Raw genomic sequence first — 56,146 nt, forward strand, 5'->3', positions numbered from 1 at the left:
TCCCGATCATGAAAATGGTCGGGATTTTTTATTGCCCCCTATCCACCACCATACCAACCTCCCTGATTAGAGCCTGTATAGGGGAACACTCCACAAGACAAGCCACTAAAGCCCTCCGAGGGGGCGCTATGCGCCTCCTCCCCACAAACTCAAGATAAACCCTTGGACTGCTTTTTGCCAGCACAAACAGAGTTTACCAATATATGGGTGATTATTGTACCCATTCTATTGTCTTGCTTTTTCAACTATATTTATAACCAACAACCAGACTGAGATGAGCAATAACCCCCAGGACCAGAAGTTTAAAAAATGGCTGGATATCCTCCAACAGGAAAGCTGGCAATTAGAGCTAATCATTTCCGGATTTGCTATCTATGGCCTTTTCATGATGATAGATCCTATTGAATTGGCTGCACAGGAAGCTGAGAATAACAGCAATATGTATCGTGTGCTCCTTATGCAGGGATTGAATATTTCCTGGTATATTATTACCATAAATCTTATTGCACATGTTGTACTCAGGGGATTATGGATAGGAGCTATCGGACTTCGTTATGTTTCCGGAGAAATTGACTATGAGAAATTAAATTACAGTCCCAAGTTTGCACGCCACCTCAACAAAAGAGTAGGATCTTTTGATAATTACGTAGCCAATCTGGAAAAGTATTGCAGCATCATATTTGCAATTACCTTTTTGCTTGTTTTTTATCTTTTGGGCCTCTTGATCATTGTATTTGTATTCACCTTAATGGGACTTAGCATAGATAAAGACGAAACACCAAATTGGGTGCGCCTATATGTACTTATCCCTACAATTATTTTTCTGGCAATTGGTACCATCCTGACATTTATTGACTTTGCCACACAGGGCTGGCTTAAAAAGAAAAAATGGATCAGCCGGTTTTATTATCCCATATACTGGGTTTTTAAATACCTAACGCTATCTTTTCTCTATAGGCCCATGGTTTACAACTTCCTGGATACAAAGTTTGGTAAACGACTTAGCTTAGTTATTGTCCCCTTATACCTGGGATTATTTATCCTTTCAGCCACGGGATTCAGCACTTCCAATTACCTGGAAAGTGACATGACCTCGAATTCCTATATCGCAAATAATAAAAACTACCTGGATACAGTTGAGGAACAAAATCTTTTTGTAGACCGGGCTGCCATACCATCAAAGATAATTACAGACCCTTACCTGCAGGTTTTTGTTGAGTATGCAAAATCAGTGGAGGATGATGTTTTCTTCTTTAATAAAGAACTTAAACCTGAAGAAGATCGTAGAGGAATATATTCGATATTTTCAGAAGGGGTGGTGCCTTATTCACTACGGAATAAATATTTAAGGAACTATCTAGAAACTATTGAGGATATGTATACCCTTGAAATTGATTCTATTGCCTTTAAACCCCAATTTATAATAACGGAAATTTCGAACAAGCAAATGGGCTTTGAAACTTTCCTGGATATGAAGGCAATAGGCGACGGGAAGCACACACTTCGGATTCTTCGAAAGGACCACAGTCTGGATAGTGTATACAACCGCTCCATAATTCGCATTCCTTTTTGGTATTACAGAGAATAGGTTTCCTCAGGAATTTTTAGCGAAATCCTTGTTTAAAATGGGGTGCAATGCACCTCCTCCCCACAATCCAATTTAATCTTTACCAGAGCAGAAAACATTCAGAGTTAAATATTTCGAATGAAAAGATCCTTAAAGCTTATCAGATATTCATTATAGGATCAATCTATATCCTACCTATGGGTTCATTAACTTTGTGGAAATTCTCCGAAAGAAACCTTATGAACTATAAAGAGGAGGAGTACTGGAATACCGGAAGCCATGGCCTGGGTGTTTTACTGGGTCTTATTGGATGTTACCTCATGGTACGGGAAACCACTGATGGTCAGTTCTGGGAACGTTTTTCCGTTTGGGTGTACAGTATTTCCATAATTCTGCTTTTTGCCGCATCAACCACCTATCACGCGGTTGCCGACCCCAGGAAAAAGCGTAAATGGCGCATTCTTGACCACATTAGTATTTACTATCTGATCGCAGGTACCTATACTCCGGTAGCCCTGATCACCCTTGGTTCTGGAAATGGATGGACTATCTTTTTTGCAGTATGGGCAATTGCTCTGGGAGGCACTATCTTGAAGTTGTTTTTTACAGGAAAATGGGAGTACTTTTCTCTTTTCTTGTATTTGCTAATGGGCTGGATGATCATCTTTGATATCCAAAACCTGATATCGCTCACTTCTTCCTTTGGTCTTGGCTTGTTATTTGCCGGCGGGGCTTTTTATACTTTGGGTATTTTCTTTTATGCCTTTCAACGTATTCCTTACAACCACCTTATTTGGCATTTCTTTGTTCTGGGAGGAGCCATTAGTCACTGGTTTTATATTTATCTGGAAGTTATTTGATTTTAGAAAATGAGATAGGCTATCAGCAGACCCAATAGTATTACTATTAATTTACGGAGATTAAAGCTGTGGCCCTTACTGCTCTCAAATAAGATCACTGTTGAAATATGCAGGAATACGCCAATGACGATGGCAGTAAGAGGCACATAAAACCTTTCTATTGAAGGACTTGACTGAGCCACGTAACTGCCCAGGGGGGTCATGAGGGCAAAAAATATCATAAAAAGTGCTCCCTGCCAGGCGTGCAGGCGCGAATTGATAAGGAATATACTGAGAATAATGGCAACGGGCAATTTATGTACCAGGATGGCGTATAAAATGGGCTGGTTTTCTGATATCGGTACTCCTTCTAGGAAGGCATGTACACAGAGGCTAAGAAGCAAGAGCCAGGGGAATACGGTTTTTTCTATATCCAGGTGCATATGACCGTGTTCTGCCCCTTTGGAAAAGAATTCCAGGAATATTTGGAGCACAATGCCCAGCATAATGTATAGTCCAGCCTCTTTGGCATTACTATTCAAATAGATCGAGGGCAGAAGTTCAAAAAGGGTGGTAGCCAACAGAAAGGAACCACTGAAGGCCAGCAATAGTGTAATACCCGGGTTTTTTTTAGGACGTAACCCTAAAACCAGAAAATAACCAGAAAGAACAGTTATTACAGGTAGCCAGTAGATCATGGAAATCTCGTTAGAAAGACCAGAGGTCCGTTACCCCAAAATTAGTGTATTTTTGCCGGTATCTAGATAGTTTCCTATGGAGCAGAATTTCAAAATGTTGGCAAAGTGTTTCTACGGGTTTGAACCTATTCTGGCCAGGGAGCTGAGGCAACTGGGTGCTGGAAACGTAGAGGAAGGTTTACGTATTGTCACCTTTGAAGGTGATTCAGGCTTTATGTATAAAGCCAACCTATGCCTGAGGACTGCCTTGCGCATATTGAAGCCCATTTCCTCTTTTCCGGTGCGGAATGAAAATGATCTGTACCGGCGTATCAAAGAGATTCCATGGGAAAGGTATCTCGGACCTGATCAGAGCCTGGCGATAGATTCGGTTCTGAAATCCGAAACTTTTACCCATTCTCTCTATGTATCCCAGAAAGCAAAAGATGCTATTGCCGATCGATTCAGAAACCTTTTCGATAAACGCCCCGACGTAGATACCCAAAACCCGGATCTCAGGATTCATATTCATATCCAACACCAGCAATGTCACCTTTCACTGGACAGTTCAGGAAGTTCCCTGCATCACCGGGGATACAGGACCGCAACCAATATTGCTCCCATAAATGAAGTGCTGGCTGCAGGTTTGCTGCTTATGAGCGGATGGGACGGGCGTGCTAATTTTCTGGATCCTATGTGCGGTAGTGGAACATTCCTGGTAGAAGCCGCTATGATTGCCTGTAATATCCCGGCGAACATAAACCGCAAGCATTTTGGATTTCAGCGCTGGAAGGATTATGATGAAGCCCTTTTTCAAAAGATTGTCGAAGCCAGCTTAAACAGGACGCGGGAATTCCATTATAAAATTGAAGGATACGACAAAGCTCCTTCCGCAGTTAGTAAAGCCAGGATTAATATAGAGCAGTCTAAATTGGAGGAATACATTACTGTAGAGCGTCAGGATTTTTTTAAGTCGATAAAACACACCGAAGGCCCCCTGCATATGGTATTTAATCCTCCGTATGGGGAACGATTGAATGTGGAAATGGAGAAATTCTATAAACAAATTGGAGATACACTAAAGCAAGGCTATCCCAATACTCAGGCCTGGATGATTACTGCAAATATGGACGCCCTAAAGCACGTGGGTTTAAGAACCTCTAAAAAAATCAAAGTGTATAATGGACGACTTGAGGCACGACTCGTCAAATATGAAATCTATGAGGGTAGTCGTAGATCTAAATATCAGAATACTCAGACATGAGACCTAAGTACAAAGCATTGTTGTTCAATTTTATGGCCTTCGCTATTATCTTTCTTGTCATCCGATTTACCCTCGGGTACTTCTGGCAGGCTAACCGACTCCTGATGGCCCTGGCTTCCGCAATCGCTGCCAGTATCCTGTCACCAAAATTTGCGGCGATAAAAACAATTAGCGGGGAGAAGTTGATGATGAAGTGGATCTTTAGCAAGAAAGTACATCAACTATAATAACACCTTACTCATCGGGATCTGAAGGCTTCTTCCTCTTTTTAATGATAGGAAGGAAGTAGGAAATGGAATAATTAAACCCTACCCCAAAATTACTTCCATCGGTAACTTTGTTAAAACCAGGAATCCATAAATTAGGGAAATTATCAGCCTCCTTGTTGCTTATAAGATATCCCAGTCGGACACTGGCACCCAAATAAATATTGGCAAACAATTCAGCCTTTACTCCAAAAAGGAATTCCAGCCACGATGCATTAAGTCCGCTGTACTCTTGAGGGGCTGTTGATCCTGGAGACAAACCATCGGGGAACCAGTAGCGGTTACTGTCGAATATCCCATTCTCATTAAGGGTTTGAGAAAAAGTGCTGAATGCATATCTGCCTCCTATGAATATGGTATTGTTCATGCCATACCAGTTTTCATAGGTATTGTACTCCACTCCCAATTTGATATAACTGCCGCTTGTTGTATAGTTGTAAATTTCTGCAACGGGGGCTTCCAGGTCATTGCCAAGCTCTTCTGTCTGGGTAAAATCTTCGTTACCCAACTCTGCAGCCAAATACAGTTTTTGCGTTATCCTTAAGTCGCCAATAAGTTCCAGTCCTGTATAATCCTCGTTCAGGAAGGACCGCAAAGGCCTGCTAAGATCAACTCCCAAGCGTATCCCGTATTGCTCACGGGTATCCCTCAGGTCGCGTTCCAGTGTTTCCCCGGAATCCTGAGACCAGCTTATCGCCACGCCTCCTATTACGATAAAAAGCTTAGTGAAATATCTTAACATGTGCACTAAACTGATTGGTTACAGTGGTGTCTACCACTTCTATACTTTGGATCCAGTTTTCCGGGCCAGTAGTTAACTGAGGTGTAAGGTCATTATAATTGGCTATAAAGCCACAAGCCCTGGAAACAAAAATTTCTTCTACCGTATAAGCAAAATCAAGGGTGTCAATGTTACCCGTTTCCAAGTCATTTTCATCACTGGAATCCAGGATAATATAAAACTGGGTAGTAGATTGATCCGCCCGAAGGGGAATGGCGACAGAATCGACTGTAGCACGGTCTGCGAAAGTGTTAACAGGGCTTTCCTGTCCTGCTCCCAGTATTCTCAAATTAGATACACTTTTTAAAGCAGCGGTGTCCTCGGCATCATAAAACCTTAAAACAAGGAGCGGCGTGTCCCCATCAACGCAGATATCATCTTTTTCACATGCATTTATCAGGAAAGTTCCGAGTATGATGATAAAGAGGAATAGGTTTTTTTTCATCCCTGTTTTTGACGTTTTTCCAAAAGTACAACATTTTCCACGTGATGGGTCTGAGGAAACATGTCCACAGGCTGAACCCTAATTACCTCATAATCGCTGTCCATAAGGGCAATATCCCTCGCCTGGGTTGCGCTATTGCAGCTAACATATACAATGCGTTCCGGTGCTGCTTTAAGGATTTGCTCCACAACATTTTTATGCATCCCCTCCCTCGGAGGATCTGTGATAATGAGCTGTGGTTTTCCCTTCTCCTCTATAAAGCTATCCGTTAGGAAATCTTTTAGGTCGCCCGTGTAGAATTCTGCATTTTCAATTTTGTTTAACGCTGCATTAGACTTTGCGGCTGTAATGGCTTCTGGCACGGTCTCAATGCCGATCACATTTTTGGCCTTGGCCGCTATAAACTGTGCAATCGTACCAGTGCCGGTATAGAGATCGTATACCAATTCATCGCCCTTGAGGTTGGCAAACTCTTCAACAACCTGATACAACCGATAGGCCTGTTCGGAATTGGTCTGATAGAATGATTTTGCTGTGATCTTAAACCGAAGGTCCCTCATTTGTTCGAAGATATGATCCCTGCCTGCATAGCAGATTATTTCCTGGTCATATAAGGTGTCATTGGCCTTGGAATTCACCACATATAGCAAAGAAGTTATATCCGGAAAGGACTCGAGGATATGATCCAGCAATTTTCTGCGGTTTTCAGGATCTTCCCTGAAAAACTGTACAAGCACCATGACCTCTCCAATGGAGGTAGTCCGGATCATCAAGGTTCTTAGGAGGCCATCTTGTTTCCTGGGGTTGAAAAAAGGCATCTGATTTTTGACCGCAAAGGACTTAACCGCCAGGCGTATCGCATTTGAAGGTTCTTGCTGCAGATAGCATTGTTTTATATCCAGGACCTTGTCCCACATTCCTGGTATGTGAAAACCCAGAGCGTTCCTGTCCTCGATATTTGTATCAGAAGCAATTTCCTCTTCGGTCAGCCACCTGCTGTTTGAAAAGGAAAACTCCATTTTATTCCTGTAAAAGTATTCTTTTGCCGAACCTATAATCGGGCTAATAGGGGGGAGGGCTACTTTGCCAATTCTACTGAGATTGTTAACCACCTCTTCCTGCTTATAGTGCAATTGGTGTTCGTAACTCATGTGCTGCCACTTACAGCCTCCACAGACCCCAAAATGCTGGCACTTGGGAGTTGTTCTCTTGTCCGAAAGCTTTTTGAATGCTATAGCAGTCGCTTCGTAATAGGCCTTACGCCTTTTTGTGGTCTGCACCGTTGCCACGTCACCGGGCACAGCGTTGGAGATAAACAAGACACGCCCGTCAGGGGCCTTTCCAATGGCTTTGCCTTTAGCACCTGCAGCAGTTACTTCAACGTCTTCAAAGACCAGGCGCTTTTTCCTTTTTCGCATGTATCAAAAGTAAAATCTTTTTTAGGAATATTGCTCCTATTTTTAAGCAGATTAACCCACTCTGTTTGCTTTCACAGGTTTTATAATGCCCGTAAATATTTGTAATTTTACATAGCTACAATGGATGATTTCTCTCCTCAAGAAGGAATTGCTAAAGTTTTACGTTTAATTTTTTATCATGTCAGAAAAGCAGAAGTTTACTTCACATGATGCAATCGCAATGGAAGAGAAATACGGGGCTCAGAACTATCACCCCTTACCAGTGGTTCTTACCCGGGGAGAAGGGGTATATGTCTGGGATGTGGAAGGGAAAAAATATTATGATTTCCTTTCGGCCTATTCCGCTGTAAATCAAGGCCATTGTCACCCCAAGATCATAGCCGCCCTGAAAGACCAGGCCGAACGCCTCACACTTACATCAAGAGCTTTTTACAATGAGATGCTGGGGCAATATGAAAAATATTTGTCAGAGTTCTTTGGGTTCGACAAGGTACTGCCAATGAATACGGGTGCTGAAGCAGTTGAGACCGCCATAAAGCTGGCGCGGAAATGGGGATATGAAAAAAAAGGTATCCATGCCAATCAGGCCAAGGTTATCGTTTGCCAGAATAATTTCCACGGTCGCACTATCACCATAATTTCTGCATCAAACGACCCAATTGCAACAGAAAATTTTGGGCCTTTTACTCCCGGAATCCACTCGATACGCTATAATGATCTCTATGCGTTGCGCGAAGCACTGGAAGATGATAATGTTGCTGCTTTTCTGGTAGAACCCATTCAGGGGGAAGCCGGGGTTTATGTTCCTGACGATGACTATTTGCGGGAAGCCTATTTAATGTGCAAGGAGCGCAATGTCCTTTTTATCTCTGATGAAGTACAGACTGGTATTGCACGTACCGGAAGGCTGCTGGCCAGTTGTGGTAATTGCAGTTGTGCAGATAAGCTGTGCAGTGGGGAACCCGAAGTGAAGCCAGATATCCTGATTTTGGGAAAAGCGCTGTCCGGGGGTGCATTCCCGGTATCTGCGGTTCTGGCCAATAAGGAGATAATGGATGTGATCCGTCCCGGCAACCACGGCTCCACCTTTGGAGGCAATCCGCTTGCCTGTGCAGTGGCTATGGCCGCTCTGGAAGTGGTCCGGGAGGAAAATCTGGCCGAAAGAGCGGATTTTCTGGGTAACATTTTCCGTAAAGAAATGAATAAGCTGATTCAAAAATCCCAATGGGTAAAGTTGGTGAGGGGAAAGGGTCTGCTCAACGCAATTGTTATCAATGATACGGAAGACAGCTCAACTGCCTGGGAAATTTGCATGGCACTCAAGGAAAATGGACTACTGGCCAAACCTACTCATGGCAATATTATTCGTTTTGCACCGCCTCTGGTCATGACTGAAGAGCAGTTATATGAGTGCATAGGCATCATTAATAAGACCATTATGGAATTTGAGGCACAATATGCTGAGGAACATTAAAACGATTTTGGAATTTTACAAATAAAAAAACCCCGGGATTACCCGGGGTTTTTTATTAATTATCTCGTTTCTTAGGAACGAATCTCTTTGATTCGGGCCTTCTTTCCGGTTAGTCCGCGGAAATAGAAGATACGTGCCCTTCTTACTTTTCCTCGCTTGTTGACCTCAATTTTCTGTAAAGCCGGCATGTTTACCGGGAAAATTCGTTCTACACCAACGGTGCCGGACATTTTACGGATTGTAAAGGTTTCGGTAGCACCAGATCCTCTTCGCTGAATAACTACTCCACGGAAAAACTGGGTTCTTGTTTTTTCACCTTCCTTGATCTCGTAGTAGACGGTAATGGTGTCTCCTGCAGAAAATTCAGGAAAATCCTTCTTTGCTACAAATTCGTCTTCTACGTACTTAATCAATGATTCCATTTTGTAAATTTTAAATGGTTAATCAAAACCAACATTCACGGCTATCGTCAGCGGTTGATTTTAATAGATTGCAAAAATAGTTGATAAATTAAAACCGGCAAGGGAATTTGACAAAATTTTAATCATGCCTTATCCCTGTTATTTAAGGAGGTCCGGTCTCTTTTCCCGGGTTCGATCCAAAGCCTGTTCTTCCCGCCACTTTTCAATTTCAGGGAGGTTGCCGCTCAGCAGGATAGGGGGGACTTCAAGGCCTTTGTATGCCCTGGGCCGAGTGTATACCGGAGGTGCAAGCAAATTGTCCTGAAATGTATCGGTAAGGGCCGAGGTCTCATCATTCAATACCCCGGGAAGCAGGCGGATAATAGTATCAGCGAGTACGGCTGCCCCTAATTCACCACCGGATAGCACATAATCACCAATTGATATTTCTCTGGTAATTAAGGTATCGCGCACCCGCTGGTCTACTCCTTTGTAGTGCCCGCACAGAATAATGATATTATCGAGCAGGGACAGACTGTTGGCCATTTTCTGGTCGAGGGTTGTCCCATCAGGGGTCATATAGATAACCTCATCGTAATCCCGTTCTGCCTTCAGCCTGGAAATACATCGGTCAATTGGTTCGATCATAAGCACCATCCCAGCCCCACCGCCAAACTGGTAATCGTCTACCTGCCGGTAGGAATCGTCTGTGTAATCCCTTAGGTTATGTAGGTGTACAGATACCAGCCCTTTATCCTGGGCACGCTTGAGAATGGAGGCTTCAAACGGGCTTTTGAGTAATTCGGGAAGTACAGTTATAATATCTATTCGCATGGGATCTGGATTCTTGGACAGGAATATCAATCCCCAACAGCTCGCCTACTTGGATTTTTTGTATTTCAGGATCTCGTCCTGTAACTGGCGACTGATACGTTGTTCCCTTTCAAGTGCTCTGCGACGGTGATCTTCGTATTCCTGCTCCAGCTCTGCAAGGCGTACTTTGGCTTCCTGAGTAAGGTAGTTGCTATTCCTGTAGCGATAAATAAAGAGCAGTAACATCAGAAACAGTACAATTATAACCGTCCACATAATCAGGTTATAACTGCTTTTGGAAACCAGCATACCAAAAAATGACATGCTGTCTTTTTCTTCGGTTACCCGGTTCAGGTTTCCGGTAGTCTGCTCAAGTTTATCATTCAGTGACGCAATAGTTGCTTCGTTGCCCGAAATAGTAGCCTTTAATTCTGCTTTGTTCTTGTTAAAGGCGTTTATGGTATCCCTTACATTTTGCCGAAGCTTATCCAGGTTCAGTGTACGTACTACTTCGTATCGTTTTCCATCGGCACGATAATTTCCTGATTTTTTATATACGAATTCGAACTGGCTGTCTATGGTGCCTTTGTCAAGAGATGGCTCATCATTCTGTGCTGCATCCTGAGCAAATTGCATATTGCAAAACAATAATCCCAGGGCCAACAGTATGATTCTGAATTTGTTCATTGTACTGGTCATTAGGTTAGTGACATGAGTTATGGGAGCTTCAAAAGTACTTCAATATTATTAATTAAAAAACCCCTCCTAACTAAATATCAGGTTTATAAAAGCCCGCACTTCGGGTCCGGATACGCGAAGCCATCTAGTAATAAGTGAATCGCCTGACCTTGGCAAGGTATTTTGCCAGCCGTATTACCTGGTGGGCATAACCAAACTCATTGTCATACCAGACATACAAAACGATATTCTTGCCGTCTGCAGAAACCAATGTAGCATGACTATCGTAAATGGCTGGAGCATTGGTTCCTACAATGTCTGTGGAAACCAGCTCATTGCTCAAAGAATATTTGATTTGCTCCACAAGATCTCCCTCAAGGGCATACTTTTTCAGTATGGTATTGAGGCTTTCCTTGGAGGTTTTGGTATGGACTTCCAGGTTCAAGATAGCCAGAGAGCCATTGGGAACCGGTACCCGTATGGCATTGGAGGTAAGTTTCCCTGCCAGTGCAGGCAATGCCTTGGCGACTGCTTTTCCGGCCCCGGTTTCGGTAATCACCATGTTCAGGGCTGCAGCCCGACCTCTCCGGTATTTCCCGTGCATATTGTCTACCAGGTTCTGATCATTGGTATAGGCATGTATGGTTTCCAGGTGGCCTTTCTTAATACCCAAAGAATCTTCTACTACCTTTAAAACAGGGGTAATAGCATTGGTTGTACATGATGCTGCCGAAAAGATAGATCCCTCGTCCGGGTCAAATTCGTTCTGATTGACCCCATGTACGATATTGGGTATGTCTTTCCCAGGTGCCGTTAACAATACTTGTGAAGCCCCTTTAGCTTTTAAATGAGCAGAAAGCGCAGCCTTGTCACGAAAGGCTCCGGTATTATCAATTACCAGAGCGTTGTCGATGTTGTACTGAGTGTAATCCACATCCTCAGGACGATCCGAGCTGATCATATGAACTGTAGTTCCGTTAATGATCAATGCTCTCTGTTCAAAGTTGGCTTCTACAGTGCCTGTAAACTGTCCGTGTACGGAATCCGTATGCAGCAGACTGGCACGCTTCATCAGTATCTCCTCCGTAAGCTTCCCACGTGTTACCACAGCCCTTAAACGGAGCTGGTTCCCTTTTCCAGTCTTGGCAAGCAATTCCCGCGCAAGGATTCTCCCAATCCGCCCGAAACCATAAAGAACAACATCCCTTGGCTTTATTTCCCTGTAATTCTTCGCATCTTTTAACTTATCGAGGACAAATGCCCGTACATCCGGATAATCGTGATGGCCCGCAGAATGGTACTCATAAGTGAGCTTCCCAATGTCTAACTTGGAGGGAGGTAAAAGAATATCCTTTATAGCTCTCAGGATCTCAACCGAATCAAAGATGGAAATTGGTTTTTGGACAAATTCCCCTGCATATTCATGCAAGTTGATGATCTCGCTAACGCTCTTGTCAATTACCTGGTTGCGAAACAGCACTACCTCAATAGCCCGATCGTACCAGAGGTCTCCAATAATTTTAATAAACTCCGTTGTTGCCTTCCGGCGGTCGGCCTGGAAGGCCAGTTCTTTTTCGTAAGAATTGATTCTTCGCATTGGTTAGACTGCATTTAAGATGAGGCAAAAGTACTTCTTTCAAACGTTTTCGCCATGATGTTGGAATTAAAAAAAGCACCTGTATTCAGGTGCTTTTATAACGATGGTTTACACAGTATTATTGAAAGATAATTCGTTCTCTTGCGCCATTTTTATCTACAACTGTAAAACTGTTTTTTCTATACCGGGACAATTGTCCAAAAAGGTTTCTGGCATCTTGGATATTTCCTACATCCTCTCCATTTACAGTAATAATTACCTTGTCCTGCAGGTCGTATTCCCTGTAATCTTCGGGGACCCCGGTAATCTTAACTCCCTTTTCAACATTGTATTTTTCTTTTTCCTCTTCTGTGAGGTTTTTCACTTCGAGGCCCAGAACGGGGACATTCAGCCGCTGACGCTCTTTGAGTGTAACCGGTATAATAAGTTCTTCTCCATCCCGGTCAATGCTAACTTCCACCTGGTCACCGGGCCTTTTGGTAGAAACATAACCTACGAGATCAGCAAATCGCCGGACGCGGATATCATCTACCTTACGGATGATATCACCTCGCTGAATATTTGCATCGTCTGCACCTGAATCCTCTTCAACGCCATCTACATACACGCCGTCAATTTGATTGAAGCCATTTTGACGGGCATATGGAGTGTCCAGGCGGGGTGAATTGATCCCGAGAATTCCCTTGAGGACATTGCCATACTCCATAATGTCTTCTACCACCTTTTTAGCATTATTGCTGGGCACTGCGAAGGAATAGCCTACATAGGATCCGGTTTGGGAGGTTATAGCCGTGTTGATTCCAATCAGGTCTCCATTAGTGTTGACCAGTGCTCCACCACTATTTCCGGGGTTTACTGCAGCGTCTGTTTGCAAAAAGGTCTGATTGTTCCTGCCTAAGGCCCTTGCCTTGGCGCTTACAATCCCGGCAGTAACGGTGGATGTCAGGTTGAACGGATTGCCTACAGCCAGCACCCATTCGCCAACACGCACGTTATCTGAATCACCGAAGGCCAGGTATGGTAATTTTTCCTCAGCATCTATTTTTATTAAAGCTATATCACTTGAGGGATCAGTCCCCACAACTTCGGCATTGTAGGTTTTGTTGTTGTTGAGCGTAACGTTGATCTCCGTGGCCCTAGCAATAACATGGTTATTGGTAACAATATAGCCATCAGGTGAAATAATAACACCTGAGCCCGTTCCAATTTGTGCTTTTTGCTCCCGCTCGTAACCAAAGATATATTCCGTAAAGGAAGTAGGGCCACGGTATACGGTTACGTTCTTTACGTGTACCACAGCGTTCACCGTTTTTTCGGCTGCAGTTATGAAATTGGAATCTTCAGTACCCGGCACAGGTGAGAAAACCGGTGTATTACTGGTTTGAAAAACAGGCATTTCCTGGTTTTCCGTAACTATTTCAATCCTTTCAGGTGCCAGAAAAAGCGTATAAGCTCCTAGTGAAATGGCTCCACCTGCAACAGCCACCAATAATAAACTTGCTACTTTTTTCATGATCTTAACTACAATTTTTGATATTTAAAATTAGCACTTTTTACATGCGTATTTTTTGATTTAACGACATTTTAACTGCCGGGAATACCTTAAATAAAGTCCTATCTTTGCCGGGTAATGGAAACAAATAAATTACCATTTTACAAATATCAGGGTACGGGTAACGATTTTATTCTTATCGATAACCGGTCTCTTACATTCCCCAAAAATGATACCAAATTGGTGGCGCGTTTGTGCGACCGCAAATTTGGCATAGGGGCTGATGGGCTAATGTTGCTTGAAGGTGACGAATCGTCCGATTTTCGCATGGTATATTTTAATGCCGATGGCCGGGAAGGCAGCATGTGTGGTAATGGAGGACGGTGCATGGTAGATTTTGCCCATCACCTGGGAATCATCACGGACACAACCACTTTTATGGCTGTTGATGGCCTTCATACCGCTCAATGGGAGCCGGGATATGTGCAGCTCCAAATGCAGGATGTTGCGGATATAAAGGAAAAACCTCAATACATATTCCTGGACACGGGATCACCTCACCATGTTCAGTTGGTTGAAGATATAGAAGCCTTTGATGTACGTGGTGAAGGAAGGAAGCTGCGATATGGCCTTTATGGGGAATCTGGCAGCAATATCAATTTTGTACAACAGCTCAGTGACTCTACTTTCGCGGTAAGAACATATGAACGTGGTGTGGAGGCAGAAACACTTTCCTGTGGCACGGGGGTTACCGCCGTTGCACTTGGAATGCACAACCTCGGAAAAACCAGGAAGGATACTATTACCCTGAAAACCATGGGTGGAATCCTCGAGGTTGGATTTAAATTAACAGAGGCGGGATATTCGGATATTACGCTTAAAGGTCCTGTCTCCCGGGTATACGAAGGAATAATCGAGATTTGAAACTTCAAGGAAAACATATATACCTGAGGGCAATTGAACCCGGTGATCTTGATTTTCTATACGAACTGGAAAACAATCCTGAATTGTGGGAGATCAGCGGTACTGCTGCGCCTTATTCCCGTCATGTATTAAAACAGTACCTGGATAATGCCCACAGGGATATATTTGAGGTAAAACAACTAAGGTTATGTATTTGTGATTTGAACCATAAGCTTTTGGGACTGATTGACATTTTCGACTTTGACCCCAAAAACAGTCGTGCTGGTGTGGGTTTAGTAGTTTCAGATCCTGCGAGCCGGAACCATGGTTATGGCCGGGAGGCACTGGAGCTTGTAATTGATTATGCTTTTTATACATTGAATATGAGACAGTTATATGCTCATATTGGAGAACAGAATGCACAAAGTATACACCTTTTTACAAAATTGGGATTCGAGAAAGCAGGACTTTTGGAAGACTGGACCCGATACGGAAAAGATTTCCGGAACGTATTGCTGTTTCAAAAATTAAATCGCTGATGTATATCAAGAGATTGTTGCTTATTATCGCTTTTCTGGGGCTGATTGGGGGTGGAATATTTGCCTACATGGTTTACGATACCTTTTTCCTTCCCAATACCCGTTTTAAGAATGAAGAGGCCTTTGTCTATATTTCATCCGATGCTGACTTTTCCCAGGTCAGAGAAACGCTGGAACCTTTATTGGAAGACGTAGATGCCTTTGAGGCTGTAGCCAAACGCAAGCAGTACATCGGCAATATAAGGGCAGGGAAGTATCGCATTGGCAAAGGAATGAACAACAACGAGATTGTGAATGCGCTGCGAATCGGCAATATTCCGGTAAAGGTCTCATTTAATAATCAGGAAACACTTCCATTACTGGCCGGCAGGATTGCCTCACAAATTGAGGCCGATAGCCTTTCCCTGCTACAGGCTATGCAGGACAAAGTGTTCCTTGAAGAAAAAGGAATTGACCCTGAAGCAGCTCTGGGCATGTACCTTCCCAATAGCTATGAGTTTTACTGGAATACAGGAGCAGAGGAATTCAGAGATCGGATGTTTAAGGAGTATGATAAGTTCTGGAATGACCAGCGAAAGAAAAAGGCCGGCGAGGTCGGACTAAGCCCTATGCAGATAGTTGCCCTGGCGTCCATTGTGCACAAGGAAACCAGTAAGGTGGAGGAACGCCCCCGTGTGGCTGGGGTTTACCTGAACCGTTTAAGGCGGAATATGCTGCTACAGGCAGACCCCACGGTAATCTATGCGATTAAAAAGGAAAGTGGAAATTACGATACCGTAATAAAACGAGTGCTATACAGGGACCTGGCTTTGGATTCTCCCTACAATACCTATAAGTACCCGGGTGTACCCCCCGGACCCATCGCAATGCCTGATATATCGGCTATTGAAGCGGTTCTGAATGCAGAAAAACACAGGTATTTATATTTTGTAGCTGATGTGGAATCCTTTGGGTACCACAAGTTTGCGGAGACCCTTTCGCAGCACAATCGCAACAAAGTGCAGTACGTCCGATGGATCAACGGACAAAATGTAAACCGATGACAATTTCATCGGACATTTCCTACAAAACAGCCAAAAAACGACCAATTTTAGCATAATTTTGACACTAATTTTCAAATCGGGCGTATCTTTGTACCGTGAAATTTAAGCAGATCAGTTTATCTGAACGTCAGTCTTAAGAAAACACCTATATGAAAAGATGGCTAAGCACATTCGGTCTGCTTACCATGATTTTTGTTTTAGCGGGATTTGGATTTCACAACCGTAGAACGGTAGAAGTACCAGAATCGCTAAAAGTCAAAGAACCTACTTTGGTTTTGTTTCCCAAGAACAAAATCGTTTCCCAACCCAACTTGGTAGTTCCTCCATTTATTGGTAGTTCCTACATTGGTTTCAAAGAAGCCCTTGCTTTTAAAGAATCGCAAGGAAACTACTTTATTACGAACACTTTAGGCTACCTGGGTAAATATCAATTTGGAATTGGGACCTTACAGTTGATGGGCGTTTATAACGCTACACAGTTTCTCAACGATCCCAGCTTGCAGGAAAGGGTATTTCGTACCAACATTGCCCGCAACAAATGGATCCTGAGAAGGGACATCAACCGTTTTGTAGGTAAGAAAATCAAGGGAGTAGAAATTACCGAATCGGGGATCCTGGCCGCAGCGCACCTGGCTGGTGCCGGAAACGTTAAGAAGTACCTTAGATCTTATGGTGCTATTGATGTAGAGGATGCCTATGGTACGTCCATTGGCGACTACATTAAAAAGTTTTCGGGATACGATGTGTCTGTTGTACTGCCCCAGCGCAATCCCAAAGTCTAATTACATTATGGTTTTTTAATCGCAGGGCCCTGGAAGTTATTTCAGGGCTTTTTTTATGCCTGGACTATAAAGATAGCAGGCCTTTTGTGCAGATCCGGCAACTTATCCTGTTTCCACTCCGAAACCGTACGCGTTAGGATCAATTCCGAGGGCAAGGTAAGGTCAACAGCAAGGCAAAGCAGGGTGTCTCCGGAAAGCGTCCTGAGGAATTCTTCCATCAACTTCTCATTCCGGTAAGGCGTTTCGATAAAGATTTGTGCCTGTCCACTATTGCGGGCATGTTTTTCCACATTTTTAATCGCTCGTTTGCGATCTACCGCTTCAATTGGGAGGTAGCCGTTAAAGGCAAACGACTGCCCATTTAAGCCACTGGCCATGAGGGCCAGGATTATTGATGACGGGCCTACAAGAGGGATCACCCGTATATTCAACTGATGAGCCAGACGTACCACATCTGCACCAGGATCTGCAATTCCGGGGCAGCCTGCTTCAGAGAGTATGCCCATATCAAAACCTTCAAGACATGGGTCCAGAAGGGAAGGCAGGCTCGCGGGGTCTGTGTATTTATTCAGCACCTGAATATTCAAATCGGGCTGGGACTTTCTAGGGCTTACTTTTTTGATAAATCGCCTGGCAGATTTTTCATTTTCAACGATATAATGGTCAATTGCCTCAATGGTGCTTTTTAAGGAGATGGGCAACACTTCCAAAGGTTCGTTTTCCCCCAGGGTAGAGGGAATCAGGTATAAGTTACCGTATGCTTCCGGAAATTCCATTTAATACTGTCGTAATCTTATGGCCAGCGCATCACAAGCCTTGTCTATCAGGTCAAAAACGTATTCGAAACCTGAATCGCCTCCGTAATAGGGGTCCGGGACTTCTGAAGGTCCTGCTTCAATTTCTTCAAGTAGCAATTTTACCTTTTCATAATGCTCACTTTCTGCCGCTAGCTCTATTACGTCCTGGTAATTGCTTTGGTCCATAACAAATATGTGATCAAATCGTTCAAAATCTTCCCTTACAAAACGACGGCAACGCTGACCAGAAATGTCAATCTGGTATTTCCTCGCTACCGCAACAGACCTGGGATCTGGTGGATTTCCAATATGATAACCTGCTGTTCCTGCCGAATCAACTTCAACAATTGAGGTGTCTATCTTGGATCTAAGAATACCTTCAGCCAATGGCGATCGGCAAATATTCCCGAGACACACCATTAACACCTTGGTTTTCATTTGAATATCAGGAAAATTTCTTGGTTAAGTCTTCTATGTACTTCCGGAATTGCTTATCGGTTTCTGCCAGGTTATCTACTGTTTTACAGGCATGTAGTACAGTGGCATGGTCACGCTTCCCAATTTGAGATCCAATGCTGGCCAGTGAGGCCTTGGTGAATTTTTTCGCAAAGAACATGGCCAGCTGCCTCGCCTGAACAATATGGCGTTTTCTGGTCTTGGACTGTAATGTAGCCACATCCATTTCAAAGTAATCCGAAACTACTTTTTGAATGTAGTCTATAGAAACTTCCCTTTTGGTATTCTTGACGAATTTTTCCACAACCTGCCTTGCAAGGTCAAGGGTCACTTCTTTTTTATTGAATGATGATTGGGCAATAAGGGAAATAATAGCCCCTTCCAGTTCGCGGATATTTGTTTTGATGTGCTTGGCAACATATTCCACGATTTCATCCGGCATTTCTACACCATCCCGGTATAACTTGTTTTTCAGGATGGAAATGCGGGTTTCATAATCCGGACTCTGTAGTTCTGCAGATAGCCCCCATTTAAAGCGAGACAGAAGTCGTTGTTCAATATCCTGCATATCCACGGGAGCCTTGTCTGAGGTAAGGATTACCTGCTTGCCATTCTGATGCAAGTGGTTGAATATGTGGAAGAAAACATCCTGTGTACCCGATTTTCCCGAGAAGAATTGCACGTCATCTATGATCAGTACATCGATCAGTTGATAAAAGTGGATAAAATCGTTCCGGGTATTCTTTTTTACTGACTCAATATACTGCTGGGTAAATTTCTCCGCCGAGATGTACAATACTGTCCTTTCCGGGTATTTGTCTTTGATTTCAATACCGATCGCGTGAGCAAGGTGAGTCTTACCAAGTCCTACCCCGCCAAAAATCAAAAGTGGGTTAAAGGAGGTGCCCCCTGGTTTGTTGGCAACAGCAAGTCCTGCAGACCGGGCCAGCCGGTTTGAGTCCCCTTCGAGAAAATTGTCAAAACTGTAATTGGGATTGAGCTGGGATTCTATCTTAATGTTCCGAATCCCCGGAATCACAAAAGGATTCTTTAACTCCGGATTTTTAGATTTTATAGGTACATCCATCTCCTGTGGGGAAACCTGGCCCCGATTTGCGCTTGGAATCCGTTCGGTGAAAGGTTCCCGGTTACCGTAGGTGTTTTCCATTTTAATAATGTACACCAGCTTGGCCTGTTCGCCGAGCTCTTTGGTAAGCGCTACTTTTAATAATTTTACATAGTGCTCTTCCAGCCACTCGTAGAAAAATTTGCTGGGCACTTCAATGCTCAGTACATTTTCCGCAAGCTTTATCGGTTTTATGGGCTCGAACCAAGTCTTGAATGCCTGCGGTTGGATATTGTCCTGGATAAAAGCCAAGCAATTTTTCCAAACGGAATTAGCAGAAACACTCATTTTATAGAACCCGGTTTGTGTTGGTTAGTGACTTAAGTTAGCTGGTCAAAAAAAGAGCTCGAAAAGCTCTCACATAGATGGACAAATATGTGAACAAAAAAGCTAAAAAAAAAATCAAATAGGGTTGAATTTATTGTTTTTTTTTCGCATGTTCCCAGCCCATTTTTCGATAACTCTTAAAGATAAAGTTTTTAACCGAATATTCATGTTTCAAAACGAAATTTCTTTGCGCGTACGTTATGGTGAAACAGACCAGATGGGAGTGGTCTACCACGGCAATTATGCGCAATATCTGGAGATGGGACGGGTTGAATGGTTGCGGGCGTTGGGAATTTCCTACAAAAAAATGGAAGAATCCGGCCTAATCCTACCCGTGATATTACTGCACATAAATTTTAAAAAATCAGCGGTTTATGACGACCGGATCAGGGTGGTAACCCGCCTGAAATCCAGCCCTGTAGTCAGGATAGAATTTGACTATGAGATATACAATGAAAATGATGAATTATTGGCTACTGCAAATACAGTTTTGGCGTTTATGGATAAAGAAACGAACAGGCCCACCCGTTGCCCGCAATACCTCCTGGACAAATTAAATCTAAAATGAGAATTCGCTGTGAGAGAAGTGCTAGTTTTCTGTCACCTCATCCACATCTACCTTATAGAAGGAATGAATAGCTTCCAAAAACCTTGATTTTTTGCTTAATGGTACTTCTACAACAAATAATGCTTCCTCCTGCAGGTCTCGTTTTACAACTTCCAGCTCCATTCTGCTGATCAACCGCTCCACCGCATTCATTTGGGAATAATTAAAAGTTAGCCGATATCCGCAGCTAACAGATAGTTCCTGCACCTTTCCCTCTTCAAGGGTACTTCGGGCAGTCTCCCTGTACGCTGAGATAAGTCCGCCTACCCCCAATTTAACCCCTCCAAAATACCGCACCACAAAAACAACAATATTGGTTAATTCCAAAGAATTGATTTGTCCGTAAATGGGAACACCGGCCGAATTTCTGGGCTCACCATCGTCCTGAACCCGATAAGTAGGATCACTTACCCCTAATTTCCAGGCATAGCAGATATGATTGGCATCTGCATATCGCTGTTTCAGTTCTTCCAGGTGAGCACTAATTTCCTGCTCGGAACGAACTGGATATGCATATCCAATGAACTTGCTTTTACGTTCTTTAAAAATTACCTGTTCAACAGGCTCCCTGAGCATTCGGTATGTTCCTGTTTCATCAGACATTAGAAAAGGGCAATGAGAATTATACTGGTTACTGCCAACGCAATACCTCCCCAATTTCTAATGCTGATCTGTTCCCTGAACAAAGCAATGCCAAGCAGAGTGGTTAGCATTACAATAGCAACATTGTTCAGCGTAAATATGGAGGCACTGTTTAGGAAATTATTTTGCAGGGCCCTGAGCAGGAAATAAATGGAAAAGAAGTTGGGTACCCCAAGGGCAACTCCTCCGAGAATATTTCGAAAATTAAACGCAAAGGCAACTGTGCCCTTTTTAAAGAGCACGAACAATACTCCACTGAAGGCCGCAGATGCGAAAATAGTGGCCGAAAGCAGGGAAAATTCAGCCTCGCCCACATGGTATTCCTGCAGGTACTTTATGCTAGAATCAATGATTCCCGATCCCAGAAAAACCAGAAGGGGAAGCCACAGGCTGTGGCTGTTTAAAGTCTGCGGGGTTTTGTCTTTCATGGAGGTTAAAATAACAGCCCCCAGGGCTAGCGCAATCCCCAGCCATTTTAACCAGCCAAGTTGTTCTCTGTAAACAAGTATTCCTAAAATTACCGGAATGACCAGAGACATTTTTGTAGCCACTGAGGCTACGGATACGCCCATAACCTGTGAGGTCCTGGCCATCAGGTTAAAGATCAGGATGAAAAGTACCCCTAAAATCAGGGTTACCGGGAACCAGCTTGTTGAAGGTATTTCCAGTAAGCTTATTTCTCCCCGGTAGAATAACAATCCCACAAGGCAGGCAGTGAGGTAGTTAACAATGATAGCGTACAAAGTTTCTACCCTGTGGACAGCATATAGCTTGAAAACCACAAAAATGAAACTGGAACAAAGTATGCTGAGGAGGAGATCAAGCATCCGACAGTTTTTTACTCAGATCTACAATGTCTTCTATCCCGGGGTTGAGATGCCAGACGCGGATACCCAGACCGGCTGCAGATTGGGTATTCTCCAGATTATCATCTACAAAAAAAGTTTCGTTCGGCTGCAACTCAAACCGTTCAAGCATATACCGGAATATTTCAGGCTCCGGCTTTCTCATTTGCATTTCGTGTGACAGGCAGACCGATTCGAAACAATTGGCAAACCTGCTGAAGTGACTATTACCCAAAGATTCCTTTACATATGTCATATGCAGTTCATTGGTGTTGCTTAGCAGGAACATCCGGTATGAATTGCTCCTGGCGAGAGCTTCCAAAAATTCCAGGCGATAATCCGGGAAGTCCAGCAGGATTGCATTCCATGCAGATATGAGCTGCCGGTCCTCTACATTTGGAAAAAAAGGCTTAACACGTTCCAGGAATGAGGCAGTAGAGAAACTACCTTTTTCATAGGCCAGGAATAAATGCATTAATTCAGGATCAGGCTCAGACATTCCCAACTGGTTAAGCTCCCTCAGGGTCGCAGCCTTGTCCAGATTGATAAATATATCTCCAAAATCAAAGATGATGTTTTTAATCATTGTAGATGATTTTTAACTGATCGGGTCCAATTTCATGAATTTGCTCATTATTTGCATCCATATCCGGGGCTTTCAGGCCATTTCCGAAGGTCACAGGCCCTCTAAAAATCCGGGCTTCATCCCATAAATTTTCATCCAAAAACAGATCAAGCACCTTTCTGCCGCCTTCGACGATTACACTGGCTATACCCTGTTTCCATAGCACTTCAAGTATGCCTTTGGCGTGAAATTCATTTTTAGGAATCTTAATATATTGATTTCCAGGGTGGTTGTCCCAGGGGCTGTCCATTTGGGTTAGTATCAGGGTAAGTGTATCACCCTTCAGGATTCTATAGTGCTCTGGCACCCTGAGTTTTCTGTCCAAAAGCACCCGCAGTGGATTTTTACCCTTCCAGTTTCTTGTCGTAAGGGAAGGGTTGTCTTTAAGGGCTGTATTCGTTCCAACCAGTACAGCTTGTTCCTCGCTCCTCCATTTATGAACCAACTGCCTTGAAGCATTTGAACTGATCCAATAGGGTTGGGGGTCTGAATCCCTGAGATCCTGCGCGGGGGCAAGGTACCCATCTGCACTTTCAGCCCATTTCAGTATTACATAGGGCCGTTTCTTTTCGTGATAGGTAAGGAACCTGCAGTGGTGGAGCCGGCAGTCCTCTTCCAGTATTCCCATGACCACCTTGCATCCACTTTTCTTTAATAACTTAAACCCCACGCCGGCAACCTTTTCGTGAGGATCCTTAGTTCCAATAACCACGGTGGGTATTCCATGTTTAATAATTAAATCCGTACAGGGAGGTGTTTTACCGTGATGGGAGCAAGGCTCCAGGGTAACATATAATGTAGATTCTGCCAGCAGTGCCTTATCCCTTACTGAATTAATCGCATTTACCTCTGCATGCGGCCCGCCAAATGCATTGGTAAAACCTTCGCCTATAATGGAATCCTTGTGAACAATTACGGCTCCTACCATGGGGTTGGGAAGGGCAGAACCCATGGCGTTTTTCGCAATTTCAATGCATCTGGCCATGTATTTTTCGTGTATCTTCACCTGGCAAAAATAGGATATTCACCATGAATGTTCACAGGTGTTTTATCCATTACCCTGAAGAGGATCCAAAAACCGGGATAGATGTTGTTGCGAGAATTGAGAAAGCTGTATCATAAGGAACTGGAAGCAATTTATCCGGTTTCAGAAATAGATAGTATTCTGGATATTCTGCTGGAATATTATCACGGGATTGGACGCTTTGTACTTGCCTTGCAGCCTGGCTTCAGCCTTACCAAAAAAGAGGAGCAACCCCTCATCGAGGCACTGGCGCGTTTGCTTGAAGAAGAGCCTGTTCAGTACATAACGGGAAGCGCACACTTTTTTGGGTTAGATTTTAAAGTAAATGCCAATGTATTGATTCCAAGGCCGGAGACAGAAGATTTGATTCGCTGGATACTGGAAGGTTTAGGAGATAAAAAACAAAAGCTGAATATACTCGATATTGGAACAGGTAGCGGTAATATCGCTATAAGCCTGGCCAGTCAGCTGCCCCAATCACAGGTCTATGCCCTTGATATTTCACAGCAGGCACTGGATCTCGCAGAGATTAACGCAAGGGCAAACCAGGTTGATGTCAAATTCATTTCAGGGGATATCAGAAAACTTAATTCACTGGACAGATCTTTTAATATTATTGTATCCAACCCACCCTATGTTCGGATATCAGAAAGCAGGGAGATGAAGAACAATGTTAAAAAATACGAACCCTGGCAAGCACTGTTTGTGCCGGATGAGGCCCCGCTCTTGTTTTATGAATGTATAGCAAATTTTGGCAGAAAGAATTTAAAGCAGGGAGGACAGCTTTATCTTGAGATAAACCAATACCTGGGCAATGAGGTGGTCCAATTGCTTAAGGAAAAGGATTATAAGCATATAGAATTAAAACCAGACCTCTTTGGTAAAGACCGTATGGTTAAAGCGGTATTTAATGGTAAAACACTTTGATATTTTCGTCCTGGAGACTAATATTGAAATGCCGTAAGCAGGCAGGGAAAGGCACCTATTATTATGAGCATAAAAGATACTATTGAAACACTGCGCAAAGAACTTCACGAACACAATTATCGTTACTACGTCCTGGACCAGCCTGTTATTAGCGACTATGAGTTCGATATGAAACTCAAAGAACTGCAGAAGCTGGAAAATGAGAATCCGGAATACTTCGACCCCAACTCCCCATCTCAACGGGTAGGAGGACAGGTGACTAAAAACTTCGAAACTGTAGTTCATGAATACCGGATGTTTTCCCTTGATAATTCCTATTCACGCGAAGAGCTATTGGATTGGGAAAAGAGGATTCAACGGATTTTGGGAGACGTTGAGGTGACCTTTACCTGTGAGCTGAAATACGATGGGGCATCCATAAGCCTTACATACGAAAAGGGTGAATTGCTTCGTGCATTGACCAGAGGTGATGGCTTCCAGGGAGATGATGTCACCACCAATGTAAAAACCATAAGGTCAATTCCCTTAAAACTGAAGGGAGATTACCCGGAAAAGTTTGATATCCGCGGAGAGATTATCCTTCCTATTGCCGGGTTTGAGCAAATGAACCGGGAACGCGTCGCTGCTGGTGAGGATCCTTATATGAACCCCAGGAATACGGCATCCGGCAGTCTGAAGTTACAGGACAGTGCGCTGGTGGCAGAACGCCCGCTGGATTGCCTTTTATATGGTTTGGCAGGCCAGCACCTTGGGGTAAAGACCCAGTTTGAAATGTTGGAAAAGTCCAGGGAATGGGGCTTCAAAGTGCCGGATACAGCCCAATTGTGTTACAGTACGGAAGAAGTTATGGCCTTTGTGGATCGCTGGGAGCAAAAGCGGCATGATCTGCCTTATGAGACCGATGGGGTGGTAATAAAAGTCAATAGTTTACAGCAACAGGAAGAACTGGGCTACACGGCAAAATCCCCGAGATGGGCTCTGGCGTATAAATTCCAGGCCGAACAGGCCGTTACCGTACTGAATAAGATCACTTATCAGGTAGGACGTACTGGGGCCATCACCCCGGTGGCCAACCTGGAACCGGTTTTGCTCGCAGGTACCACGGTTAAAAGGGCTTCCCTCCACAATGCCGATCAAATTGCCAAACTGGATATACGGGAGGGAGATACGGTATTTGTAGAAAAAGGAGGTGAGATTATACCAAAAATCACGGCGGTTGACCTGAATAAGCGCCCTAAAGATTCACAACCTACGGAATACATAACCCACTGTCCTGAATGTAATACGGAATTGGTTAGAAAGCCTGGCGAAGCCCAGCATTTTTGTCCTAATGACACCGGATGCCCCACGCAAATAACAGGAAGGATACAACATTTCATTTCCCGGAAGGCTATGGATATAGAAGGCCTGGGGTCTGAGACTGTAGAATTGCTGTTCAATGCAGGGTTAATAGCCAATTATGCCGATCTGTACACCCTCAGAAAGGAAGATGTGCTTCCCCTGGAGCGTATGGCCGAAAAATCGGCTGACAATTTAATTCAGGGAATTGCGGCCTCTGTAAATATACCGTTTGAACGTGTTTTGTTTGCCCTTGGGATTCGCTATGTAGGCGAAACAGTGGCCAAAAAACTGGCCCGTACCTACAAGAATATTGACGCCCTAATGGCAGCAACAGAAGAAGAACTTACACGGGTTGACGAAATTGGTGAGCGAATAGCTCAGAGTGTGGTTCGTTTTTTTGAGAATGAAACCAACAGGGAAATCGTTAACCGCTTGCAGTCCTATGGGTTGCAGATGTCCCTTTCCGAAGAACAGTTGTCATCACAGTCTGACACACTTCAGGGACGAAAGTTTGTTGTTTCAGGGGTTTTTGAAAAGGTTTCCCGTACGGAACTAAAGAAGCTCATAGAAGACAATGGGGGAAAAGTAGTATCATCGATTTCTTCAAAAACGGATTATGTGGTAGCTGGAGCAAATATGGGCCCAAGCAAGAAAACCAAGGCGGAGAGCCTTGGTATTCCTATAATTTCTGAGGATGAGTTTCTGGGGATGTTATAGATCCCGACTAGGACTAAACCGATTAGTTCCCGCTGAGCTCTTTGTTGTATACCCAGATTTCATCCCATCGATTATCAAAGGTGGCATCCCTGTTTCTAATGAAACGGTCCCATGAATTGGCCCCGTGAACTTTTTCAAAGGTCTCGGGGAATGGCCAGGATTTTTCAAAGTCGGTCCAGCTTTTATGGAATGAAACAGTAGCGATATGACGGCCAATGTCGCCCTGTTGAAATTCATTTACATAAATGCCAAATGGGTTTTCGCCCGGCATAGCTTTTACGGTTTCGCTGACCATTTTGAAATGGTTTTGAACCCCGAAGTTCATCCCTTCACGGATTTCCCAGTATCGGGTGAACAATATAGGGTAATCACCAGGGTCATCGCCCATCATGCCGGTATTGGATAACTCAATATCTCCGGCCCAGTATTCCCCTTGCTGAACACGGCGAACATAGGTCAGGATATTGTCTCTCCAGTCTTCATCATGTCCTCCGGCAGAGGGTCTGGCATCCAGATGCCTGTACTGCAGTGGCCCCATGATCCATACCATTTTTCCTGTATCAGGACCCGTAACGATGTTGTAGACAGAAGCCTGGTAAGGCCCTTCTTTGTGGTATTTCTGATTGTGTTTCCTCATGTTTTCTCCCAGCGTCTTCAGTTTGGTGTTATCTGGGATTAGAATGATAGTTTCCCATAAAGGCGATTCCGCTTCCTGGGCAGTAAGCTGGTTGGAATAGCCCAGAATGAGCATCGTTGTAAAGAGGAATAAGAAAGTTTTTTTCATGATTTCATATATTTATTAAAGGTTAGGTATTTGTGATTGTGGGCGAAGTAAATGTTCCCTGCTCAAAAAACATTTCTATTTAGGACAAGCATCTACTTTTAATGTCCGAAGACCTATTAAATTTTATCCGGGACTCTCAATATGATTCCAAAAAATTACAATGCATTTGTTGAATCCTTTACAGGAGAAAACCCGAATGCACTATGGCCGGAAGCCTTAAAAGCACTTTGGTACGATGGTAAAGGGGATTGGGAAAAAGCCCATAGTATTGCCCAGGATGTTCCAACGGTACTTGGAAACTGGATCCATGCTTATCTGCATCGGAAGGAAGGGGACGAGTGGAACGCAGGATACTGGTATCAAAGGGCTTATCGGGAATATCCTGCTGTTGGCCTCAATAAAGAATTTGAGGAATTGGTCAAAGCAGTTATAAAGTCAAAAAGGGTCTGATTTACTTACTCAATTCGATTTCCATATCAATTTCATTGGTCAGTGAATCAATTTCTTCAATTGCTGCCTTGTAAACCATCTCTTTCTCTTCCATAACCCGCTTTAACAGGATCAGCATGTTTTGAAATTCATAAGAATATAGGACTTCGTTATCTACCGTTTCCATTTGGGCAAATTTGATATTGTCCGATGCCCAGCTGGAAACATAATCCAGAATAATGTCCCAGTGAATGTTCTCCATACGGTTAATGTATTGAAAGCGCCATTCCAATCCCCGTATACCCTTGATTATCTTTTCGTTAGAAAGAAGTTTAACATCTCCACTATTCACCAGGGTTTCATAAATGTTTCCATCCTGATCAAAATCTGAATAATTGAACATATAAGGGATAGTTTGGATAAGCGTATCCTGCTTACCCGGGTCACCACTCAGGCTTGTTTCAAGAGCATAATTAAACATCTCCAGATGCGTCCCGTTGTAATCAATCTGGCCATTGAACCCGTAGCGATATTGTTCCAAATCCCCTTTAAGGTTTGAGTAGTACTTTAACTCTTCAATTCTATTCAGGCGCTGCTCATTCCATTTGTCAACCTGGAACGCAAGCAGTATTCCTATCATTACCAACAAAATTTCCCCCAGGGCATACAGTACATATTTACGGAATTTGCCTTCCTCTATAAGACTTTGCCTCAAGTTACGAAAGAGTTTCATGGTCTGATGTTTCTAGAATAGGTTCTGATAGGTAATTAATTCACTTTAAGTACGATACGGTACCTGGCTTTGCCAGCCTCCAAATGAGCCATGGCCTCATTTACCTTGTCCAACGGGAATTCTTCTACTATGGGATAGATATCATGGCGGGTACAAAAATCTAACATTGTCGCCGTTAAGGCGGGGCTTCCAAGCGGGCTTCCGGCTACGGATTTCTCACCCATAATCAGGGAAAATGCAGGAATCGCCAGCGGTTCTAACACCGCTCCTACATTGTGCAGGCGGCCTTTAGGTGCGAGGGTCCCCAGATACGCATCCCAGTCCAGGGTTACATTGGTGGTGTTGAGAATGAAATTCAAACTGCCTGCAATGGAATTTAATTCTTCAGGATCCCTTGAGTTGACCACCCTCGTTGCTCCCATATCCAGAATTTGCTGTTTTTTATCCGGATTGGAACTGAAGGCCACCACCTCACAGCCCCATTTATTAAGGAATTTAAGTGCCATATGGCCGAGGCCCCCTATACCGATAACACCAACCTTATCGGTGGGCTTCACTTCCCCAAGTATTATGGGATTGAACACGGTGATGCCTCCACAGAAGAGCGGACCGGCTTTTTGAAGGTCCGTGCCTTTTGGCAGAGGAATGGTCCATGACCAGTGGGCCCGGACATGGTCTGCAAATCCACCATGCCTGCCTACAATGGTACCTTCTATGGAGCCACATAAATGGTGATTGCCCCCCATGCACTGCGGACAATGCATGCAGGAGGCGGAATTCCAGCCCAAGCCAACAAGATCGCCTGCCGCAACTGATTTTACCTCGTCTCCAACAGCAATGACTTCTCCAACAACTTCATGTCCCGGCACAAAGGGGTATTGCGTCATCCCCCAATCATTGTTAAGCATACTTAGATCGGAATGGCATATGCCGCAATAGTGTACTTTGATGTCTACTTCTTCGGTTCCCAGGGGACCAAGCTCATAGGTAAAGGGTTTCAGTTTTGCCCCGGCGGATTCCGCTGCATACGCATTTACAGTGATCATAATATAAAGTTTGATTCTGTATTAAAGATACAGGATAATTGCTTATTAAAACAGACTTTATAATTCCTGGGAGGAACAAGTTCCAGAATCAATTATACGCTGATTTTATACCGTAATACTAACCCCCTGGGCGTTTTTGATCTTTTTGGAGCTGAAGTGAAAATCGATCCTGCCGAGATACAAACCATAACAGCCCACCTGGTTTATCATCACGGGCTGATCTCGCCTGTTGGGCCTTATGACCGGTCTTTCCAGGAAGGTATGTGTATGGCCTCCAATAATCAGATCAATACCCTCTGTTTGGGAAGCGAGCAAGACGTCACTGGGCCTGTCCGGATTGCGGTACTCATGGCCCAGATGAGAAAGTGCAATTACGAGCTGGCAACCTTCTTCCTCCCTTAAAATCCTGCTCATATCCTGGGCAATTTCCACAGGATTAAGATAGATCGTCTCCTTATATAATTCTTGTAATACCAGACCCTGCAGGGATATGCCCAATCCAAAAACACCTATTTTAATGCCATCAATCACCCTGGTGCTATATGGTTTAACCAGCCCATGCATTACGGTATTCGAAAAGTCGTAATTGGCAGAGATCAACTCAAAATCTGCATAGGGCATTTGGGCAAGAAGTCCATCTATGCCATTGTCGAAATCATGGTTTCCAATGGTGGCCATGTCATACCTCATTTTGCTCATCAGGCGAAACTCGAGTTCACCTCCGTAAAAATTAAAATAAGGCGTACCCTGGAAGATGTCGCCTGCATCGAGTAGCAGGGTATTGGGATTCTCCCTTCGTATTTGCTCAACAAGTGCAGCCCTGCGAGGAACTCCTCCCATATTTGGGTTTCTGGAGTGATCCGAAGGAAAAGGATCAATATGGCTGTGCACATCATTGGTGTGCAGTATGGTTATGTGCTTTTCCTGGTTACGTGAACAGCTTCCTAAACCCAATCCCCCTGAGGCCAGCAAGGCAGATCCGGCTGCAGCCTTTCCAACAAATTCTCGTCTGTCCATCATTTTAATTGTCTAAAGCGATTATCAATAACAGGCATGAGGGTATCCACCTTTTTAAAGTAGTCTATCATGGCATTTCTTATCTTATAGTCCAGGGTAATTACGGTATCGTTCTCCCTGAAGAAGCCCATATCATCTCCGCCTTTCACCAGATAGTCTGATGTGCCTACGAAATAGGACCGGTTCTCGTTAAAAGGCCTGCCTTGTATAGTAACGGACTGAAGGGTCTTGTTTTTGTCCAGGGTGATTTGCATGCCGGCTACAGGATGGGGCCTGCCAGATCGGATCAGAAAACTAATAAGTTGCCTCACCGCAGGTCCTTTCATTTCGGTTACGGCAATCTGGTTTTCAAAGGGCATTACTTCATAGGCGGTACGCGCGGTTACAGGGCCCTGGCTAATTATACTCCGTATCCCCCCATGGTTCAATAGCACCAAATCCAAATCCTTTCCTGTTCGCATCTTAAATATCGGACCGGCCTGCTCCAGGACAATGTCGGCCATAAGATTGCCAGCAGTTGTGTTCCACTGTCCATCTGATTTGGTAATGGCATAGGGGGCATAGGCGAGGGTACTGTCCAAAACCTGATTCACTCGGTTGCGGTAGGGCAGGATAAACTCTTCCAGGGAGTCAATGGCTGGAAGTGAATCCGTAATGGGTATGCGCTGGCCGCTTATTGACCATAGTGCTACCGGCTTTTCCCGACAGCCGGATAGTAAACAAATTGTTATAAATACAACAAAAAGTTTGGAATATAAATTCATCTGCCTTTTTATCTTTGCGTCAGAGATGCCCTGATTATGGTTACCTTTGTGAGAAATCCAAAGATACATGTTTTTCAAGGGACTAAAAGACAGATTCAAACACAAATCTGCCCTTAAATTTATGAGGGAGGAGCTTGAAAATCCACCTTATCCCTTAAGCAGAAAAAATGGGATACAGATGGTTGGAGTGATCGTTGATCTGGATACTTTTCCCAGGGCAGAATCTTTTGAAGACTTTATAGAATTACTTGGACTCAGGCCAAGCGCCGTGAAAGTTATTGGATACAAAAGGGATTATGATACGAATTCACCCTATGCCACTCCGATATTTTCGGATAAGGACCTGGGCTGGCACGGAGAAATAGACAATGGTTATGCACAGGAGTTTTTAAGTCGGGAATACGATGTGCTAATTAATTATTATTCAGAAAAGAACCTGATGATGCAATTGATGACTGTCAAAACCAGGGCGAGAATACGAGTTGGTTTTGCCACAGTGGATAAGACCTTTAACGACCTAATTGTAGATTGTCCCACAAAGGATTTTGATCTATTCAAGAACGAGATCAGGAAATACCTCAATGTTTTAAAAGAGTTATCGGCATGAAGCAGTTAACAGGAACCGGGGTGGCTTTGGTAACCCCTTTTAATGAACACTTGGAACTGGACCTTGAGGCCCTTGCCAATGTGGTGAGGCACGGTATTCAAGGAGGTGTGGACTACCTGGTAGTGCTGGGAACAACGGGAGAATCAGTAACCCTTTCCAAACAAGAGAAAGAAGCTGTAATTCAAACCGTTATCGAGGTCAATAAGGGACAACTGCCGCTTGTTCTTGGAATGGGAGGGAATAACACCAGGGCCCTTATAAAAGAGTTTCAGGAGACTAATCTGGACCCTTTTGATGCAATCCTATCTGTTTCTCCTTACTACAATAAGCCTACCCAGGAGGGCATATATCAACATTATCGTGCGCTGGCGCTGGCCAGCAGCAAACCTGTTATCCTTTATAATGTTCCTGGACGCACAGGAAGCAATATACTTCCCGAAACAACACTTCGCCTTGCGAGGGATTTTGAAAACATCATAGGTGTAAAAGAGGCCTCAGGTAACATGGGGCAGATCCGGGAAATACTGGCTGGGATGCCAGCAGGTTTTATGGTTATTTCAGGTGATGACGCTACAGCCAGGGAAACCATTGAACATGGAGGGCATGGGGTCATTTCCGTTTTGGGCCAGGCGCTTCCTGAACCTTTTACTGCAATGATTAAAGCTGCCATGAGAGGAGAGCAGGAGGAAGCAAAAGCCCTTGAAAAACAGCTTCTGCAAGCTATGGACCTTATCTTTCAGGAAGGCAATCCAGCGGGTATCAAAGCGATGTTTGAAGTTTTGGGATTGTGCGGGGCAGGCGTACGGCTGCCGCTGGTGGAGGCCTCTGACAGCCTGAAGGCCCGAATAGCCGAATGTGTGAGGACACTGGAGCAAATTCAGGCCTGAGTTGTTAAATCTCCTATAAAGTCATCCCGGAATACCTCAAGGATAACTACCTTAGAATCAATTAAATTATTTTGTAATCCGGCTGTAATCCCTAATTTTGCAAAATGCTTTGTAAAATCACAAGAATACTTTACGTTTTAACAGGTTTTCTGATGCTGGTTTCATGCAATGAATACCAGAAAGTCCTGAAAAACGAAGATACCAAGCCCAAGTACGACTTGGCTGAGAAATTCTACAATGAAGGCGACTACAAAAGGGCTAACCGCCTGTTTGAACAAATAGCGCCCAAGTTTGTTGGCAAACCTCAGGGAGAGCGGGTTCAGTTCTTCCTTGCAGATACATACTTCCGTATTAAAGATTACAATTTCGCAGGGTACCAGTTCGAACGTTTTGTAAAGTCGTACCCCAAAAGCGAAAAGGCTGCTGAGGCATCTTTTTTGGGAGCCAAGAGTTACTATTTGCTTTCGCCAAGGTATTCCCTCGATCAGACCGATACGGATAAAGCATTGGTTAAATTGCAGGGATTTATAAACTCATATCCGGATTCAGAATATTTACCGGAAGCCAATACCATGGCAAGGGAATTGACCACTAAAAAAGAAAAGAAGGCTTTTGAAATTGCAAAGCAGTTCACCAAATTGGGAAAATCCTACTTCCTGGATTATAATGTTTCGGCTATAGCAGCCTTGGACAATTTTATTTCGGACAACCCCGGATCCGTATTCAGGGAAGACGCTTACTATTATAAAATCCAAGCCACCAGTGTCCTGGCATTTAATAGTACTGAAGACAAAAAGCAGGAACGCCTGGAAGATGCCAAGGCAGCTTATGAAACCCTGATCAGGTACTATCCTGAAACGAAATACCTTAAGGAAGCCCAGGAGTTTGCCGAAAGGATTGAAGAAGAATTAAAACCGTACACAAAACAAGATAACGCTACAAAATGAGTATGAAGGATCTTAAAAATACCAAAGCTCCCGTTTCTACTGTAACATACAATAGGAACGAATTTGACGCCCCGACCGACAATATTTACGAGGCGATTTCAATAACGGCCAAAAGGGCTGTTCAGATAAATGCTGAAATAAAAAAAGAACTTCTTGAGAAGCTTGAGGAGTTTGCTACCTACAGCGACAGTCTGGAAGAAGTTTTTGAGAATAAAGAACAGATAGAGGTATCCAAGTTCTACGAGAAATTGCCAAAGCCACATGCGCTGGCAGTATTGGAATGGCTAGAGGATAAGATCTACCACAGGAATACGGAGAAAGACGGGGAATAACATGTTGGGCGGCAAAAAGATCCTGTTGGGTATTACCGGAGGTATAGCTGCCTACAAAACCACATTTCTTGTCCGCCTATTGATTAAAGCCGGTGCTGAGGTTCGTGTAATTATGACCCCAAGTGCCGGCGATTTTGTTTCACCCCTTACCCTTGCTACCCTATCCAAACACAAAGTGCTTATAGATTTTGTCAATAAAGAAGAGCACAGTGTAGATTGGAATAATCATGTGGATCTTGGCCTCTGGGCCGATCTTATGCTGATCGCCCCGGCCACCGCCAATACGCTCTCCAAAATGGCTGGTGGCAACTGCGATAATTTATTGCTGGCTACCTACCTTTCTGCAAAGTGCCCCGTGTTCTTTGCACCTGCTATGGACCTTGACATGTACCGTCATCCGAGCACTATAAAAACATTCGAGACATTGCAGTCCTTTGGTAATATCATGATCCCGGCGGGAACGGGAGAATTGGCCAGCGGTCTCCACGGAGAAGGGAGAATGGCAGAACCCGGTGATATCATCAGCTTCATTACTGCACATTTACAGGAAGGTCTGCCTCTGAGTGGTAAAAAGGTACTCATTACTGCGGGTCCGACCTATGAGGCCATAGATCCGGTGCGTTTTGTGGGCAACCATTCTACCGGGCGCATGGGTTTTGAACTTGCAAGGGCAGCAGCAGATCTGGGAGCGGGTGTCATTCTGATTACAGGACCAACGCATTTGCAAATGGATAACCCATCCATTACCAGGGTTCCCGTTGTATCAGCTCAGGAGATGTGCCAGGTCGCCCTGGATTATTTCGATGAGGTTGATGTCGTCATTGGATCAGCCGCAGTGGCTGACTTCCGTCCGAAAACCACATCGGACAGTAAAATCAAGAAAAAGTGTGGGGGTTTGACCATTGAAATGGTTCCCAATCCGGATATTTTGCAAACCCTTGGGGACAGGAAAGAGAAACAGTACCTGGTGGGATTTGCGCTAGAAACGGATAACGAACTTGAAAATGCAAAATCAAAGATTGCCAAGAAGAACCTTGACGCCATCGTACTGAACTCTTTAAGGGATGAGGGCGCCGGTTTTGGAGGCGAAACGAATAAAATTACTTTTATAGATAAGAATTTCAATCAAAAACCGTTTGAACTTAAAACAAAGGCCGAAGTAGCACAGGATATCTGGACCGAAATTCTCAGTCGATTACATGCGTAATTATTTTATTTTAGTTGTTGCATTTCTTTACACCTTCCCGGGGTGGTCACAGGAGTTAAACTGTACCGTTACCGTTAATTCTGACCAGGTAAGCCAGACCAACCAGCAGATTTTCCAGACCCTGGAGCGATCCCTGAACGACTTTGTGAATAAGACCAAGTGGACCAATAGGGTTTACAGGGAGAATGAAAAGGTGAATTGCCGGATGTTTATCACGGTAACTCAGTTTGAAAACAACAATTTTGCAGCTAATATTCAGATACAATCCTCCAGACCCGTTTACAATACGTCCTACGAAACACCAATATTCAATTACAAGGACAACGATTTCAATTTCAATTACATAGAGTTTCAACCCCTGGTCTATAACGAAAATGTCTTTGAGTCTAACCTGATTGCGGTTATGGCCTATTACGCCTACATCATACTGGGACTGGATGCAGACACTTTTTCACTGGAAGGGGGAACAGAATTATTCAAAAAGGCACAGCAGGTAGTGACCCAGGCACAGGGAACTAACTTTGCCGGCTGGAATCAATCTGCAACCTCTAACAGAACGCGCTTTGTTCTTGTAGACAACCTGCTATCCAATACTTTTAGGGAATATCGCATTGCCATGTATAACTATCACCGTAAAGGGCTGGATATTCTGGGAGATAACAACAGCACAGGCAAACAGGTTATTTCAGGTTCCATGCGCCTGTTCGAAACGCTCATTAAAAGACGTCCGAATGCCTTTTTAATTCAGACCTTTTTTGATGCTAAAGCAGAGGAGATCCGCAATATCTTCTCTGATGGCCCCAAGGTAGACATTGTTTCCCTCAAGGAAACGCTCAATCGGGTGGCCCCTTTTTACGCTTCCACCTGGAACGAAATTAAATACTAGTACCTGTTCCTAAAAAGGGCGATTCTTTTATCTTTACATATCCATAAAGATATTCACATTGCTCAAGCAGCTTTCTATAAAAAACTATGCCCTTATTGACGATCTGAACGTCAAATTTTCCCACGGTTTCACAACTATTACCGGGGAAACTGGTGCAGGTAAGTCCATTTTTCTCGGCGGACTGTCCCTGGTGCTGGGAAAGCGCGCAGATCGTTCCACACTCAGGGACCAGGACAACAAGTGTATTATTGAAGCTGAATTTGAGATAGGTTCCTATAACCTCAGGGAGTTCTTTGCCAACCAGGAACTGGATTATGATGATCATTCGATTCTTAGGCGGGAAATACTGCCGAGTGGCAAGTCCAGAGCTTTTATAAATGACACCCCGGTTACCCTGGATGTTTTAAGTGCTTTGGGCGGACAGTTGATTGATATCCATTCGCAGCACCAGACCCTTAAGCTTACAGAGGCTGATTTCCAGATGAAAGTAGTTGATGCCCTGGCCAACAATAGGGCGGTTCTCCATGATTTCCGGGAGAAACTAGCAGAGTACAGAGATGGTGAAAAACAGCTTCAAGCCCTTATAGACAGGCAACAACAGGCCCTGAAAGATTATGATTACCACAGTTTTCTGTTAAAGGAGATAGAGGAGGCAAAGCTGGAGGGGGTTAATCAGGAAGACCTGGAAGCCGAGCATGAACAACTGACTCATGTGGAAGAGATACTGGAACAACTCTCCCAGGCCTCTCAGACGCTCCAGGATGAGCAAATGGGGTTGTTATCTACCCTTGGGCAGTTAAAACAGATTTGTAATAAGCTAAGCCCCTTTGGTCAGCATTTCCAGACCATTGCCGATCGGATTAACTCAGTTTATATTGAACTGGACGATCTGGCGGCAGAGATTGAACAACAGCAGGAATCCCAGGTAGTAGACCCGGCAAGGCTTGAGAAAGTAGGTGCCACTCTTCAGTCGTTATACACGCTTCAGAAAAAACATGCAGTAGCTACCGTGGAAGAGTTATTGCAGATAAAACAGGAACTGGAGGATAAAGTTCTGGATACAAACAATCTCGACAGTCAGATCGGGGAGATGCGGTTAACATTGGATAATCTCAGGAGACAGTTAGAAGAAATGTCTTTGTCCATGAGGGAACAGAGGACTAGGGTAATCCCCAACCTGGTCTCCGAACTGGAAAGCATGTTGAAGCCGCTGGGTATGCCCAATGCCCGGTTTAAAGTCTCTTTACAGGAATTGCCTGATTTTGCCAGCAATGGCAAGGATTCCCTGATCATGGATTTCTCGGCCAATATGGGTTCTGGATTCGAACCGTTGAAAAAAGTGGCTTCCGGAGGGGAGTTGTCCCGCATCATGCTGGTAATCAAGGCGGTGCTGGCCAGATATGAAAACCTTCCTACCATGATGTTCGACGAAATAGATACCGGGGTTTCAGGGGAGGTATCTAACCGAATGGGCGACATTATGACGCAAATGAGCAGGAGAATGCAGGTCTTTTCCATTACCCATCTTCCTCAGGTAGCTTCCAAGGGAGATCAGCATTTCAAGGTATTCAAGGAAGATAAGGAAGGCGTTACTCACACCCGCATGAAGCAACTGCAGCCTGAAGAACGTATCGTGGAACTGGCCGAGATGCTCGGTGGCAAATCCCTTTCCGAATCGGCCCTTGCCCATGCGAGGCAGTTGTTGAATTAATTAGTCATAACAGTCCTGCTTACCTTAAACCTTATTTGGTTTTCAAGGATTAACAAGCTCAAATTTTGATATCTTTGCCCCCAACTAATACCAAATTCAAACACAATGGCACATAACTTACTAAAGGGAAAAAGGGGGATCATATTTGGAGCTTTAGATGAAAATTCAATCGCCTGGAAGACTGCGGAACGGGTTTATGAAGAAGGCGGGCGCTTCGTGCTCACCAATGCTCCAATCGCTATGCGGATGGGTCAGATCAACGAACTGGCGAGTAAAACCGAATCGGAAATCATCCCGGCGGATGCTACCAGCGAGGAAGATCTGGAAAAGCTGGTGACCCAATCCATGGAGATCCTGGGTGGAAAACTGGACTTTGTGCTCCATTCCATTGGTATGTCAGTCAATGTGCGTAAAGGACGCCATTATACCGATGAAAAATATGATTTTACAACCAAGGGCTGGGATGTAAGTGCCCTTTCTTTCCATAAGGTTATGCAAAGCCTTTACAAGGCAGATGCCATGAACGAATGGGGTAGTATTGTAGCCCTGACCTATATGGCTGCTCAGCGAACATTCCCTGATTACAACGATATGGCAGATAACAAGGCCTACCTGGAATCTGTTGCCCGAAGTTTTGGGTATTTCTTTGGGAAGGAAAAGAAAGTCAGGGTTAATACGGTTTCTCAATCGCCAACCCCAACAACTGCAGGTAAGGGAGTGAAAGGCTTTGATGGTTTCATTGCCTATGCGGAACTGATGTCTCCTCTTGGAAATGCTACCGCTGCAGACTGCGCGGATTATACTATTAGTCTATTCTCTGACCTGACGCGCAAGGTTACCATGCAAAATCTGTTTCACGATGGCGGATTTTCCAATACGGGGGTTAGTCAGGAAGTTATCGAACGCTTTTCCGAATAGTTAGGAGTAAACCTTATTGATGCCTGTTTACTCCAGGAAATGGAGTAATTATTGATTTTATTGCATGGAACTGTTTTTATCCATAGTCGTACCAGTATTCAACAGGCCCGGGGAAATACGGGAGTTGCTGGAAAGTATTCATAACCAGACTTATGAGGGCAGGTTTGAAGTGGTCATTGTGGAAGACGGATCAACGGAGCCCTCGGCGGAAGTGGTGAATTTTTATAAGGATAAGATAGATATTCTGTACCTGCCCAAACGCAATACGGGACCAGGGGATTCCAGGAATTACGGCATGCGCGAGGCTAATGGTAACTATTTCATCCTCCTGGACTCAGACTGTATGCTACCCCCTTCATACCTGCAGCGGGTTGCAGATGCGCTCAATGAAGATTATGTGGATGGTTTTGGAGGGCCAGATACTTTTCACAAAAATTTTTCCCCTTTGCAAAAGGCTATAAACTACGTTATGACCTCACTGTTTACTACAGGCGGTATCAGGGGGCATAAAGCGGCAGCCAGACAATTTCAGCCCAGGAGTTTTAATATGGGCCTTTCTCGTAAGGTATTTGAAGAAACCGGTGGATTTGGAAATATTCATCCGGGAGAAGACCCGGATTTAACCCTGCGTATGTGGGAAAAAGGGTTCAGGACACGTCTTATACCCGAAGCGCATGTATTCCACAAAAGGCGGATCGACTTTGGCAAATTCTACAAGCAGATGAATAAATTTGGCCTGGTGAGGCCAATTTTAAATAAGTGGCACCCCGGATCGGCAAAGGTTTCTTACTGGTTTCCTTCCTTGTTTATCCTGGGGTTGATCGCATCCTTATTACTCGTCACGGTTGAATTCTATTTACCTCTGGCGCTCTACCTGCTTTATTTTGCAACCCTTTTCGTAGACTGTCTGATCCAATACAAACAACCAAAAGTGGCCCTATTTGCCCTTTGGGCTGTATTGGTCCAGTTCACTGCTTACGGATACGGTTTTCTAAAGTCGTCTATCTTGGTTAATTTTAGCGGTAAAGAAGCACAGGTTGTATTTCCCAATCTGTTTTTTCAAAAGGTCGATGAATGACAGCACAATCAAAAAAAAGAGTGGATAAAAGGAAGTTGCAGATTTTCCTGGTTTTTTTATTCTGCTCTTTTTTGATCTGGTTGATTAGCAAACTTTCGGAGAACTACACAGAAAGAACCACTTTTGAAATTGTATTCCAAAATGTTCCGGACTCCCTTCTACTCACATCGAGTTCAAAAGGCACTATTTCGACCCTGGTGCAAACCAGTGGATTTCAGATGCTTGGCTCAGGTTTCAGGAGAAATCAGATCAATATTGATGTGTCAAAAGTCAGGCAAAGGGGAGGCCGGTATTACATCAGCCCTGCTGAATACCGGAGACAAATGGAACAGCAGCTATCTGGCTCCATAAGGTTGCAGGAGGTAGACCGGGATACCTTGTTTCTGGAATTATACGGGCTTGTTTCGAGAATGGTGCCTGTTAAGGCTGATCTCAACCTGAATCTTGCACAAAATTACCTCCTAAAAGGGCCTGTAGAAATTTCCCCGGATAGTATATTGTTAAGGGGGCCTGAAAACGAATTGGCCGAAATAACTGCTGTAACCACTGAAACTATAGAACTGAAGGATTTGGAGGAAGATTTCAGCAGGGAAGTGCCACTGATGATTCCGGAAGAATGGACCTCCATAAACCTGGAGACCGAAAAGGTAGTGCTTAGCGCATCCGTTTTCCGGTTTTCGGAAAAGATAGTCAGTGTGCCGGTTTCCATCCTGAACCTGCCAGAAAGTACTACAATCAAAATATTTCCCAATACCATAGAGATACTCTGCAGGGCAGAACTGGAAACGCTTAAAGAACTGGATGTCAGTCAGTTTTCTGTGGCTGTTGATTATGGAGATATACGAGAAGGAATAAAAACCCTGCCGGTTAAGATTCAACAGCAACCTGAGGCTGTTCAGAGCGTTCAGCTTATAACGGAGAAGGTGGAATACCTGCTGATACGCCAATGAAAATTGTAGGCCTTACCGGAGGAATAGGGAGTGGCAAGACCACAGTAAGCAGAATGTTCGAAGCGCTGGGGGTCCCTGTATACAATAGTGATAAACGGGCAAAGGAATTAATGGTTACTTCCAAAAAATTAAGGGTTCAGATCATCGATCTTTTGGGAGAAGAAGCCTATAAAAATGGTCAGTTGCAAAGAAATTTTATAGCAGAAAGGGTCTTTGCTCTGCCGGAACTGCTCCAAAAACTAAATGCACTGGTTCATCCTGCTGTAAAAGAAGATTTTAAGCAATGGGCCTCTCAACAGGATTTTCCTTATGTTATTCAGGAGGCGGCTATCCTGATTGAGAATGGCTCCCACGAAGCCTTCGATAAGATGATCCTGGTAACCGCTCCCCTGGAAGAGCGCATAGCCCGCATCCTTAAGAGGGACTCCAGTTCCCGTGAAGCCATACTGGAGCGCATGCAACACCAGTGGGAAGATTCCAAAAAAGCTCAATTTGCAGATTTTGTAATTGAGAATTTAGAACTCACAAAAACCCAGGAGAAAGTGGCTGCTATCCATGCAGAACTCCTTGAATTATAGATATTCCGGTATTTTAACATTTTTGTTAAGTTTAGGTTAAACAGGGGAAGCTCTAAATGTTAAATTTTTAATTTTACGCGAACAATGAATAAGAGATTATTTGTTCTTCTGGTCATATTAATGAGCCTTTCTCTTATTGGGATCATTTCAGTTCAATTGTATTGGATTAAACGTTCCGTAGAAGACAAGGAAGAACAGTTCTCCAATATTGTAGCCGAGGTACTGAACAGGGTTACTGATAAAATCGAAACCCGCGAAATCAATAATTACTCGGAAAAATTCCTGAGACTGAGGGACAGCCTGGGGGAATTTAAAAGCTCCCAGCTGAGCAATATCTTTTTCATTGATCGCGATTTGAATTCCAACGAAATCCTGTTTTATTCACACGGGATACTGGAAGAGAATTACAATATCGCATCGACGTTCTTTGATAATACAGACAGTACAGACGTTACGGATTCTACGACTATTACCAACATTACCAGCAAGCGTACTACTACTATTTTCAAGGAGGAATACGGACTTGATGGCAGGCGGTATAAACTCAATCCCATCCAGAAACTTGAAAAAGTAGGAGGGTTGTCGGCCATAGACAGGGCGGCATTTGATGATGTCTACCGGGAATACGCGAAAAGGATACCGATTCATAACAGGATAAGCAAGAAGGAGATAGAATTGTTACTGGACCAGGAACTGGCCAACAATGGCCTGGACCTTGAGTACGAATATGGTATTTACAGTCGTGGCCTGCCTACAAAAGTAAAATCAAGGCGTTTCAAGTTTGCCGAGACCCAGTTGTATCAGGCGCCTATATTTAAGAGTAGTGAAGGAAAAAGCGATTTTTCTCTTCTGCTTTCCTTTCCCAGGAAAAAGAAATTCCTATTGCGATCAGTAGTGGGAATGGCGTTCCTTTCGCTTCTTTTCACTTTGATCATAGTAGTGGCCTATTCGAGTGCCATTTACCAGTTAATCAGGCAAAAACAGATATCTGAGATCAAGAGTGATTTTATCAACAATATGACGCATGAGTTCAAAACGCCTATTGCCACCATCAATCTGGCGGTTGAGGCCATAAAGAACCCGCAGGTGATCGGAGACCAGGAAAAAGTGCAGCGCTATCTGGGGATGATTCGCGACGAGAACAAGCGCATGAATGCACAGGTGGAGAATGTGCTCAGGATTTCACGACTGGAAAAAAACCAGCTGGATATTCGTAAGGATCGGGTTAATATGCACGACTTAATTAAAAAGGCCATCTCTCACATTGAACTGATAGTTGCTGATCGCGGGGGATACGTTAACGCGCATCTGGAAGCAGGCAGGGATGAGGTATTGGCCAACGATGTGCATTTTGGGAATGTACTGGTGAATATCCTGGACAATGCGGTTAAATATTCGCCTGAAGCCCCAAAGATCGATGTATTTACCAACACAGTCAAGAATTACTTCGTAATCCGGATCGAAGATCAGGGAGCTGGGATGAGCAAGGCTGTACTGAAAAAGGTATTTGAAAAATTTTACCGGGAACATACCGGAGACATACACAATGTAAAAGGACATGGGCTAGGTTTGGCCTATGTGAAAAAAATAGTAGAAGATCACCAGGGTGAGGTTTATGCAGAAAGCGAGAAAGGAAAAGGTAGTACTTTCTTCATCAAACTGCCCTTAATATAGACAATTATGGAAACAGCTCAGAAGAAAATTCTTTTGGTAGAAGACGATCCCAATTTTGGAATTGTACTGAAGGATTACCTCTCTATGAACGATTTTGATGTAACCCTTGCCAAAAATGGGATGGAAGGATTTGAAAAGTTCAAAAAAGACAACTTCGACATTTGCATTCTGGATGTAATGATGCCCTACAAGGATGGCTTTACCCTGGCTAAGGAAATTCGTGAGAAGAATGAGAATGTTCCAATCATATTCCTGACAGCAAAAACCATGAAGGAAGATGTGCTTAAGGGTTACAAGGCGGGTGCAGATGACTACCTCAATAAACCCTTCGATTCGGAGGTGCTTTTGATGAAACTCAAGGCAATCCTTCAGCGAAAGGCCTCCAACACCCTTGCAGACAGCAAGCAGTTTGAATTCCAGATTGGAAATTTCCATTTGAATTCCAAATTGCGTTTTCTCAAATACAAAGAGGAAGAGCCCATAAAACTATCTCCCAAGGAAAATGAATTATTAAGGTTGCTTGCACTGCATGAGAACGACCTTATGCCCAGGGAACTGGCACTCACCAAGATCTGGAGGGACGATAACTATTTTACCTCCAGGAGTATGGATGTTTACATAGCCAAATTGCGCAAATACCTGAAGCGGGACGACTCTGTGGAAATTCTGAATATACATGGGGAAGGATTCCGGCTGGTAGTTAAGAACGGATAATCACTACAAACTATACCAAAAAAGCGGCGTTCAGCCGCTTTTTTTGTTCGATTCCCATTGCCGGATTATTTCATCCACTTGTTCAGGAGGTGAGAGCTCTACGGTTACATGGATGGCATTATCCGGGAGTTCAAGCGCGTCAAACTGTGAACGCAGCAATTCTTCAGGCATAAAGTGACCAGAACGCTTTTTAATACGCTCCAAAATAGTGCTGTAATCTCCTTTGAGGAATATCCAAAATACGCGGGGTAATCCTTCGACCAGTATTTTTCTGTATTTGACTTTTAAGGCAGAGCAGGCAATCACACAACCGGAGTCAGCATGCTCCATGGCAAGCCTGTTTATGCTTTGTAACCAGGGCAACCTGTCATTATCATCCAGGGGTTTTCCCTTAGACATTTTGTCGATATTGGATTTAGGGTGATAATCGTCCCCGTCAAAAAATGGCAGCTCCAACTCCTTTGCCAGCAATCTGCCTACGGTAGATTTTCCACATCCGGAAACACCCATTACAAAAAAAACCGTGCCCCTTCCTTCCCTCATTTCATCAAATCAATTTTTTCTTCGAGCACCGTGGCTATTTCATGGTGGGGGGTTTGATAATCGAACCAGTGAACCCCTGTGGTTTTCCGATACCAGGTCAGTTGCCTTTTGGCAAACCTTCGGGTGTTCTTTTTAATCGTTTCCACAGCAGTTTCCTTGCTGCAGACACCCTCAAGGAAAGCAAATAGCTCCTGGTATCCCACTGTTTGTAGCGCATTATAATCCTTGTAAGGCAGTAGCTTTTTTACTTCTTCCAGAAGGCCATCAGCCATCATTTGGTCTACCCGGGCATGTATTCGTTCGTAGAGAATTTCGCGCTCTGCTTTAAGCCCTACTACAACAGGCTTAAAAAGCCGGTTTGCTTTAGGTTTTCCCAGAAAGCTCGAATAGGGTTTGCCGCTGCTTTTACAAACTTCAAGCGCCCTGATTAGTCTGTGTGGATTCTGGATATCAACCCTTTGGAAATACTCTGGGTCAAGTGCTTTTAACTCCTGCTGCAATGCCGAAATCCCTTTTTGCTCCAGGGTCTGGTTCAATTCCTCCCTGACACCTGGCGAAACTTCTGGAAATGTGTCCAGCCCCTTTAATACGGCGTCCGTATAAAGTCCGCTCCCACCTACCAGGATTAAAGTATCATGGGTTTGAAATAGATTGTGGATCATTTGAAGTGCCTCTGCTTCAAAATCACCTACGGAGTAGGGTGTAGTTATGCTCACGTGCTGTAGAAAATGATGAGGGATGCCCTTTTTTTCTGCAGTGGTTGGAACTGCGGTTCCTATGGACATTTCTTTGTAAAACTGACGGGAATCTGAAGAAATGATCACCGTATCGAAATGATTAGCCAGGGAAACTGCTAAAGCTGTTTTTCCGATGGCCGTGGGCCCAATTACAGTTATTAGGAATTTATTCATGCTAATGGACTGCCACAATGGTAGCAATGATTGGCAGTTTCTGCATGATCTTCTGCAAGGCAGCTCTCACAGATTCTTTCACGATTTTCCCCGGTCTCTTTGGATTTTTGCCTTGAGAATTCTACAGTGACAATTCCGGTGGGTACCGCAATGATCCCATAACCGATGATCATAATCAGTGTTGCGATGAACTGCCCAAATCCGGTTTCCGGTGAGATGTCCCCGTAACCAACAGTGGTCAGGGTTACAATAGTCCAGTAAACACTGTGGGGAATACTGTTGAACCCGTGTTCCGGCCCCTCAACCAGGTACATTATGGTTCCGAGTAAAATGGATACAATCAACACGAAGAAAACAAAAATGAAAATTTTGGTTCTGCTGGCTTTCAGTGCCCTCAGTAAATTATTGGATTCACCCACAAACCGAACCAGCTTCAGGATACGGAAAACCCTGAGTAGCCTCAATGCCCGCAGGGCCGCAAAATATTGAGAACCTACTACCAGGTAGGACAGGTATTTCGGGATTGTGGAAAGGAGGTCAATGATACCAAAGAAGCTGAATATATATTTGCTCGGCCTTCTGATACAAATAATCCGCAGAACATATTCCACGGTAAAGAGTATGGTTACCACCCATTCTGAAATGTCCAGGAAATCGTGGTAGCGTTCATCAAAACGAGGAACACTTTCCAGCATTACGATGATTACACTATATAGGATTACTACAAGCAAAACAATGTCAAATAGCTTGCCTGCCGGGGTATGTGTGCCGTAGATGATCTCGTGCAGTTTAAACTTCCAGTCCCTTTTTGCTTGTGCTTCTCCTTCCAAAGTACTAATTCAATTCAATTACTTTCAAAACCCTTTTTTCCTGAAGGTAAGTACTGATGATCCGTCCGCTTGCTGGACTTCCTTTCATAGGGGTAATGATTTTTTCTAAGATATGAATATTATTGATTTGATGGTTCAGGTTGTAAAAACCCAATCCTTTGAATACACCATTTTTAAGTAAAACGGCACTGCGTTCACCTACATCGCGCCCTTTATCAATAAGCAATATACTGTTGTTTGCGAGGTCAATTTCCTGGTAAAATCCCTGAACCACACGCTGCTGTTCCAGGATCTTTACCTGCTTGTTTTCCGGGGCGTTGTATTTGGGCTTATTCCGTTGTCGCTCCTCCTCAGCCTTTAATCGGGCTACAAGTTCGCTTCCGGTTATTTCAAAAGTAACTTTCCGTGTTTCCTTCTGTATAGTCCGGGCCCAGCTGCCACTATTTGTGAAATGCTGATTTACCCTTTTCCTGATGTTTGTGCTGTGACTCAGGAAAATCAGGTCACCTTCTTTGTTGTACATATAATATACGCCTGTTTCCAGGGGCATATCATCCACAATATCGAGCTGCCTGGGAGTGAGTTCACCCAAACTTTCAGCACGAATTACCCGTTTAATGATACTCTTGTCGGAATCCCGGGACAGTAATAGTTTAAAGAGCTTTAAAGTGGCCAGTGCGTCCCCGTTGGCCCGATGCCGATCGCTTACGGGTATTCCCAGTGACCTTACCAGTTTACCCAGGCTGTGAGATTCGGCTTCTGGGATAAGGCGTTTGGAAAGATCCACAGTGCAAAGGGTTTTCCTCTCAAAATTATAGCCCAGCCTGCGGAATTCGGTACGAAGGATACGGTAATCGAATTGGGCATTATGGGCTACCAAAACAGTGCCCTGAGTAATCTCTACAATCCTTTTAGCTACCTCATGAAATTTTGGGGCGGTCCTGAGCATTTTACTGTTGATGCCCGTTAACTTTACCACAAAGGGCTGAATTTCCCGCTCCGGATTTACCAGGCTGATGAACTGGTCTACAACACGATGTCCGTCAAATTTATGGATGGCTATTTCCGTAATACCCTCTTCATCGTATTTCCCCCCAGTGGTTTCTATGTCCAGAATAGTGTACATAATATCGCATCTCTCAGAGACAACTAATTTCTTGCTCCAAAGATACTGCTTCCGATCCTTACCATGTTACTTCCTTCTTCTATAGCAATCTTGTAATCCCCGCTCATGCCCATCGATAGGATTTTCAATTCCGGGATACTGTTCTGAAGCTTGTTAAACAGCGTTTTAAGGCCTTTGAATTCCCGACGTACCTGTTCCATATCGCTGGTGAATGTGGCCATGCCCATAAGGCCCAATACTTTTACGTATTCTAACTTTTCAAGTTCAGCAGATGAAGCCAGGGTTTGAAGTTCTTCTTCATCAAATCCAAACTTGCTGGATTCTTCAGCTATATGGACCTGAAGCAGGCAGGCTAATTTCCTTCCGTATATCTGCCCCTGTTTATTGATCTCCTTTAATAACCTGAGGCTGTCTACCCCATGAATAAGGCTCACAAAAGGGGCCATATATTTTACCTTATTTCGCTGCACATGCCCAATCATGTGCCATTCAATATCCCCGGGCAGGATCTCGTGTTTTTCAACCATCTCCTGAACACGGTTTTCACCAAATACCCGCTGACCGCTCGAATAGGCCTGCAGGATATCCTCGGCAGATTTTGTTTTTGAGACGGCTACAAGGGATACATGCTCTGGTAAAGCCGATTTTATTTTCAGGAGGTTTTCTGCAATTGACATGTGTTAACTTAGTAAATTAATCTTTGTCAGGAAAGGGTATCCGAAAGGTCATAAACCGTAAGTCCGCTTCTTAGTTTGGGCTCAATATAAGTGCTTTTGGGAGGCATAACCAGGCCTTCATCGGCTATTGCCTTGATTTCATCAATATTTACCGGAAGCAGTCCGAAGCCCACTTCGAAATCACCACGGTCAATGGCATCTTTCATCTTTAGCACATTGTGCTTGCCGTAACCATATTGTATGCGCTTGTCGTTCCTGAGATCCTGTATCCCTAAAACAGGTTCAAGGATTGTTTTGTAAAGGATCTGTGTATCCAGTCTGCTGAGGGAATCGGTAAAATTATAGGCCCTTTTCCGTAGGTACAGGGAATAAAATTCCCCATCGAGGTACATGCTAAAATGATGTTTCTTCCCGGGTTTATAGAGTTCATTTCCATATCTCTTGATCCGAAAACTTTCGTCCAGCCGTACCAGGAACTCTTTTTTACTTAGTCCATTCAGGTCTTTGACCATCCTATTGAATTCAAATATCCTAATATCGGATTCGGGTATCAGGTAGCTCATAAAGTAGTTATAAGCCTCCTTACCGGAATGTTCAGGATTTTTATCTTTAAGGGTTTTCCCTAAGAGGCAGGAAGATGCACTTCGGTGATGACCATCAGCAATGTAAAGTGAATCCATGCCGCTAAACTCCTGCTGTATCGTTTGAAGGACTTTGCGGTCTGATATTACCCAAAGGCTGTGTTTAATACGGTCTGGTGTGGTGAACTCATAAGCGGGGGTATGCCTCGTGGTACTCTCCAGAATAGCGCTGATTGAAGCATTGTCCTTATAGGCCATAAGGACCGGCTCTGCCTCAAAACGAACAATTTCCAGGTAATCGGCAAACAACTTTTCCCTGCGGGCAATGGTTGCCTCGTGCTTTTTGATGATTCCATTCTCATAATCAGCTATGCTGGTCGCACAAAAGAAACCCGTACAGCGATATGCATTTTTTTCAACCCGGTAGATATAGAAACTTGGCTCGGGATCTTTCATAAAAACCTCGTCTTCCAAAAATTCCATATATCGGTTCCTTACAAGCCGGAACCGTTCATTTCCAGACACTTTTTTATCGTATTTAAATCCGGGATTTATAATGTGAAGGAAGGAAAAAGGATTATAGCTTAGTTTTGCCTCCAGCTCTTTTTTAGAGTACTCTTCATAGGAGCGTGAAGCGACAAATGCAGCCTTGTCCGGAGTGGGCCGGATCGCTTTGAAAGGTTTGATCTCTGGCATATCAGCTCTGGAATTGCTTGGCTACCCGCTCTGCTTTTCGCGACTCGCTGTAATCGTAGAACCCTTCCCCTGACTTAACCCCCAACTTTCCTGCAGTAACCATATTTACCAGCAATAGGCAGGGAGCGTATTTGGGGTTCTTAAACCCTTCATACATTACATTCAGGATGGATAAACAAACATCGAGTCCAATAAAATCAGCTAATTGTAAAGGCCCCATAGGATGGGCCATGCCCAGTTTCATAACGGTGTCAATTTCTTCAACACCAGCTACGCTCTGGTATAGTGATTCTATTGCCTCGTTGATCATGGGCATCAGGATGCGGTTTGCGATAAAGCCAGGATAATCGTTTACCTCTGTTGGGATTTTCGAGACTTTTGCCGAGAGCTCCATTGTGGTTTGGAGGACGTCGTCAGAAGTGTTATATCCTCGAATAACTTCAACGAGTTTCATAATGGGGACAGGGTTCATAAAATGCATCCCTATTACCCGTTCGGGATACTGTGTTACCGCAGCTATCTGGGTTATGGATATGGATGAGGTGTTAGTGGCCAATATGGTGTCCGGGGGGCAAAGGGCATCTAATTCCTTGAATATCTCGAGTTTAAGGGATACCTTTTCAGTAGCTGCTTCTACTACCAGTTGCACCCCTTTTACACCTTCTGCAAGACTGGTAAACCGCCCTATTCGGGCAAGGGTTTCATCTTTTTCCGCCTGGGAGATTTTCTCTTTTGCTATCATGCGGTCAAGATTCCTGGAAATGGTTCCCAGACCTTTATTCAAAGCAGCGTCGTTAATATCGATCAGGTTGACGCTATACCCGTGCTGAGCAAAGACATGGGCTATTCCGTTCCCCATAGTTCCAGCTCCAATAACGGCAATTTGTTTAATCATACTGCTGTTTTTTCAAATGAATTAATTATTTGAAGCGCCACTCTCAGTGCTTTAGTACCTTCTTCCAATGATACCAGGGGTTTGGTATCTTCATTTATGGCATTTGCAAAGGTTTCCAGCTCATCTTTAATGGCATTGTTCATATTAATGTCCGGATTTTCAAAGTAGATCTGTTTCTTCTCACCTTCCGCATTTTGCAGGATCATATCAAAGGCTCCGGGTTCTTCGGGGGCATCCTTCATTCTCACCACTTCCACCTTTTTTTCCAGAAAATCCACAGAAATGTATGCGTCTCGCTGGAAAAAACGGGATTTCCTCATGTTTTTCAGGGAAATCCTGCTGGAGGTTAGGTTAGCTACGCAACCGTTTTCAAATTCTATACGGGCATTAGCAATATCCGGTGATTTGCTGATTACCGAAACCCCACTGGCATTGATTTGCTTTACCTCCGAATTCACTACGCTTAGAATGATGTCTATGTCGTGGATCATCAGGTCCAGAACCACAGGGACATCTGTACCCCTGGGATTAAATTCAGCGAGCCGATGTGTTTCTATAAACATAGGGTTGGTGATACTTTCCCTTATGGCCATGAAAGCAGGGTTAAAGCGTTCCACGTGGCCTACCTGCCCTTTAACCCCGTATCGCTCCTGCAGATTCAGGAGTTCTTCGGCTTCTTCGAGTGTATTGGTGATGGGTTTTTCAATAAAAATATGTTTTCCATTTTCCATGGCCTTCTTAGCACAATCAAAATGGGAAAGGGTAGGGGTAACGATGTCTACAACGTCTGCCTCCTCAATAAGTTTGTTGAGGTTCTCGATGTAGGGATAACCGAATTCCTCCGAGACCTGTTTGCCATTAATGGCATCGGGATCGTAAAAACCGATCAATTCATATTCCGGGGATTCCTGCAGAAGGCGAAGGTGAATTTTTCCTAAATGTCCTGCTCCCAGCACACCAACTTTTAGCATGGATTTTTGTTTTGTCAAAAATAGGGGATAAATTCAACATTACCTGAATCCTGAAGGGGAATCAGTAGGTTGATTTCAGGCAATTATATAATTTAGTATTCCAAAAGAAAAAAGGTTGAAGGACACCCTCAAACATAGGGGAATGCGCAATAAGCTTGTGGATATTGTCGCATCCAAAGGAATAGTGGATAAGCTGGTTTTGCAGGCTTTACGCAACGTACCCAGGCACCTTTTTATGGATAGCAGCTTTGAAGGACACGCCTATCAGGACAAAGCCTTTCCCATTGCTGCAGACCAGACCATTTCCCAGCCTTACACTGTGGCCCGCCAGACTGAATTGCTGGAGGTACGTCCCAACCAGAAAATTCTTGAGATTGGAACGGGTAGCGGTTACCAAACCGCAGTGCTACTGGAGTTAAAGGCCAAAGTATACACCATTGAGAGGCAACTGGAATTGTTTAAAAAAACCAGGCTTTTCTTCGATAAAATGGGTTACCGTCCCAAAAAAATGGTCTTTGGTGATGGATACAAAGGATTGCCCGAAGAAGCTCCGTTTGACGGTATTGTTGTAACTGCCGGTGCACCGCAGATCCCAAAGGCATTGCTGGCTCAATTAAAGGTCGGGGGAAAGCTGGTTATCCCCGTAGGTGAGGAAGAACAAATCATGACAGTAGTTACGCGTAAATCAGAGAAGGCCTTTGAAAAGTTGGAATACGGGGCCTATCGTTTCGTGCCTTTGCTGGAGGATAAGAATTAAATCTTGATTACTTCCTGTAATCTTTCTTGATGCGGTCAAGGTTTCGCTTGGTATCCCGCTCTTTCAAGGCCTCCCTTTTGTCGTAAAGCTTTTTCCCCCTGGCCAGGGCAATCTTGATTTTGGCGAGCCCGCGATCGTTGATGAAAAGATTAAGTGGCACTATAGTTAGCCCCGAAGCTTTTACTTCCTTGTGCAGTTTTTTAAGTTCCTGTCTGTTTAACAGCAATTTTCTTTCGGCTTTGGGTTTGTGATTATAATGTGAGCCGTGGGCGTATTCATCTACCTGCATGTTAATCACAAATAATTCGCCCTTGTCGTTGAATTCGCAGAAACTCTCGGAGATGGAAGCCTTTCCCAAACGGATAGATTTAATTTCTGTCCCGGATAGAACAATGCCCGCTGTATAGGTATCCAGCAATTCGTATTCGAAACGAGCCCGCTTGTTTTTTATGTTAATGTTTTTCTGCATATCATGGCAAAAATAAGAACAAAAGGGCAATGCACATTTTCATAATTTCCCCATATTTCTGAAATTAATTGTAATGTTATTCGGATTATTACGAATATTTCCTAAAATAAGGACATGAGAAAAGTTATTTGGGTTCTTTTTGGTTTCGTTGTATGGGCTTGTCAGGATACTGATTTGGGCGGTAATCCCCAGGCAATAATTGATAAGGCAATTGAGGTATCAGGCGGGGCATATTACGATTCTTTACGTGTAAGCTTCCGGTTCAGGGATATCCTGTATGCCAGTGAGAGAGGGGCCCGGGGAAAAGTACTAAGCCGATCCTTTGTTAAGGATAGTGCCGAAGTGCTGGATGTGCTTGAGGGAGGAAGTTTTACAAGAAGGATAAATGGGAGTGTTGTGGCGGTCCCGGATACCATGGCCGTAAAATATGCCAATTCCGTCAATTCAGTTCATTACTTTGCACGATTGCCCTATGGATTAAACGATCCGGCTGTAATGAAGAAGTACCTTGGAGAGGTACTCATTGACGGAAAATTGTACCACAAGGTTGAAGTAACCTTCAGGGAAGAAGGGGGAGGTGATGATTTTGATGATGTTTATGTTTATTGGTTTGACAGGAAAAGCAACAAACCGGACTACCTGGCCTATGAGTTTCATGTAAATGGTGGGGGTTTGCGTTTCAGAAAGGCCTTAAATGAACGCTATATAGGCGGTATCCGCTTTGTAGATTATCTGAATTACAAACCAACTTCAGATGAAGTAAGTGTTTATGAACTGGATTCGTTGTTTATGAAAGGCGAGCTGGAGTTGCTTTCCCGCATCGAAATTCGGGATATACAGGTTAATCCGGGCAGTTACAATTAAAAACCAGTCGCTGGTCTATGGCCTTGCCGTTAACCACGGTGACAATAAAAAGACTTCCGTTGTCATAATCATCCATGGAGTCATATTTCTCTTCTCCAATCATTCTATTGACCATGGCTGGTGTACTATTGCTGTGACCTACCACAAGTACGTTTTTCCCGAGGTTTTCCATTTGAAATGCCTGAATATCCAGATTCCCCGGGTCGTAGTACTGTTCAGTGATTTCCTGCTTGATGGCAACGGGAGCAGCCGTCATTCGAGTCCTTTCGTAATCTGTTGTATAGACCGCATCCAGGGAGACTTCGTTAAGGATTTCTGCCCAGTGCATGGCTCTCCCCAATCCTTTTTGATTTAATTCCGGGTCAATATCTTCAGGATTGCTCCGGTCTTTCTCTGCGTGACGGATAAAATAGTAGGTAGACACTATGGGGTCGGAATTATCCAGAACTTCCTTTGGGTCCTCCTTGCAAGAGCTGCTAATTGTTAACAAAAACGCGAAGATTAGAAGCTTTAATGTTTTCATGCTGAATTGGTTTAACTAAATTTATCCTTATTGCTAAAAGTAACTGAAATTCATTAAAAAAAGTATGTTGAGGGTCCGAAATTTGGGGTTCTGCCATCGATACATCATATTGCTAGGGATATGGATAGCAGGCTTTGCGGCGAATGCCCAGGACACGGAGCTTCCTGTGGATTTCCGTCAGCACAATCTTACCGAATACAACAGCAGCCTGTTTAGTCCGGTATTTTCACTGGACCGCAACCAACCGCAGTCCCTGGCGTTCTGGAGCCGCTGGCAATGGCAATTGGTAGATGAAGACCCAACTACCTTTTTACTCAACTACAGCAGAAGGGTCAATAATGCAATGGCGGGAGGAATCGGTGTTTTTCAACATAATACGGGCTTGTTCCTGAATCGCGGTGGTGTTTTGAATTACGCCTTTACTACTCAGCTTGCTCCGGAATTCAGTTTTGCAGCAGGACTTAATGTTTTTGGTTATCAACGTGAACTCGCTGATGATAGTTTCCTGAATGATCCAAACCTTCCAGATGCAGAGGAATTGGATGCTTTTATACTCCAGGTAGCCCCTGGTGTCAGGTTTCAATATGGTCCCGTTAGCCTGGGTATGACTATGGAAAACCTCCTGCAATTCAATTTTAATGCGGGTAATAATGAGGCAGGCGACGCAGGTAACATTTACCTTGGATTCCTGGGATATCAAATGCCAATACGGATGTTTGAGCAATTCGGAGAGAGTTATTTACAACACACTATATATTTTAAATCATTGCCGGGATTTGATAATCAGGTAGGGATTACCTCACTGCTTACAACTCCAAAGTTTTGGGCTCAATTAGGATTCAATAATTTTTATGGAGCTTCAGGAGGATTGGGAATTCGTATTTCAAATAAATTTTCCCTGGGAGCCCTTATAGAATATGGAACCCAGGATGATTTACAGGACAGGGACCCCACGTTTGAACTTGTGACCGCCTTTAATTTCGGGCCCCGAGGAAAGCCGGAAGAAGATGAGATAAGAGAGTTGGAGAAAGACGAACCCATATTGGAAACTGAAATAGAACAGCAAGAACAGGAAGACGAAAAACAACGCCTTGAAGAGGAAGCTTCTATGGCCAAGCTGGAAAAGGAAAAGGAATTGAAAAAGGAGCAGGATTCCATTACCGCTGCTCAGAAAATACAAGAAGAAAGACAGGCTCAGGAATACAGACAAAGGAAACTGGACTCGATTGCTGAAGCTAAGAAGCTTGATGAACAAAAGGCGAAAACGCAGCGATTGCAGGACTCTGTCAGGAGAGCGAATGCGGCCCGGAAACAAACACCGGTAGCTCCGCGAAAAGGGGAGAAGTATGAAGAGGTTGTGAACGAAATAGGAATTGCTCCTGGATACTATCTTATTGCCAATGTTTTTGGCACTAAACGCTATTTTGATGCCTTCATGAAAACACTTAACCAACGCGGTTTAAGCCCTAAATCATTTTACAGGGAAAGCAAAAAATACAATTATGTTTACCTGGCGAAATTCAATACCATGGAAGAAGCAAGGCAGGCCAGGGATAGTCAGTTAAACGGAACTTATAAAGGCGATCTGTGGATCTTCCGGATGGTAAGAGAATAACTAGTGCTTTATTTCCCTGTTGATCAGAACCTCCATGTAGGCCACAGTATTTAACAGGTATTTCCTGTCTCCGGAAATAGTGGCCATCGCAATTGCACCCTGTAACATGGTGTAGAGTTGCTTGGCAAATTGTAAAGGGGGTACAGGTAAGCGAATTTCTCTTTGGTTTACTCCATTTTCCAGAACCAACGCAATTTTGCCTTCAATGGTTTTGGCAAGTTCACGCGCGGCTGCAGCGAGCTGCTTATTGTTGTTCCGGGCGTCTACTCCTACACTCAATACCGGGCATCCTCCCAGCTCCTTCATAAGTTCGTCATAATGCTTGTAAAAATGAGTAAGGGAAGCCAGTTTTTCTAGTGCTCCTCCAGGAACATCCAGCTTTTCATCAAGTACGTTAAGAAGTTTATTGCTGCTGTATTGGAACGCTGATAGCGCAAGGGATTCCTTATTTTCGAAATTGCCGTAAATAGCCCCTTTGGTAAGACCTGTAGCGTCTGTAAGATCGCTCATGCTTGTGCCAATATAGCCGTGCTTGTTAAAGAGCGGTGCCACAGTCTCAATAATGAAAGCAGTGGTTCTTTCGGCTTTGGTTGGCATAGGGTGATCAATTTTATACGAATATATAAAAACTATATACGGAATGGTATACTAAGTAAAAAAAAGGTGCCGGCTGCTAATTATTCGCCTCCGGCACCCCAAATCCTTGTTTAAGATACTTTTTTATTCAACAAGCTCGCCCTGGTTGCGAAACACGAGTCCTTCATCAAAACTGTCCAGTAAAATGATACTGTCTGCTTTTACATTTCCACTGAGCAACTCTTTGGAGAGCACATTGAGTACTTCTTTCTGGATTACCCGTTTAATTGGTCTTGCCCCGTACTGAGGATCGAAACCTTTTTTAGCCAGGTACTCGATTGCTTCCTTGGTAGCATCAATTACAATATGCTGTTTGGCGAGCATTTTTTTGAGGTTTTCCAACTGTAATTTCACGATTTCCCTTATGTCTTCCATAC

62 protein-coding genes (1 of these 62 cut by a window edge) are annotated in these 56,146 nt (G+C 43.9%); 29 read left to right on the forward strand and 33 right to left on the reverse strand.

Going from position 1 to position 56,146, the window contains the following annotated elements; translation table 11 throughout:
• Positions 1 to 274 precede the first annotated feature (274 nt).
• Positions 275 to 1,588, forward strand: a complete 1,314-nt coding sequence (locus OO016_RS07005; protein WP_266011980.1) for a hypothetical protein — start codon at positions 275 to 277, stop codon at positions 1,586 to 1,588.
• Positions 1,589 to 1,806: 218 nt separating this feature from the next.
• Entirely contained in the window at positions 1,807 to 2,427 is a 621-nt protein-coding gene (gene trhA / locus OO016_RS07010) for a PAQR family membrane homeostasis protein TrhA (RefSeq protein ID WP_266011981.1), read from the forward strand.
• A gap of 2 nt (positions 2,428 to 2,429) precedes the next feature.
• Here trhA and OO016_RS07015 read toward each other — a convergent pair whose 3' ends face one another.
• Positions 2,430 to 3,104: a ZIP family metal transporter gene (locus OO016_RS07015; protein WP_266011982.1), complete on the reverse strand. Its 675-nt coding sequence runs from the start codon at positions 3,102 to 3,104 to the stop codon at positions 2,430 to 2,432.
• A gap of 76 nt (positions 3,105 to 3,180) precedes the next feature.
• Here OO016_RS07015 and OO016_RS07020 point away from each other — a divergent pair, with 76 nt between their 5' ends.
• Together OO016_RS07020 and OO016_RS07025 are read left to right on the forward strand one after the other, a co-directional pair.
• Positions 3,181 to 4,347 carry a THUMP domain-containing class I SAM-dependent RNA methyltransferase gene (locus tag OO016_RS07020; protein ID WP_266011983.1) on the forward strand — a complete coding sequence of 389 codons (1,167 nt, stop codon included), beginning with the start codon at positions 3,181 to 3,183 and terminating at the stop codon, positions 4,345 to 4,347.
• A complete protein-coding gene (locus tag OO016_RS07025; RefSeq protein ID WP_266011984.1) occupies positions 4,344 to 4,574 on the forward strand; it encodes a hypothetical protein in 231 nt (76 codons plus the stop codon). Before OO016_RS07020 ends, OO016_RS07025 begins: the two co-directional genes overlap by 4 nt.
• A gap of 7 nt (positions 4,575 to 4,581) precedes the next feature.
• Here the strand turns inward: OO016_RS07025 and OO016_RS07030 are convergent, their stop codons facing one another.
• Genes OO016_RS07030 through rlmD form a run of 3 tightly spaced genes read right to left on the reverse strand, consistent with a single transcriptional unit; the run spans position 4,582 to position 7,257 of the window.
• Positions 4,582 to 5,355 (reverse strand): DUF6048 family protein, encoded by a 774-nt coding sequence (locus tag OO016_RS07030; protein WP_266011985.1) that lies wholly within the window; start codon positions 5,353 to 5,355, stop codon positions 4,582 to 4,584.
• Positions 5,336 to 5,839 (reverse strand): DUF6452 family protein, encoded by a 504-nt coding sequence (locus OO016_RS07035; RefSeq protein ID WP_266011986.1) that lies wholly within the window; start codon positions 5,837 to 5,839, stop codon positions 5,336 to 5,338. Before OO016_RS07035 ends, OO016_RS07030 begins: the two co-directional genes overlap by 20 nt.
• The gene (gene rlmD / locus OO016_RS07040) at positions 5,836 to 7,257 is read right to left on the reverse strand and encodes a 23S rRNA (uracil(1939)-C(5))-methyltransferase RlmD (protein WP_266011987.1); all 1,422 of its coding nucleotides are present in this window, start codon (positions 7,255 to 7,257) and stop codon (positions 5,836 to 5,838) included. The genes OO016_RS07035 and rlmD overlap by 4 nt, the downstream gene beginning before the upstream one ends.
• 178 nt (positions 7,258 to 7,435) lie before the next feature.
• Here rlmD and rocD point away from each other — a divergent pair, with 178 nt between their 5' ends.
• Positions 7,436 to 8,731, forward strand: a complete 1,296-nt coding sequence (gene rocD, locus OO016_RS07045) for an ornithine--oxo-acid transaminase (protein WP_266011988.1) — start codon at positions 7,436 to 7,438, stop codon at positions 8,729 to 8,731.
• 71 nt (positions 8,732 to 8,802) lie between these two features.
• On the opposite strand, the gene rplS is transcribed toward rocD, so the two are convergent.
• From rplS to OO016_RS07070, 5 genes are all read right to left on the reverse strand, one after another.
• Positions 8,803 to 9,153 carry a 50S ribosomal protein L19 gene (rplS, locus tag OO016_RS07050; protein ID WP_266011989.1) on the reverse strand — a complete coding sequence of 117 codons (351 nt, stop codon included), beginning with the start codon at positions 9,151 to 9,153 and terminating at the stop codon, positions 8,803 to 8,805.
• 138 nt (positions 9,154 to 9,291) lie between these two features.
• Entirely contained in the window at positions 9,292 to 9,966 is a 675-nt protein-coding gene (gene trmD / locus OO016_RS07055; RefSeq protein WP_266011990.1) for a tRNA (guanosine(37)-N1)-methyltransferase TrmD, read from the reverse strand.
• Positions 9,967 to 10,011: 45 nt separating this feature from the next.
• Entirely contained in the window at positions 10,012 to 10,632 is a 621-nt protein-coding gene (locus OO016_RS07060; protein ID WP_266011991.1) for a sensor histidine kinase, read from the reverse strand.
• A 136-nt stretch (positions 10,633 to 10,768) separates the two neighbouring features.
• Complete coding sequence (locus tag OO016_RS07065; RefSeq protein ID WP_266011992.1) at positions 10,769 to 12,220, reverse strand: glyceraldehyde-3-phosphate dehydrogenase; 1,452 nt, start codon at positions 12,218 to 12,220, stop codon at positions 10,769 to 10,771.
• Between the two features lie 118 nt (positions 12,221 to 12,338).
• A complete protein-coding gene (locus OO016_RS07070) occupies positions 12,339 to 13,733 on the reverse strand; it encodes a trypsin-like peptidase domain-containing protein (RefSeq protein ID WP_266011993.1) in 1,395 nt (464 codons plus the stop codon).
• 117 nt (positions 13,734 to 13,850) lie between these two features.
• On the opposite strand from OO016_RS07070, the gene dapF reads away from it, so the two are divergent.
• The 4 genes from dapF (at position 13,851) to OO016_RS07090 (ending at position 16,979) form a co-directional block, all read left to right on the forward strand.
• The gene (dapF, locus tag OO016_RS07075; RefSeq protein WP_266011994.1) at positions 13,851 to 14,636 is read left to right on the forward strand and encodes a diaminopimelate epimerase; all 786 of its coding nucleotides are present in this window, start codon (positions 13,851 to 13,853) and stop codon (positions 14,634 to 14,636) included.
• Positions 14,633 to 15,154, forward strand: a complete 522-nt coding sequence (locus tag OO016_RS07080; RefSeq protein WP_266011995.1) for a GNAT family N-acetyltransferase — start codon at positions 14,633 to 14,635, stop codon at positions 15,152 to 15,154. The genes dapF and OO016_RS07080 overlap by 4 nt, the downstream gene beginning before the upstream one ends.
• Complete coding sequence (gene mltG, locus OO016_RS07085; RefSeq protein ID WP_266011996.1) at positions 15,154 to 16,197, forward strand: endolytic transglycosylase MltG; 1,044 nt, start codon at positions 15,154 to 15,156, stop codon at positions 16,195 to 16,197. Before OO016_RS07080 ends, mltG begins: the two co-directional genes overlap by 1 nt.
• Positions 16,198 to 16,346: 149 nt before the next feature.
• A complete protein-coding gene (locus tag OO016_RS07090) occupies positions 16,347 to 16,979 on the forward strand; it encodes an LPS-assembly lipoprotein LptE (RefSeq protein ID WP_266011997.1) in 633 nt (210 codons plus the stop codon).
• A 53-nt stretch (positions 16,980 to 17,032) separates the two neighbouring features.
• Here OO016_RS07090 and OO016_RS07095 read toward each other — a convergent pair whose 3' ends face one another.
• From OO016_RS07095 to dnaA, 3 genes are read right to left on the reverse strand one after another with little or no spacing between them, the layout of a single operon-like run.
• Entirely contained in the window at positions 17,033 to 17,755 is a 723-nt protein-coding gene (locus OO016_RS07095) for an SAM-dependent methyltransferase (protein ID WP_266011998.1), read from the reverse strand.
• Complete coding sequence (locus OO016_RS07100) at positions 17,756 to 18,214, reverse strand: low molecular weight protein-tyrosine-phosphatase (protein ID WP_266011999.1); 459 nt, start codon at positions 18,212 to 18,214, stop codon at positions 17,756 to 17,758.
• Positions 18,215 to 18,221: 7 nt separating this feature from the next.
• A complete protein-coding gene (gene dnaA / locus OO016_RS07105) occupies positions 18,222 to 19,646 on the reverse strand; it encodes a chromosomal replication initiator protein DnaA (RefSeq protein ID WP_266012000.1) in 1,425 nt (474 codons plus the stop codon).
• Between the two features lie 205 nt (positions 19,647 to 19,851).
• Here dnaA and OO016_RS07110 point away from each other — a divergent pair, with 205 nt between their 5' ends.
• Entirely contained in the window at positions 19,852 to 20,253 is a 402-nt protein-coding gene (locus OO016_RS07110) for an acyl-CoA thioesterase (RefSeq protein ID WP_266012001.1), read from the forward strand.
• A gap of 21 nt (positions 20,254 to 20,274) precedes the next feature.
• Here OO016_RS07110 and OO016_RS07115 read toward each other — a convergent pair whose 3' ends face one another.
• From OO016_RS07115 to ribD, 4 genes are read right to left on the reverse strand one after another with little or no spacing between them, the layout of a single operon-like run.
• Positions 20,275 to 20,895, reverse strand: coding sequence for an IMPACT family protein (locus OO016_RS07115; RefSeq protein ID WP_266012002.1), 621 nt, complete (start codon positions 20,893 to 20,895; stop codon positions 20,275 to 20,277).
• Positions 20,895 to 21,761, reverse strand: a complete 867-nt coding sequence (locus OO016_RS07120; protein WP_266012003.1) for an EamA family transporter — start codon at positions 21,759 to 21,761, stop codon at positions 20,895 to 20,897. Before OO016_RS07120 ends, OO016_RS07115 begins: the two co-directional genes overlap by 1 nt.
• Positions 21,754 to 22,365 (reverse strand): HAD family hydrolase, encoded by a 612-nt coding sequence (locus OO016_RS07125; RefSeq protein ID WP_266012004.1) that lies wholly within the window; start codon positions 22,363 to 22,365, stop codon positions 21,754 to 21,756. Before OO016_RS07125 ends, OO016_RS07120 begins: the two co-directional genes overlap by 8 nt.
• A complete protein-coding gene (gene ribD, locus OO016_RS07130) occupies positions 22,358 to 23,410 on the reverse strand; it encodes a bifunctional diaminohydroxyphosphoribosylaminopyrimidine deaminase/5-amino-6-(5-phosphoribosylamino)uracil reductase RibD (RefSeq protein WP_266012005.1) in 1,053 nt (350 codons plus the stop codon). Before ribD ends, OO016_RS07125 begins: the two co-directional genes overlap by 8 nt.
• A gap of 81 nt (positions 23,411 to 23,491) precedes the next feature.
• On the opposite strand from ribD, the gene prmC reads away from it, so the two are divergent.
• Together prmC and ligA are read left to right on the forward strand one after the other, a co-directional pair.
• Entirely contained in the window at positions 23,492 to 24,355 is an 864-nt protein-coding gene (gene prmC / locus OO016_RS07135; protein WP_266012006.1) for a peptide chain release factor N(5)-glutamine methyltransferase, read from the forward strand.
• A gap of 63 nt (positions 24,356 to 24,418) precedes the next feature.
• A complete protein-coding gene (gene ligA, locus OO016_RS07140; protein WP_266012007.1) occupies positions 24,419 to 26,413 on the forward strand; it encodes an NAD-dependent DNA ligase LigA in 1,995 nt (664 codons plus the stop codon).
• A gap of 22 nt (positions 26,414 to 26,435) precedes the next feature.
• Here ligA and OO016_RS07145 read toward each other — a convergent pair whose 3' ends face one another.
• Positions 26,436 to 27,197: a hypothetical protein gene (locus OO016_RS07145; protein ID WP_266012008.1), complete on the reverse strand. Its 762-nt coding sequence runs from the start codon at positions 27,195 to 27,197 to the stop codon at positions 26,436 to 26,438.
• Between the two features lie 141 nt (positions 27,198 to 27,338).
• Here OO016_RS07145 and OO016_RS07150 point away from each other — a divergent pair, with 141 nt between their 5' ends.
• A complete protein-coding gene (locus OO016_RS07150; RefSeq protein ID WP_266012009.1) occupies positions 27,339 to 27,647 on the forward strand; it encodes a hypothetical protein in 309 nt (102 codons plus the stop codon).
• A 1-nt stretch (position 27,648) separates the two neighbouring features.
• Here the strand turns inward: OO016_RS07150 and OO016_RS07155 are convergent, their stop codons facing one another.
• The 4 genes from OO016_RS07155 to OO016_RS07170 all read right to left on the reverse strand — a co-directional run bounded on the left by OO016_RS07155 (position 27,649) and on the right by OO016_RS07170 (position 31,186).
• On the reverse strand, positions 27,649 to 28,359 hold the full coding sequence (locus OO016_RS07155; RefSeq protein WP_266012010.1) for a DUF6090 family protein: 711 nt from the start codon (positions 28,357 to 28,359) through the stop codon (positions 27,649 to 27,651).
• A 35-nt stretch (positions 28,360 to 28,394) separates the two neighbouring features.
• A complete protein-coding gene (gene ahr, locus OO016_RS07160; protein WP_266012011.1) occupies positions 28,395 to 29,405 on the reverse strand; it encodes an NADPH-dependent aldehyde reductase Ahr in 1,011 nt (336 codons plus the stop codon).
• Positions 29,406 to 29,510: 105 nt separating this feature from the next.
• On the reverse strand, positions 29,511 to 30,422 hold the full coding sequence (locus OO016_RS07165; protein ID WP_266012943.1) for a bifunctional metallophosphatase/5'-nucleotidase: 912 nt from the start codon (positions 30,420 to 30,422) through the stop codon (positions 29,511 to 29,513).
• Positions 30,422 to 31,186 (reverse strand): 5'-nucleotidase C-terminal domain-containing protein, encoded by a 765-nt coding sequence (locus OO016_RS07170; protein ID WP_266012012.1) that lies wholly within the window; start codon positions 31,184 to 31,186, stop codon positions 30,422 to 30,424. Before OO016_RS07170 ends, OO016_RS07165 begins: the two co-directional genes overlap by 1 nt.
• A 67-nt stretch (positions 31,187 to 31,253) precedes the next feature.
• On the opposite strand from OO016_RS07170, the gene OO016_RS07175 reads away from it, so the two are divergent.
• From OO016_RS07175 to OO016_RS07235, 13 genes are all read left to right on the forward strand, one after another.
• Positions 31,254 to 31,793, forward strand: a complete 540-nt coding sequence (locus tag OO016_RS07175; RefSeq protein ID WP_439649308.1) for a DUF6913 domain-containing protein — start codon at positions 31,254 to 31,256, stop codon at positions 31,791 to 31,793.
• Positions 31,790 to 32,680: a 4-hydroxy-tetrahydrodipicolinate synthase gene (gene dapA / locus OO016_RS07180; RefSeq protein ID WP_266012014.1), complete on the forward strand. Its 891-nt coding sequence runs from the start codon at positions 31,790 to 31,792 to the stop codon at positions 32,678 to 32,680. Before OO016_RS07175 ends, dapA begins: the two co-directional genes overlap by 4 nt.
• 104 nt (positions 32,681 to 32,784) lie before the next feature.
• The gene (locus tag OO016_RS07185) at positions 32,785 to 33,627 is read left to right on the forward strand and encodes an outer membrane protein assembly factor BamD (RefSeq protein WP_266012015.1); all 843 of its coding nucleotides are present in this window, start codon (positions 32,785 to 32,787) and stop codon (positions 33,625 to 33,627) included.
• A complete protein-coding gene (locus OO016_RS07190; protein ID WP_439649309.1) occupies positions 33,624 to 33,959 on the forward strand; it encodes a DNA-directed RNA polymerase subunit omega in 336 nt (111 codons plus the stop codon). The genes OO016_RS07185 and OO016_RS07190 overlap by 4 nt, the downstream gene beginning before the upstream one ends.
• A 1-nt stretch (position 33,960) precedes the next feature.
• Positions 33,961 to 35,166 carry a bifunctional phosphopantothenoylcysteine decarboxylase/phosphopantothenate--cysteine ligase CoaBC gene (coaBC, locus tag OO016_RS07195; RefSeq protein ID WP_266012017.1) on the forward strand — a complete coding sequence of 402 codons (1,206 nt, stop codon included), beginning with the start codon at positions 33,961 to 33,963 and terminating at the stop codon, positions 35,164 to 35,166.
• Positions 35,159 to 36,052, forward strand: a complete 894-nt coding sequence (porD, locus tag OO016_RS07200; protein ID WP_266012018.1) for a type IX secretion system protein PorD — start codon at positions 35,159 to 35,161, stop codon at positions 36,050 to 36,052. Before coaBC ends, porD begins: the two co-directional genes overlap by 8 nt.
• Before the next feature lie 58 nt (positions 36,053 to 36,110).
• Entirely contained in the window at positions 36,111 to 37,763 is a 1,653-nt protein-coding gene (gene recN / locus OO016_RS07205) for a DNA repair protein RecN (RefSeq protein ID WP_266012019.1), read from the forward strand.
• 105 nt (positions 37,764 to 37,868) lie between these two features.
• Positions 37,869 to 38,681, forward strand: coding sequence for an enoyl-ACP reductase FabI (locus OO016_RS07210; RefSeq protein WP_266012020.1), 813 nt, complete (start codon positions 37,869 to 37,871; stop codon positions 38,679 to 38,681).
• 64 nt (positions 38,682 to 38,745) lie between these two features.
• Positions 38,746 to 39,759, forward strand: a complete 1,014-nt coding sequence (locus tag OO016_RS07215; RefSeq protein ID WP_266012021.1) for a glycosyltransferase family 2 protein — start codon at positions 38,746 to 38,748, stop codon at positions 39,757 to 39,759.
• A complete protein-coding gene (locus OO016_RS07220; RefSeq protein WP_266012022.1) occupies positions 39,756 to 40,709 on the forward strand; it encodes a CdaR family protein in 954 nt (317 codons plus the stop codon). Before OO016_RS07215 ends, OO016_RS07220 begins: the two co-directional genes overlap by 4 nt.
• Entirely contained in the window at positions 40,706 to 41,287 is a 582-nt protein-coding gene (gene coaE, locus OO016_RS07225) for a dephospho-CoA kinase (RefSeq protein WP_266012023.1), read from the forward strand. Before OO016_RS07220 ends, coaE begins: the two co-directional genes overlap by 4 nt.
• A gap of 84 nt (positions 41,288 to 41,371) precedes the next feature.
• Positions 41,372 to 42,961 (forward strand): sensor histidine kinase, encoded by a 1,590-nt coding sequence (locus tag OO016_RS07230; protein WP_266012024.1) that lies wholly within the window; start codon positions 41,372 to 41,374, stop codon positions 42,959 to 42,961.
• Between the two features lie 6 nt (positions 42,962 to 42,967).
• Positions 42,968 to 43,675, forward strand: a complete 708-nt coding sequence (locus tag OO016_RS07235; protein WP_266012025.1) for a response regulator transcription factor — start codon at positions 42,968 to 42,970, stop codon at positions 43,673 to 43,675.
• A 30-nt stretch (positions 43,676 to 43,705) separates the two neighbouring features.
• Here OO016_RS07235 and OO016_RS07240 read toward each other — a convergent pair whose 3' ends face one another.
• The 8 genes from OO016_RS07240 to OO016_RS07275 are packed head-to-tail and all read right to left on the reverse strand — an operon-like array spanning position 43,706 to position 50,905.
• Positions 43,706 to 44,218: a gluconokinase gene (locus OO016_RS07240; RefSeq protein ID WP_266012026.1), complete on the reverse strand. Its 513-nt coding sequence runs from the start codon at positions 44,216 to 44,218 to the stop codon at positions 43,706 to 43,708.
• Positions 44,215 to 45,129: a tRNA (adenosine(37)-N6)-dimethylallyltransferase MiaA gene (gene miaA / locus OO016_RS07245; protein ID WP_266012027.1), complete on the reverse strand. Its 915-nt coding sequence runs from the start codon at positions 45,127 to 45,129 to the stop codon at positions 44,215 to 44,217. Before miaA ends, OO016_RS07240 begins: the two co-directional genes overlap by 4 nt.
• Positions 45,126 to 45,959 (reverse strand): ion transporter, encoded by an 834-nt coding sequence (locus tag OO016_RS07250; RefSeq protein ID WP_266012028.1) that lies wholly within the window; start codon positions 45,957 to 45,959, stop codon positions 45,126 to 45,128. The genes miaA and OO016_RS07250 overlap by 4 nt, the downstream gene beginning before the upstream one ends.
• Before the next feature lie 4 nt (positions 45,960 to 45,963).
• A complete protein-coding gene (locus OO016_RS07255; protein WP_266012029.1) occupies positions 45,964 to 47,085 on the reverse strand; it encodes an exonuclease domain-containing protein in 1,122 nt (373 codons plus the stop codon).
• A gap of 23 nt (positions 47,086 to 47,108) precedes the next feature.
• Complete coding sequence (locus tag OO016_RS07260; protein WP_266012030.1) at positions 47,109 to 47,762, reverse strand: YggS family pyridoxal phosphate-dependent enzyme; 654 nt, start codon at positions 47,760 to 47,762, stop codon at positions 47,109 to 47,111.
• 26 nt (positions 47,763 to 47,788) lie between these two features.
• Positions 47,789 to 49,039 (reverse strand): DUF1015 domain-containing protein, encoded by a 1,251-nt coding sequence (locus OO016_RS07265; RefSeq protein WP_266012031.1) that lies wholly within the window; start codon positions 49,037 to 49,039, stop codon positions 47,789 to 47,791.
• 1 nt (position 49,040) lies between these two features.
• The gene (locus OO016_RS07270) at positions 49,041 to 49,931 is read right to left on the reverse strand and encodes a 3-hydroxyacyl-CoA dehydrogenase family protein (protein WP_266012946.1); all 891 of its coding nucleotides are present in this window, start codon (positions 49,929 to 49,931) and stop codon (positions 49,041 to 49,043) included.
• Positions 49,931 to 50,905: a Gfo/Idh/MocA family protein gene (locus OO016_RS07275; RefSeq protein WP_266012032.1), complete on the reverse strand. Its 975-nt coding sequence runs from the start codon at positions 50,903 to 50,905 to the stop codon at positions 49,931 to 49,933. The genes OO016_RS07270 and OO016_RS07275 overlap by 1 nt, the downstream gene beginning before the upstream one ends.
• 115 nt (positions 50,906 to 51,020) lie before the next feature.
• Between OO016_RS07275 and OO016_RS07280 the strand changes: the two genes are divergently transcribed.
• A complete protein-coding gene (locus tag OO016_RS07280) occupies positions 51,021 to 51,662 on the forward strand; it encodes a protein-L-isoaspartate(D-aspartate) O-methyltransferase (RefSeq protein WP_266012033.1) in 642 nt (213 codons plus the stop codon).
• A 7-nt stretch (positions 51,663 to 51,669) separates the two neighbouring features.
• Here OO016_RS07280 and smpB read toward each other — a convergent pair whose 3' ends face one another.
• Positions 51,670 to 52,131 carry an SsrA-binding protein SmpB gene (smpB, locus tag OO016_RS07285; protein ID WP_266012034.1) on the reverse strand — a complete coding sequence of 154 codons (462 nt, stop codon included), beginning with the start codon at positions 52,129 to 52,131 and terminating at the stop codon, positions 51,670 to 51,672.
• 114 nt (positions 52,132 to 52,245) lie between these two features.
• On the opposite strand from smpB, the gene OO016_RS07290 reads away from it, so the two are divergent.
• The gene (locus tag OO016_RS07290; RefSeq protein ID WP_266012035.1) at positions 52,246 to 52,995 is read left to right on the forward strand and encodes a DUF6503 family protein; all 750 of its coding nucleotides are present in this window, start codon (positions 52,246 to 52,248) and stop codon (positions 52,993 to 52,995) included.
• Here OO016_RS07290 and OO016_RS07295 read toward each other — a convergent pair.
• Positions 52,973 to 53,518: a SixA phosphatase family protein gene (locus tag OO016_RS07295; protein ID WP_266012036.1), complete on the reverse strand. Its 546-nt coding sequence runs from the start codon at positions 53,516 to 53,518 to the stop codon at positions 52,973 to 52,975. The two genes, OO016_RS07290 and OO016_RS07295, sit on opposite strands and share 23 nt — an antisense overlap.
• 64 nt (positions 53,519 to 53,582) lie before the next feature.
• Here OO016_RS07295 and OO016_RS07300 point away from each other — a divergent pair, with 64 nt between their 5' ends.
• Entirely contained in the window at positions 53,583 to 55,133 is a 1,551-nt protein-coding gene (locus OO016_RS07300; protein ID WP_266012037.1) for a PorP/SprF family type IX secretion system membrane protein, read from the forward strand.
• Here the strand turns inward: OO016_RS07300 and OO016_RS07305 are convergent, their stop codons facing one another.
• Together OO016_RS07305 and clpB are read right to left on the reverse strand one after the other, a co-directional pair.
• Positions 55,134 to 55,730, reverse strand: a complete 597-nt coding sequence (locus OO016_RS07305) for a TetR/AcrR family transcriptional regulator (protein WP_266012038.1) — start codon at positions 55,728 to 55,730, stop codon at positions 55,134 to 55,136.
• 123 nt (positions 55,731 to 55,853) lie between these two features.
• Positions 55,854 to 56,146, reverse strand: the final stretch of a protein-coding gene (gene clpB / locus OO016_RS07310; protein ID WP_266012039.1) for an ATP-dependent chaperone ClpB. The gene runs 2,308 nt beyond the window's last position; 293 of the gene's 2,601 nt are visible here — the last part of the coding sequence; the start codon falls outside the window, past its right edge; its stop codon occupies positions 55,854 to 55,856.

Origin of the sequence: Lentiprolixibacter aurantiacus (genome assembly GCF_026241225.1) — a bacterium.
Taxonomy (GTDB): domain Bacteria; phylum Bacteroidota; class Bacteroidia; order Flavobacteriales; family Flavobacteriaceae; genus Lentiprolixibacter; species Lentiprolixibacter aurantiacus.

Excerpts from the sequence above, each read along its gene's own strand:
- OO016_RS07185 (WP_266012015.1), top strand. The coding sequence starts at position 32,785 with ATGCTTTGTAAAATCACAAGAATACTTTACGTTTTAACAGGTTTTCTG.
- OO016_RS07145 (WP_266012008.1), bottom strand. The coding sequence starts at position 27,197 with ATGAAAAAAACTTTCTTATTCCTCTTTACAACGATGCTCATTCTGGGC.
- OO016_RS07290 (WP_266012035.1), top strand. The coding sequence starts at position 52,246 with ATGAGAAAAGTTATTTGGGTTCTTTTTGGTTTCGTTGTATGGGCTTGT.
- dapF (WP_266011994.1), top strand. The coding sequence starts at position 13,851 with ATGGAAACAAATAAATTACCATTTTACAAATATCAGGGTACGGGTAAC.
- OO016_RS07070 (WP_266011993.1), bottom strand. The coding sequence starts at position 13,733 with ATGAAAAAAGTAGCAAGTTTATTATTGGTGGCTGTTGCAGGTGGAGCC.
- dnaA (WP_266012000.1), bottom strand. The coding sequence starts at position 19,646 with ATGAGTGTTTCTGCTAATTCCGTTTGGAAAAATTGCTTGGCTTTTATC.
- OO016_RS07165 (WP_266012943.1), bottom strand. The coding sequence starts at position 30,422 with ATGGACAGACGAGAATTTGTTGGAAAGGCTGCAGCCGGATCTGCCTTG.
- smpB (WP_266012034.1), bottom strand. The coding sequence starts at position 52,131 with ATGCAGAAAAACATTAACATAAAAAACAAGCGGGCTCGTTTCGAATAC.
- rplS (WP_266011989.1), bottom strand. The coding sequence starts at position 9,153 with ATGGAATCATTGATTAAGTACGTAGAAGACGAATTTGTAGCAAAGAAG.
- OO016_RS07095 (WP_266011998.1), bottom strand. The coding sequence starts at position 17,755 with ATGGAATTTCCGGAAGCATACGGTAACTTATACCTGATTCCCTCTACC.
- OO016_RS07235 (WP_266012025.1), top strand. The coding sequence starts at position 42,968 with ATGGAAACAGCTCAGAAGAAAATTCTTTTGGTAGAAGACGATCCCAAT.
- OO016_RS07020 (WP_266011983.1), top strand. The coding sequence starts at position 3,181 with ATGGAGCAGAATTTCAAAATGTTGGCAAAGTGTTTCTACGGGTTTGAA.
- OO016_RS07120 (WP_266012003.1), bottom strand. The coding sequence starts at position 21,761 with ATGCTTGATCTCCTCCTCAGCATACTTTGTTCCAGTTTCATTTTTGTG.
- OO016_RS07155 (WP_266012010.1), bottom strand. The coding sequence starts at position 28,359 with ATGAAACTCTTTCGTAACTTGAGGCAAAGTCTTATAGAGGAAGGCAAA.
- OO016_RS07240 (WP_266012026.1), bottom strand. The coding sequence starts at position 44,218 with ATGAGGGAAGGAAGGGGCACGGTTTTTTTTGTAATGGGTGTTTCCGGA.
- trhA (WP_266011981.1), top strand. The coding sequence starts at position 1,807 with ATGAACTATAAAGAGGAGGAGTACTGGAATACCGGAAGCCATGGCCTG.
- OO016_RS07190 (WP_439649309.1), top strand. The coding sequence starts at position 33,624 with ATGAGTATGAAGGATCTTAAAAATACCAAAGCTCCCGTTTCTACTGTA.
- OO016_RS07025 (WP_266011984.1), top strand. The coding sequence starts at position 4,344 with ATGAGACCTAAGTACAAAGCATTGTTGTTCAATTTTATGGCCTTCGCT.
- OO016_RS07255 (WP_266012029.1), bottom strand. The coding sequence starts at position 47,085 with ATGTACACTATTCTGGACATAGAAACCACTGGGGGGAAATACGATGAA.
- OO016_RS07275 (WP_266012032.1), bottom strand. The coding sequence starts at position 50,905 with ATGCTAAAAGTTGGTGTGCTGGGAGCAGGACATTTAGGAAAAATTCAC.
- OO016_RS07110 (WP_266012001.1), top strand. The coding sequence starts at position 19,852 with ATGTTTCAAAACGAAATTTCTTTGCGCGTACGTTATGGTGAAACAGAC.
- OO016_RS07090 (WP_266011997.1), top strand. The coding sequence starts at position 16,347 with ATGAAAAGATGGCTAAGCACATTCGGTCTGCTTACCATGATTTTTGTT.
- OO016_RS07015 (WP_266011982.1), bottom strand. The coding sequence starts at position 3,104 with ATGATCTACTGGCTACCTGTAATAACTGTTCTTTCTGGTTATTTTCTG.
- OO016_RS07035 (WP_266011986.1), bottom strand. The coding sequence starts at position 5,839 with ATGAAAAAAAACCTATTCCTCTTTATCATCATACTCGGAACTTTCCTG.
- OO016_RS07065 (WP_266011992.1), bottom strand. The coding sequence starts at position 12,220 with ATGCGAAGAATCAATTCTTACGAAAAAGAACTGGCCTTCCAGGCCGAC.
- porD (WP_266012018.1), top strand. The coding sequence starts at position 35,159 with ATGCGTAATTATTTTATTTTAGTTGTTGCATTTCTTTACACCTTCCCG.
- OO016_RS07100 (WP_266011999.1), bottom strand. The coding sequence starts at position 18,214 with ATGAAAACCAAGGTGTTAATGGTGTGTCTCGGGAATATTTGCCGATCG.
- OO016_RS07295 (WP_266012036.1), bottom strand. The coding sequence starts at position 53,518 with ATGAAAACATTAAAGCTTCTAATCTTCGCGTTTTTGTTAACAATTAGC.
- OO016_RS07125 (WP_266012004.1), bottom strand. The coding sequence starts at position 22,365 with ATGATTAAAAACATCATCTTTGATTTTGGAGATATATTTATCAATCTG.
- miaA (WP_266012027.1), bottom strand. The coding sequence starts at position 45,129 with ATGAATAAATTCCTAATAACTGTAATTGGGCCCACGGCCATCGGAAAA.
- coaE (WP_266012023.1), top strand. The coding sequence starts at position 40,706 with ATGAAAATTGTAGGCCTTACCGGAGGAATAGGGAGTGGCAAGACCACA.
- trmD (WP_266011990.1), bottom strand. The coding sequence starts at position 9,966 with ATGCGAATAGATATTATAACTGTACTTCCCGAATTACTCAAAAGCCCG.
- rocD (WP_266011988.1), top strand. The coding sequence starts at position 7,436 with ATGTCAGAAAAGCAGAAGTTTACTTCACATGATGCAATCGCAATGGAA.
- dapA (WP_266012014.1), top strand. The coding sequence starts at position 31,790 with ATGAAGCAGTTAACAGGAACCGGGGTGGCTTTGGTAACCCCTTTTAAT.
- OO016_RS07150 (WP_266012009.1), top strand. The coding sequence starts at position 27,339 with ATGATTCCAAAAAATTACAATGCATTTGTTGAATCCTTTACAGGAGAA.
- OO016_RS07170 (WP_266012012.1), bottom strand. The coding sequence starts at position 31,186 with ATGAATTTATATTCCAAACTTTTTGTTGTATTTATAACAATTTGTTTA.
- ligA (WP_266012007.1), top strand. The coding sequence starts at position 24,419 with ATGAGCATAAAAGATACTATTGAAACACTGCGCAAAGAACTTCACGAA.
- OO016_RS07300 (WP_266012037.1), top strand. The coding sequence starts at position 53,583 with ATGTTGAGGGTCCGAAATTTGGGGTTCTGCCATCGATACATCATATTG.
- OO016_RS07260 (WP_266012030.1), bottom strand. The coding sequence starts at position 47,762 with ATGTCAATTGCAGAAAACCTCCTGAAAATAAAATCGGCTTTACCAGAG.
- coaBC (WP_266012017.1), top strand. The coding sequence starts at position 33,961 with ATGTTGGGCGGCAAAAAGATCCTGTTGGGTATTACCGGAGGTATAGCT.
- ahr (WP_266012011.1), bottom strand. The coding sequence starts at position 29,405 with ATGATCACTGTAAATGCGTATGCAGCGGAATCCGCCGGGGCAAAACTG.
- rlmD (WP_266011987.1), bottom strand. The coding sequence starts at position 7,257 with ATGCGAAAAAGGAAAAAGCGCCTGGTCTTTGAAGACGTTGAAGTAACT.
- OO016_RS07060 (WP_266011991.1), bottom strand. The coding sequence starts at position 10,632 with ATGAACAAATTCAGAATCATACTGTTGGCCCTGGGATTATTGTTTTGC.
- OO016_RS07215 (WP_266012021.1), top strand. The coding sequence starts at position 38,746 with ATGGAACTGTTTTTATCCATAGTCGTACCAGTATTCAACAGGCCCGGG.
- OO016_RS07115 (WP_266012002.1), bottom strand. The coding sequence starts at position 20,895 with ATGTCTGATGAAACAGGAACATACCGAATGCTCAGGGAGCCTGTTGAA.
- OO016_RS07265 (WP_266012031.1), bottom strand. The coding sequence starts at position 49,039 with ATGCCAGAGATCAAACCTTTCAAAGCGATCCGGCCCACTCCGGACAAG.
- OO016_RS07220 (WP_266012022.1), top strand. The coding sequence starts at position 39,756 with ATGACAGCACAATCAAAAAAAAGAGTGGATAAAAGGAAGTTGCAGATT.
- OO016_RS07305 (WP_266012038.1), bottom strand. The coding sequence starts at position 55,730 with ATGCCAACCAAAGCCGAAAGAACCACTGCTTTCATTATTGAGACTGTG.
- OO016_RS07175 (WP_439649308.1), top strand. The coding sequence starts at position 31,254 with ATGTTTTTCAAGGGACTAAAAGACAGATTCAAACACAAATCTGCCCTT.
- OO016_RS07030 (WP_266011985.1), bottom strand. The coding sequence starts at position 5,355 with ATGTTAAGATATTTCACTAAGCTTTTTATCGTAATAGGAGGCGTGGCG.
- OO016_RS07005 (WP_266011980.1), top strand. The coding sequence starts at position 275 with ATGAGCAATAACCCCCAGGACCAGAAGTTTAAAAAATGGCTGGATATC.
- OO016_RS07210 (WP_266012020.1), top strand. The coding sequence starts at position 37,869 with ATGGCACATAACTTACTAAAGGGAAAAAGGGGGATCATATTTGGAGCT.
- OO016_RS07230 (WP_266012024.1), top strand. The coding sequence starts at position 41,372 with ATGAATAAGAGATTATTTGTTCTTCTGGTCATATTAATGAGCCTTTCT.
- prmC (WP_266012006.1), top strand. The coding sequence starts at position 23,492 with ATGTTGTTGCGAGAATTGAGAAAGCTGTATCATAAGGAACTGGAAGCA.
- mltG (WP_266011996.1), top strand. The coding sequence starts at position 15,154 with ATGTATATCAAGAGATTGTTGCTTATTATCGCTTTTCTGGGGCTGATT.